This window comes from Leptospira mayottensis 200901116, from assembly GCF_000306675.2.
Taxonomy (GTDB): domain Bacteria; phylum Spirochaetota; class Leptospiria; order Leptospirales; family Leptospiraceae; genus Leptospira; species Leptospira mayottensis.
In genome coordinates this window covers 3,337,501-3,395,171 of sequence record NZ_CP024871.1, presented here as the reverse complement: position 1 = coordinate 3,395,171, position 57,671 = coordinate 3,337,501, and the positions used below count along the sequence as shown (strand labels likewise).

At 40.5% G+C, this 57,671-nt stretch carries 32 protein-coding genes and 2 pseudogenes (2 of these 34 only partly in view); 11 read left to right on the top strand and 23 right to left on the bottom strand.

What is annotated here, in order from left to right:
- A protein-coding gene (locus tag LEP1GSC190_RS15515) for a CHC2 zinc finger domain-containing protein (RefSeq protein ID WP_036048097.1) crosses the window boundary here: on the bottom strand, positions 1-2,757 show its 5' portion. 153 nt of this gene lie to the left of the window's left edge; 2,757 of the gene's 2,910 nt are visible here — the first part of the coding sequence; its start codon is at positions 2,755-2,757; its stop codon lies beyond the left edge, outside the window.
- Positions 2,758-2,965: 208 nt separating this feature from the next.
- Between LEP1GSC190_RS15515 and LEP1GSC190_RS15510 the strand changes: the two genes are divergently transcribed.
- From LEP1GSC190_RS15510 to LEP1GSC190_RS15500, 3 genes are all read left to right on the top strand, one after another.
- Entirely contained in the window at positions 2,966-3,319 is a 354-nt protein-coding gene (locus tag LEP1GSC190_RS15510; protein WP_002747181.1) for a helix-turn-helix domain-containing protein, read from the top strand.
- Between the two features lie 105 nt (positions 3,320-3,424).
- Positions 3,425-3,673 (top strand): hypothetical protein, encoded by a 249-nt coding sequence (locus LEP1GSC190_RS15505; protein WP_173380610.1) that lies wholly within the window; start codon positions 3,425-3,427, stop codon positions 3,671-3,673.
- Positions 3,674-3,685: 12 nt separating this feature from the next.
- The gene (locus tag LEP1GSC190_RS15500; protein ID WP_002747185.1) at positions 3,686-3,907 is read left to right on the top strand and encodes a hypothetical protein; all 222 of its coding nucleotides are present in this window, start codon (positions 3,686-3,688) and stop codon (positions 3,905-3,907) included.
- 105 nt (positions 3,908-4,012) lie between these two features.
- Here LEP1GSC190_RS15500 and LEP1GSC190_RS15495 read toward each other — a convergent pair whose 3' ends face one another.
- From LEP1GSC190_RS15495 to LEP1GSC190_RS21205, 4 genes and pseudogenes are all read right to left on the bottom strand, one after another.
- On the bottom strand, positions 4,013-4,282 hold the full coding sequence (locus LEP1GSC190_RS15495) for a hypothetical protein (RefSeq protein WP_237578316.1): 270 nt from the start codon (positions 4,280-4,282) through the stop codon (positions 4,013-4,015).
- A 90-nt stretch (positions 4,283-4,372) separates the two neighbouring features.
- On the bottom strand, positions 4,373-4,714 hold the full coding sequence (locus LEP1GSC190_RS20450; protein ID WP_237578315.1) for a hypothetical protein: 342 nt from the start codon (positions 4,712-4,714) through the stop codon (positions 4,373-4,375).
- 310 nt (positions 4,715-5,024) lie between these two features.
- Positions 5,025-7,352: a peptidoglycan DD-metalloendopeptidase family protein gene (locus tag LEP1GSC190_RS21210; protein ID WP_420844266.1), complete on the bottom strand. Its 2,328-nt coding sequence runs from the start codon at positions 7,350-7,352 to the stop codon at positions 5,025-5,027.
- Positions 7,352-11,497: pseudogene (locus LEP1GSC190_RS21205) on the bottom strand (hypothetical protein); the annotation flags it as partial. The pseudogene LEP1GSC190_RS21205 and the gene LEP1GSC190_RS21210, both read right to left, overlap by 1 nt.
- A 265-nt stretch (positions 11,498-11,762) precedes the next feature.
- Between LEP1GSC190_RS21205 and LEP1GSC190_RS15480 the strand changes: the two are divergent.
- A complete protein-coding gene (locus LEP1GSC190_RS15480) occupies positions 11,763-13,148 on the top strand; it encodes a DDE-type integrase/transposase/recombinase (RefSeq protein WP_117344641.1) in 1,386 nt (461 codons plus the stop codon).
- 147 nt (positions 13,149-13,295) lie between these two features.
- On the opposite strand, the gene LEP1GSC190_RS15475 is transcribed toward LEP1GSC190_RS15480, so the two are convergent.
- Together LEP1GSC190_RS15475 and LEP1GSC190_RS15470 are read right to left on the bottom strand one after the other, a co-directional pair.
- Complete coding sequence (locus tag LEP1GSC190_RS15475) at positions 13,296-13,829, bottom strand: leucine-rich repeat domain-containing protein (RefSeq protein ID WP_002763976.1); 534 nt, start codon at positions 13,827-13,829, stop codon at positions 13,296-13,298.
- Positions 13,829-20,512, bottom strand: coding sequence for a hypothetical protein (locus tag LEP1GSC190_RS15470; RefSeq protein ID WP_237578314.1), 6,684 nt, complete (start codon positions 20,510-20,512; stop codon positions 13,829-13,831). The genes LEP1GSC190_RS15475 and LEP1GSC190_RS15470 overlap by 1 nt, the downstream gene beginning before the upstream one ends.
- 265 nt (positions 20,513-20,777) lie before the next feature.
- Between LEP1GSC190_RS15470 and LEP1GSC190_RS20445 the strand changes: the two genes are divergently transcribed.
- Both LEP1GSC190_RS20445 and LEP1GSC190_RS15465 read left to right on the top strand, forming a co-directional pair.
- The gene (locus LEP1GSC190_RS20445) at positions 20,778-21,122 is read left to right on the top strand and encodes a hypothetical protein (protein WP_237578313.1); all 345 of its coding nucleotides are present in this window, start codon (positions 20,778-20,780) and stop codon (positions 21,120-21,122) included.
- A complete protein-coding gene (locus LEP1GSC190_RS15465) occupies positions 21,119-22,162 on the top strand; it encodes a DDE-type integrase/transposase/recombinase (protein ID WP_237578312.1) in 1,044 nt (347 codons plus the stop codon). Before LEP1GSC190_RS20445 ends, LEP1GSC190_RS15465 begins: the two co-directional genes overlap by 4 nt.
- Positions 22,163-22,319: 157 nt before the next feature.
- On the opposite strand, the gene LEP1GSC190_RS15460 is transcribed toward LEP1GSC190_RS15465, so the two are convergent.
- From LEP1GSC190_RS15460 to LEP1GSC190_RS15450, 3 genes are read right to left on the bottom strand one after another with little or no spacing between them, the layout of a single operon-like run.
- A complete protein-coding gene (locus LEP1GSC190_RS15460; protein WP_002748295.1) occupies positions 22,320-22,856 on the bottom strand; it encodes a leucine-rich repeat domain-containing protein in 537 nt (178 codons plus the stop codon).
- 22 nt (positions 22,857-22,878) lie between these two features.
- Positions 22,879-29,517 (bottom strand): hypothetical protein, encoded by a 6,639-nt coding sequence (locus LEP1GSC190_RS15455; protein ID WP_237578311.1) that lies wholly within the window; start codon positions 29,515-29,517, stop codon positions 22,879-22,881.
- A 4-nt stretch (positions 29,518-29,521) separates the two neighbouring features.
- Entirely contained in the window at positions 29,522-31,174 is a 1,653-nt protein-coding gene (locus LEP1GSC190_RS15450; protein ID WP_126160283.1) for a hypothetical protein, read from the bottom strand.
- 547 nt (positions 31,175-31,721) lie between these two features.
- On the opposite strand from LEP1GSC190_RS15450, the gene LEP1GSC190_RS15445 reads away from it, so the two are divergent.
- Positions 31,722-32,648 (top strand): Rpn family recombination-promoting nuclease/putative transposase, encoded by a 927-nt coding sequence (locus LEP1GSC190_RS15445; protein WP_117344643.1) that lies wholly within the window; start codon positions 31,722-31,724, stop codon positions 32,646-32,648.
- Positions 32,649-32,953: 305 nt separating this feature from the next.
- Here LEP1GSC190_RS15445 and LEP1GSC190_RS15435 read toward each other — a convergent pair whose 3' ends face one another.
- The 9 genes from LEP1GSC190_RS15435 to LEP1GSC190_RS15395 all read right to left on the bottom strand — a co-directional run bounded on the left by LEP1GSC190_RS15435 (position 32,954) and on the right by LEP1GSC190_RS15395 (position 49,122).
- A complete protein-coding gene (locus LEP1GSC190_RS15435; protein WP_002762037.1) occupies positions 32,954-33,643 on the bottom strand; it encodes a YIP1 family protein in 690 nt (229 codons plus the stop codon).
- Positions 33,640-36,798, bottom strand: coding sequence for an efflux RND transporter permease subunit (locus LEP1GSC190_RS15430; protein WP_002745334.1), 3,159 nt, complete (start codon positions 36,796-36,798; stop codon positions 33,640-33,642). The genes LEP1GSC190_RS15435 and LEP1GSC190_RS15430 overlap by 4 nt, the downstream gene beginning before the upstream one ends.
- Entirely contained in the window at positions 36,768-39,869 is a 3,102-nt protein-coding gene (locus LEP1GSC190_RS15425) for an efflux RND transporter permease subunit (protein ID WP_081586298.1), read from the bottom strand. Before LEP1GSC190_RS15425 ends, LEP1GSC190_RS15430 begins: the two co-directional genes overlap by 31 nt.
- A gap of 2 nt (positions 39,870-39,871) precedes the next feature.
- Positions 39,872-41,371, bottom strand: a complete 1,500-nt coding sequence (locus LEP1GSC190_RS15420) for an efflux RND transporter periplasmic adaptor subunit (RefSeq protein WP_002745313.1) — start codon at positions 41,369-41,371, stop codon at positions 39,872-39,874.
- Between the two features lie 11 nt (positions 41,372-41,382).
- The gene (locus LEP1GSC190_RS15415) at positions 41,383-42,042 is read right to left on the bottom strand and encodes a tetratricopeptide repeat protein (protein ID WP_002745326.1); all 660 of its coding nucleotides are present in this window, start codon (positions 42,040-42,042) and stop codon (positions 41,383-41,385) included.
- The gene (locus LEP1GSC190_RS15410) at positions 42,039-42,791 is read right to left on the bottom strand and encodes a lipoprotein (RefSeq protein ID WP_002745330.1); all 753 of its coding nucleotides are present in this window, start codon (positions 42,789-42,791) and stop codon (positions 42,039-42,041) included. The genes LEP1GSC190_RS15415 and LEP1GSC190_RS15410 overlap by 4 nt, the downstream gene beginning before the upstream one ends.
- A gap of 17 nt (positions 42,792-42,808) precedes the next feature.
- A complete protein-coding gene (locus LEP1GSC190_RS15405; RefSeq protein WP_002745315.1) occupies positions 42,809-46,459 on the bottom strand; it encodes an Ig-like domain-containing domain in 3,651 nt (1,216 codons plus the stop codon).
- Between the two features lie 4 nt (positions 46,460-46,463).
- Positions 46,464-48,020, bottom strand: coding sequence for a TolC family protein (locus LEP1GSC190_RS15400; RefSeq protein WP_173380572.1), 1,557 nt, complete (start codon positions 48,018-48,020; stop codon positions 46,464-46,466).
- Positions 48,021-48,723: 703 nt separating this feature from the next.
- Positions 48,724-49,122, bottom strand: a complete 399-nt coding sequence (locus LEP1GSC190_RS15395; protein ID WP_002747094.1) for a helix-turn-helix domain-containing protein — start codon at positions 49,120-49,122, stop codon at positions 48,724-48,726.
- Between the two features lie 483 nt (positions 49,123-49,605).
- Between LEP1GSC190_RS15395 and LEP1GSC190_RS15385 the strand changes: the two genes are divergently transcribed.
- From LEP1GSC190_RS15385 to LEP1GSC190_RS15375, 3 genes and pseudogenes are all read left to right on the top strand, one after another.
- Positions 49,606-50,466: an LIC10906 family membrane protein gene (locus tag LEP1GSC190_RS15385; RefSeq protein ID WP_338034143.1), complete on the top strand. Its 861-nt coding sequence runs from the start codon at positions 49,606-49,608 to the stop codon at positions 50,464-50,466.
- 224 nt (positions 50,467-50,690) lie between these two features.
- Complete coding sequence (locus LEP1GSC190_RS15380) at positions 50,691-51,008, top strand: LIC_10907 family protein (RefSeq protein WP_002762013.1); 318 nt, start codon at positions 50,691-50,693, stop codon at positions 51,006-51,008.
- 418 nt (positions 51,009-51,426) lie between these two features.
- Positions 51,427-51,750 (top strand): annotated as a pseudogene (locus LEP1GSC190_RS15375) (WGR domain-containing protein); the annotation flags it as partial.
- 15 nt (positions 51,751-51,765) lie between these two features.
- Here the strand turns inward: LEP1GSC190_RS15375 and LEP1GSC190_RS15370 are convergent.
- A protein-coding gene (locus tag LEP1GSC190_RS15370) for an IS5 family transposase (protein WP_237578386.1) occupies positions 51,766-52,505 on the bottom strand; the annotation gives its coding sequence in 2 pieces (ribosomal slippage) (positions 51,766-52,214 and positions 52,214-52,505; 741 coding nt in all).
- 159 nt (positions 52,506-52,664) lie between these two features.
- On the opposite strand from LEP1GSC190_RS15370, the gene LEP1GSC190_RS15365 reads away from it, so the two are divergent.
- The gene (locus LEP1GSC190_RS15365) at positions 52,665-53,912 is read left to right on the top strand and encodes a hypothetical protein (protein WP_002748512.1); all 1,248 of its coding nucleotides are present in this window, start codon (positions 52,665-52,667) and stop codon (positions 53,910-53,912) included.
- 751 nt (positions 53,913-54,663) lie between these two features.
- Here LEP1GSC190_RS15365 and dinB read toward each other — a convergent pair.
- The 3 genes from dinB to ompL47 all read right to left on the bottom strand — a co-directional run.
- A complete protein-coding gene (gene dinB / locus LEP1GSC190_RS15355; protein WP_002748473.1) occupies positions 54,664-55,752 on the bottom strand; it encodes a DNA polymerase IV in 1,089 nt (362 codons plus the stop codon).
- Positions 55,753-55,779: 27 nt separating this feature from the next.
- Positions 55,780-56,514 carry a ComF family protein gene (locus LEP1GSC190_RS15350; RefSeq protein WP_002748425.1) on the bottom strand — a complete coding sequence of 245 codons (735 nt, stop codon included), beginning with the start codon at positions 56,512-56,514 and terminating at the stop codon, positions 55,780-55,782.
- 85 nt (positions 56,515-56,599) lie between these two features.
- A protein-coding gene (gene ompL47, locus LEP1GSC190_RS15345; RefSeq protein ID WP_002748558.1) for a multi-beta-barrel domain surface protein OmpL47 crosses the window boundary here: on the bottom strand, positions 56,600-57,671 show its 3' portion. Its footprint extends 29 nt past the window's final position; only the last 1,072 of its 1,101 coding nucleotides appear in the window; its start codon lies off the right edge, out of view — the gene reads right to left on this strand; the stop codon is at positions 56,600-56,602.

Below are 57,671 nucleotides of genomic sequence, written 5' to 3'. Positions count from 1 at the left end.
GGCAAATTCCTCTCCTTCTTTTCCCTCTCCGTCGTAAAGGAGTTCGTATTCTGTGATTTGTCCCACTCGGCCATTGCGTACGATTAAATACTCAAGCTCTTCTAATCGCCTCAAGTGGACCCGAAGTCTTGTGTCGCTCATTCCGAGTCGTTCCCGCGCATCCCGTCTTGTAAAACGAACCTCGCTCTTGGAAATCTCTTGAGTTTCGCTCTCTTGCTCGACCATCGTATGAAGGGAAAACAAGACTTCCTTAGTCTGGGGTGTGAGTTCTTCGAGGGTTCTTCCCAAAATCTTGGATGCGAGAATACTTCCAAGCTCCAAGTCTTCTCTTGCCACCTCGATGTATTCAAAACTCTCTCCGTTCTCGTCCTTTCCTAATTTCTTTTCTCTTTGGTATTGGTGCAAGAGTGCGATCGATTTGATTAAGGTTAAATATTTCTTTTGGTCCCGGCGCATCCTGAGTTTTGTATCCGGGAACTTTAACTCTTTTGCATACGGGTTCACAACCACTAAAGGACGAAGAACCCTTTGTATATTCTTGTGGAGTTTCAAAATCTTCTCTTTGTCTCTCTTCTTTACGATTCCTTCCAAGGTCTCCAGTTCTCTTTGAATCTCCAGGATCGTTCTTGTTTGTTCTCTTCCTTCGTTCACCGTGAGAATGAGACATCGGTTCTCAAGCTCCTCATCGATCTCCAAGTTGGTGGTTGTGAGGAATATCACGACCGGTCCTTCCACGCTGTATTCTTCCGTCACAGTTCTTCCGGTGGTCGGGTCTTTCATTGCGCTTGCGATGCTGATTTTCTTTTCACTCTGCAAAATCTTTAACGCATACTTCGCTCTCTCAGCTCCTTCTTCTTCCGAGATCGCAAGAACTTTGTTTTTGAGATTGGTTGTGGACATATAGAAAAGAGATTGGCCGGTCATCGCTGAATACTTCTCTTTCTCTTCTTCCGGCACAAAGTCGAGGACCGCATCCATCAAAGTCGATTTACCTGCCGACGAAGAAGATTGTATGATAACTGCCAAAGGATTCTCCGTTCTTCTTGTGATACTCGCAAGATACCCCACAAGTGAATTCACTCTCTCTCCCACAAGCCCGCATCTCTCAAAGTCCATTAAGATATTGTAAAGTAGGGATTTGTCTTCTAAATACAATACCGCTTCCGCCCTTTCCTCGGGGGTGAGCTCAACTTCCGTCTTTACGTTTCTTTCTTTTTCTTTCTGGTTCAATACATCTTCTAATACGTTGATGAGTTTCCCCAGTTCCTTCTTGATCGTTTCCTCTTTTTCTTTTAACTCGTGGGTGGCCGTCCCTAAATACGAAGTCCTCGCTTTGTAGCTGAGTAAGTCCACGTTGTCTACGTGATACCTCTCTCCTTGGCTTACCTTCAAAGTCACTTTCAACGTCTCAAGGCTTGCGTTGTTGCGAAAGAGTCCTTTCGCTAAATACGTTCTTTCTGGGAAATCTACTTGGACTTCTTCTTTGGTGACCTTTACTTCCGGTTGAGTTTGTGTTTGGGAAGCGGTCAGGGCGGCCAGTCCTTCCGAGGTCAAGAGCGGTTCTTGTGGCCGCGCGGTGGAAAGAGTTGTTTCAATGGGAAAGAATTCTTGGATTCGTGGGCTTTGCTCTTCCTCTGTTAAAGGAACGCTCTCCTCTAAAAGTCCCAAGAGTGTGTCTTGAACTTCTTCGCTTCGAACCGCCACTTCGTTCACATCCATTCCAAGCGGTAACAACACTCGATGGATTAAAATTCCTTTGTCTTTCAGTCTCTGATATACAGAAGCAGCTCCCTTGTCTCCTGCCGCGTCCGCGTCATACGCGATGTATATCTTTTGAATTTGTTTTTCGAGGATTCTTTCCTGGATTACTTCCGTGAAGCCTTCGATTCCATAACTGCATGTCACGTTTCGGATTCCGTTCTCCCAGAAGGTAAGCGCGTCGAGAATCGATTCGCAAAGCACTAACTCTTTCTTTTCAAACGCGTCTTCTTCATTCCAGATCCCTAAATGTCTGCCCGGTAAGTAAAGATGATTGGGAATCGCTACCTCTCTACTTGCTACGACTCTTCTTCCATACATCCCGCAAAGTTCGCGGCCTTGCGTGAAGATCGGAAATACGATTCTTGCCTTGAAATACTCATTTCCACTCTCTCCAAAAATCCCGAACTCCTTAAATACCTCTCTCGCTCTTCTCCCTACGTTGCTTCCTCTCGATGGCAAAATCTTTCCTAAACTTCCATCGCTGTAACCGATCTTAAATTTGGATATCGATTCCTCACTTCCCACCTTTCTCGTTTGTAAATACGAGAGCGCGTTCCTATTTTGTCTCAATGTGCTTTCGTAATATGCCAAAGCCTGAAAGATCAGTTCTCTTTCTTCACTATTTAGTTTCTCCGTCGTCGGGATCTTTCGTCCTAACGCCTTCTCCAATGCCACCGGTGTTTGAGGTTTACCTCCCAGAGACACCGGCCGCGGTTTGAACTTGAGTAGCACTTCTACCGCTTCGTTAAACCCCAAGCCTTCCCGTTTCATCACAAAGTCGATCGCGCTTCCGCCCGTCTTGCAAGCTCCCATGCAGTGCCACAGATTCTTTACTGGCGTTACGATGAAAGACGGCGTGCGGTCGTCGTGGAACGGGCACTTTGCTACCCAGTTCGTTCCGTGGTTCTTCAGCTCGATCCCATAGCTGCGGACAAGTGCCAGGAGGTCCGTTTCCGTTTTCAGGCGGGTAATCTCTTCTTTTGGAATAAAGGGCATGGGGCGAGGCTCCTTTGAGGATACAGTATAAAGGTTGAATAACAGGGCAAAAGATGATTCAATCAATTGAATCAATATATCAATCTAAAGACTGTACATGACAAGAGAAAATTTACCTTTCTACTCGTTTTTTTCTTCTTTTTCAAGAATTACTTTATATTTTTTCAAATATATACAGCCTCTACGCTCCATGTATAAGGATTGAATCATGCCGTCTTTTGGTGATAAAGTTAAGAAATTAAGAAAGGAAAAGGATTGGTCGCAAGATGAATTCGCCGCTAAGATCGGAGTCCATGGTCGACACATTGGAAAATATGAAAACGGCTCAACCATGCCAAACTCTGAGACGGTCATTAAGATGGCGAAAGTATTTGAAGTCTCAACAGACTATTTACTTTTAGAAGAAGGAAATGCAAACCCTGCCTCCAAAATTAGAGACCAGGCTTTACTCAAAGAATTTGAAATTGTAGATCAGATGAGCGAAAAAGATCGAGAAGTCATTAAATCACTCATAGACGCTTTCATCAAAAAAGGACGAATGGAACAGGTTTTAGGAAAATAATAGAATAAAAATCTAAAAAAAGTTCAAATCGCTAAAAGAAACATATATGATACCAAATCAAACATCCATAGTTTATTAAATTTACTGAATATAATGAACTCTTCCATGAAAGCAATTCATCCCAAATTCATCACAGACCATAAAGGCAAAAAACTCTCAGTCGTTATTTCAATCAAAGAATTCAACACTCTTTTAAAAGAACTCCAAAATGCACGTCGTAGTCGGGCAAATGACAAAGAACCAACTAAAAAAGAAATCCTCGCAAGTATCAAACAAGGGATGAAAGAGGTCGAACTCCACAAACAAGGTAAAATAAAACTTAAATCCGCTAAAGAATTGCTCGATGAACTTTAAAAAGAACAATCAATGATTAGAACAAGAATCACTCCCAAAAACACAGATCTCCATCTTTCCATTCCGGAAATGTATGTAGGGAAAAATATCGAAGTCCTCCTTTACGCAGTCGATGAAATCAAAGAAGAACCAAAAAGCCCGGTTACCATGAAAGACTTTCGTGGAACGCTCTCAAAAGAATCAGCCGCTAAACTCCAAGAAAAGATTCAAAAAGAAAGAGAAGAATGGAACTGAAATTCCTTCTAACATTCTAAATACAAAAAAGCCGACGCTCCCGCCGGCCAAGTTTGGTACACGTTACACTTTCGATTTTAAAAAATATTTCAAACTCGAAGTCGTTTAAGAACCAGCCAGCTCGTATTCAACTATTCTGATATATTTAGAAGTATGAATCTGTCTTACCGTTTCTTTGATCTTTTCCAAGTCCTCAAACGGAACTTCCACTTTTACAAGCGATCCACTCTCTGTATCAAAGTAGACGCAAGGAACTTTACCGTCCCAAGTTGTATCCACATACATACGGCGGCCCGTCGTTTTGCTTCGGACCGCTTCGCCCAAAGAGAAGCTCGTTCGAGAGGTCGGGAAGTGTGGTTCTGTTCGGTCTTGCATTGTTGGAGGGTGTTAGTTTGTGTGTGATGGCTCAGGATATCCGGACTAACCTCTTTAGCTTTCGCAGAGAAGATACACCGTATTTAAACTTCACATTCGAATTAAAATATTACCTTTATTCAAAGCTGGTATTAAATCTTTAGCATCCTCAGGCAAGCCGCCTTCTCTGTATTTTTCTGAATCAATTATTTCAATTGTATTGTTAGTTAGAATCTTAACTGTTAAAATCTCTTTATTATTCGAAATAACCTTCATTAAACTACCATTCTTAATATAAGAAATGTTATCGAATTCGAAGCGGCCAAAATCGCCATACGGATTCAACAAAACTTTGTTAAGTCGAATTTCTAAAAAAATAAATTGAGAAAAATCTTGAGGGAAGTAGCTGAGTGGTAATTCGGACCAGGTTCCAGATAATTCAAATTTATTCACATCTTTCGTAGAGTCGTTTTGTAATGAATTTACTGAGGAACTTAAAGTCCAACCTTGAGTATTATTTACCTTTACAAGAGACCATTCAAATTCTTTTTCCTCCGCACCAAGAAAGTCAGTAATCTTAACGATTTTTTTTCTTTAATCTCGAATTCATTTCCTTTCACTAAAGAAGAGACAACCTCACTCCCGGAGACTGTCTCTTTGTATAAAGGCAATTTTACGTTGGATGAAAATTTCTGTTTTTCAGAAGCAAATTTTGAACATGCAACAACTAATATAAGCAAAAAAATGATTCTTTTCATAATTTCTAATTTTTACCCTCAAATTTATTCCAATCAAAAAGCATTGGATCAGTTTCTTTTAACTTACCATTCGTAGGTTTGTAAATCGTAAAATGCATATGTGGCCCTCCTGGAGTGTTTCCAGATTGGCCGGATAGTGAAATTAAATCTCCTTTTTTTACGATTTGACCGGGTTTAACAAGAATTTCTGAGTTATGAGCATAATATGTATATACCTTTTCTCCATTCGCATTCGTGTGCTCGATTGAAATTGTTGCCCCCCCTTTATCGTTTTTATTCACTTTATTAGGATCGCTATTTCTTAGAAAATTATCCGGTTTATCATGAAGTAAAGAAACTTTACCATCCGCTACAGCTACAATAGGAGTTCCAATCGGAGTCATCAAATCAACCGCACCGTGTAATTGATTTGTTCGAGGTTCAGAGAAGACGCCATCTCTTCCTTCTTTAAATGGGATTGGTGTTCTGGCTCCATTCGAATATTCAGTTAAACCACCGCCTTTACTCGTCGTATTTGAATTTGTCTTTTCCTGATTTCCCTTGTCGGCCGGAGCCCTTAGCTCGGCTGATCTGTCAGACTGTTGCTTCAACCCAGCCCTTTGGCTTTCTAAATGTTTCAATTCATCCATTTTTTGGGAAATGATTTTCGCCGCTACTTTCTCTGGAGTGATACCGGATTCATCCATTGCACCGTTACCACTTGCAAGTGAGACTCCTTCTTCAAGCTCTCTCTTCAATTTAGAAATTCTTTCATCTAAATTATGCTCAGGAGAATCAGGTTTTTTAGAATTATTCGGATCGGAGGACGTTCCATGACTTGCATCTCCGTCACCGTCATTCTTTCTCCCCGCAACCTCAACTCCAGCCCCTGCGATCGCCGCTGCTCCAGATTCTTGATTGTTCCTATTTTGAGCGCCTCTGGATGCTTCTTGCGCATCCGCGTCTTCTTTCGCTTTTCCGGAAATAAAGTCGGCCTTCCACTTGTCGGCTAAAAAGTTCGTGTTTGCTTGGAATCCACCTGACTCACTCCAGTTTCCTGCATTGACTCCTCCCGATGCGTTAAGCGCTGCTGATACTCCGTCTCTTTGATTGAAACTTAAAGTTCCACCGGCTCCTTTCATTTGATTTGCAAGTGAATTCTTCGCTTTGTCTTTGTCTCCAGGAGCTTCGTATCCGATGTTTCCACCGACACCACCTTTCTCGCTCCAACTGATTCCGCCATTGACTCCATTACTAAAACTTTTACTAAGGCTTGCACCAAATCCGTCTCCTTCGTTGTAACTGAGTGCTAAGCCCGTTCCGTTTTGGGATGTAAATCCCGCGTTTCCACTTACACTTCCTGTTTTACTGTTGTAGCTCAGTCCTGCGTTAAATCCGCCTTTTGTTAAACCGACATCCACCGATGTTCCGCCTCGTTCGGAGATGCCGACGCTCACTGTGGCAGGTCCATAGCCGACTCCTACGCTTGCACCGAATCCGTTCTCTGCGGAGTAGCTAAGGCCTACGTTAACCGCTCCTCCGGTAAAACTTTTGACAGCAGCTCCTGCAGCTCCACCCACAGCACCGACGAGCGCACCTTTTAATCCTCCGCTTGCAGCTCCTGTGGCGGCACCCAGGCCTGCACCCACTGCCATAGCGACCATCAGAGAAGCTCCGCCGGTGAAGGGCGCTGCCGCTACTGCTACCACTGTTGTCACCATTTGGAACTCTTGGCTTTGATACCATTGTTCTTTCGGTTTGTTCATCTTCTCCATCTGATTGGAGATAAGCCATGTAGGTAATCCGGTTGCTTTCGAAATTGCGTTTACGGTCTCGTCTTTGACATACGCTTTCACTGCGTCTTTCATGCTACTTCCACCGACAAGTGCCCCTACGAGACTTGCAGGTAATCCAGTTGCTTCGGCCACGGCTCCCGTTATGCGGCTTTGTGCTTCCGACTTCACCGCTTGGGTAAATCTTTGTCCCATGCTTCCGGATCCGCCGTTCATTCCATTCAAAATTGTAAATAGAAATCCCTTGCTTTCCTTATCCGCGTCATTCGCCTTTGCTTGTTTCTCGATTCTATTTTGAATGTCTTCGGAGTAGACGGCATATTTTTGATTTACGTTCGAGAGTTGACTCTCTGCGTTTTGAGTTCCCACTAACTTCAAGTTGAAGTTGTAGCCTAAATTCGATATATCAAATCCGGATGTTACGATCAAATACTGCATTCCGTAGCTAATTTCTACAGGTATGCCTTTGACGCTCACCGAGCCTTTGAGTTCTCTGCTTCCTCCAAAAACTGTGTCGTCAATGTTTGCTCCTTCATACATCGCTTTGCCGATCTTCTTCATATCTCCGCTTTGGCCTTTGAAACTTTCTGTTCCGAAGTTGTATTTCGATCCTTGTTCGTGATAATTTTGAGTCCTCCCATTTCTCCTTCGAACATGCCTTTCAAGTCGCCTGGTAAAGCTTGAAAGGAGGCTACCGTTGTATCCCGATTTTCTTTGTAGAGTTCCTTTTTGTAGTCTCGGATTTCTTGATTCTGTGCGTATTCTTCTTTGATCTCGTTTGTTTTGTCGCTGAACTGAGCAAACATCGTCTCTACGTTCTTTTGGAGATTGTCGATGTAGTTTTTAACTCCCAGTACCATTTCTGCGTTGAACCTTGTCGCGTTTGGATTCATCATATCCACGCTCAAGTTTCCTGGATTGAATTTTGTGTCTATTCTAATATATTGATATTCTAAATCGGGAGAATAACTCGTGCTCTTCATCGCACTGCCGTCGATTTCGATTTCTCCGCTGTAGATCTGTCTGTAAGCGGATATTCCTTCTCCATCCGTTCGGAAAGAATATCCTGCGTCTCTGAGATATTTGTAATCTTCTCCGTTCGTCAGAGCTTCGAGTAACGTCTTTTGAAGTTGGTTACTTCTTTCTTCGTTGTCTTTTTGAAGTTTCTTTGCGTAATCGTCTAAGTATTTGGACACTGCGCTGTTTGCTGCCAAGTTGATTGCTTGGCTGCTTCCTTGGAGTAGGGTTTGTAATGCATTCAAATCGTTTTGGTTTGTCACAAGTGAATTCATGTGGGCAAGTAGTTCGTCTGCCTTTTTTTGTTTTTCTTCCAGCTCTTTCTCTTGTGCTTGTATGTATTGGCTCACTCCGTTTGCGCTTACTTCTTGTGGGAGTGTGCTTTGTATGCTTGCGATCATTTCTTGCAATCCATCCAAGAGTCCTTCTCCGATATTACGGTTTGCTAATTCTTTGGATTCGAGTAGCAACCGTTCCACTCGTTCTTTGTTTTCTTCTCCTTGTTTGTTTAGGTTTGTCGCCGTTTGGATCATTCCTTGGATTTGGTTGTAACTTTCTCCTTCGGAAATAATTCCTGCTACAGCGTTTTTTCCTTCTTGGATTTGTTTTTGAACTTGAGTTGTATTTTGAAAGTTTTTGTTGAGTAGGTTATCTCTGTAACTTAGGAAAGAATTTTTGGTATATGTCAATCCTCGGTTGTCTATTTCACTCGTAATTTCTTCTCCCAAGTTGTAGTATTTCTTTTTTAAATATCCTAAAGCGTTGTTTTTTTCTCTCACCGCATAACCAGTGTATAGCGCTGCTTCGTCGAATTTTGCTTCGCTTCTTGCTTTGTCTGCTAACTCTTGATATCTTTCGGATTTCTCAAAGTATTCGTTTGCGGTTTTTAAATATGTGATCTCTTCATCGACTACTTCTGCTTGTAGTGTTGTCGCGACTGCAATGTCTGCGATCATGTTCGTATACAAGGTTTCTTTTGCTTGGCTTGTGTTGTTGCGACCGTTAAAGTTAAATCCTCCGTTGGTTCCATTGATTTCATTTTGCCAAAACGTTTGGTTTTGTCCGCTCGTTGTAATTTGGGTTTGGAGTGTTTGCAACTCTATATTGTCTACGATATATGCCCCGTTTCCGTAAATCGTTTGTGCCAGTGCATTGATTCGATTACTTGCGCTGAGTTCTGCTGTTTTGTAGGCTTCGCTTCTTCCAAAAGAATCCGCGATTGTTTGAGAGAGGTTGGCTCCTTGTCCGTTCCAACTTGTTTGGTTTTGTTGATTCGTTAATGCTTGTTGCATTACGTTTCCTGCCGCTGCATATTGATACGTTTGGTAAAGTCCGGTGGCCGCGTTGTAAAGCCCGGTTGTATTTGTCTCCGAGTTTGTAATTTGTGTTTGTAGTTGGTTTGCTTGCGGAATTGCGTTTGTTTGGAATTGTGTTTCTCCGTCAGTTGCAGTTACCGCTTGTTGTAATATATCTTTTGCGGATAAATACCAGTTGAGTTCCGATTGTTGGAAGATTGATATTGTGTTGTCCCAGTTTTCTTGTCCGCTTCTGTATTGGCTATTTGCGTTATCCGCGCTTCCTGCAATTCCTGCCATTTGGTAACCGTAAACTTCTGTGACCCAGGCTCCTCTTGCCGCCTTCATGAGATTAATCTGATTATCATAGTTGGAAATTGTAGATTGTTTCGTTTGTTCCAGTTCTAATAGTTTTGCTTGGTATTCTTCTTCGTATGTTTGCGATCTTTCTTCCCAGTCTTTCAACGGATTAACCAGAGACAAAAAAGTAGATGCAATATTTGTAAACTGTGTTTTCATGCTCGTCCAAAAGTTTTGGTTCGCTTGCATTGCAGAGTCTATGTATTTGTATTTGGTTTGTATTTGAACTTGGTTGTTCAATCCCAAAGATCCATACCAGTTGGAACTATTTAAAGCGGTTCCGCCTAAATATACTTTGGTTTCAAGAGCCACACCCGATCCGGCCACCGCGTTCCCAGCTTGGGAGGATTGTCCAAATGCAGTGTTATAACTTCCGAATATTGCATTTCGAATATTATTGTTGTTTGTTATCTGTTGTTGGTTGAACGTCCCGCTTGCAAATACTGTATAGTTTTGGTCGATAACTGTGTCTCGGGTATATCCGCAGAATTCGAATCTGTCACCACAATAGACACCGTTGGACTCGTAACCTCCAAATCCACCGACACAAGTTCCGCCGAAATCCCATGCTTGACAACTGATTTGGTAATGTGAGTTTTCAATATATGCGGACGAACCATATGAACCTTGGCCCACCGTGCCGGTTTCATCCGATTGATAGACCAAAGAACCGCTGCTCGCTCTCCATCCATATACACTTCCATTACTGTTGTATACGATCGATCGATTCCCACTGGCTACGTTGTTACATCCTGATCCTTCATAATTCGTACAGCTTATGGAAGAGTTCCCCACGATCTGAGAATACGCAACCGTCTGTGTCGCATACGTCTCTTGCCATTTGGTAATATTCCAGTAGTCGGCTTTTGCGGTTGCGTTTGAAATCTGACTTTGGAAAAAATTTCCCAGTGTTTGCGCTAACGTGCCGAGGGATGCGTTAGAATTCAGAGCATCCTGTAGATCTTCCAACAATTCGTCCATGTCCCCAAACACGGATGTCAAACTCGGATCACTCGATGCATTTGTTTTCAATTGATTTTCTTGAGAACGTATATTTGTAATTGTGGATTGAAGCGCGTTTCTCATTTGGCTTTGAGCGTTTGCAATCAATTGTTTGTTCGCCAACCACTGGGCTTTTGTTTGTTCGATTCCATTCAAATAACTTAATTTATCATTTTCGAGTCCTGTAATCGATTGATTCCATTGCAGGATTCCATTCTGGATCGCATTTAAGGAATTCTGTTCCCAGGTGTTTTGTTTGTTAAGTAAATCCTGCCATTTAGAATCCCAGAGCTGGGTTCCTTGGTAATAACTCTGTGCCGCTTGTGCGGGGTTTGTTGCTTGGGCGGCAGGAGTAGTGGTTACAGTTTGCACAGTCGGATTGATCGTATTCACCGCATTTGTGTTCGTCGATGTTACGTTGTTCGATGTGTTTTGGGATAATGTCGCTAAAAAGATTTGTAACTCTGCTTGTATGTACGCGTTTACGTCCGCGATCCATTGGTTCTTTGCCTGTTGTTTCTGCAATTCCAACTGAGCTCTTACAGCGTCTTTGTAAACATTTACGTTATTCACCGTGTCCGAGTTATTCACTCCACCCACGATCGCTTCTATCTCCGCGTTGACTCCCGTTTCCCAAGCGGCTTCTAATACTTGTTCTCCGTTGTTCACCGAATTTAAAAACGTTCCCGAATCCGTGGCTCCGGCTTTTGCCGCGTCCACGTAAGGTTTTAATTCGTCGTTTGCAAATTGTTTTGTCGATCCAAGCGTCGGCACACTTTGAGCGTCCAGAGAACTGGAGGACAAAAAACTGAAAACGGTCAGAGGTATGACAAAGGATATATGAAACGAAAAGATCGTGATTAAACTTACGATCTTTGTTTTAAAGGAAAAACGATTCGGAGAACTGACGACTGAGCACGGAAAACTGGGGACAGTGGGGCGAATTTTTCTTCGCTTCCGCGAAGAAAAACCGCGCTCTTCGCTCCAATCTGCATCGCAACATGTTAGCATTTCCGTATATTCCAGTTTCATCCTTCAATTCATGTTGCGTCGCAGGATTTCTGCTGCGATCGCTTTCGCTTCGTAGTTCGATGTTTGGTCTTTAAAACTCAAAAGCTGAATTCCAAACCCGTGATGCAACTTTTCCCCCGTTTCCGTCCTCTAAAGACTCGAACAAGATTGAAAAAATTTGTGATTTGTGTCAATTATCATATCACTGACAAATAACAAAAATTAGGCGTTCAGCAAAAAAAGATTCATATTGTGATGAAAATATTACGATGTATTCACAGATAACATGCAGACAGCGACCCATTCATCAGTCATACTTCCTACAATCCCTAAAAAAAACAGGAATTCATACGATACATTCTGGAAATTCAATGTCGCTAACGGCGTTATTACTTCCGAGCAGCTCAAAGGGTTACCGAAATCCACCGTTCACTCTCTAAAAAACAAAGATCCAGATTCCTTTCGTCATATCTACGGGTTTCGGTTTAACGGGATGGAGCCGAATCTTCAAAGAGAAGCTAACTACCTTTCCATACGCTTGGAAAACTCTCTTACCCTTCAAAAAGGGATCATCGCTCTTGCAAAAATCAAACTATGTCTTCTTCAGATCAAATCTCTTCCGAAAAAGATGAAAAACTCAATTCAAGTTAAAGAAAAAATCGTCCGTACCATTCAAAGAGTAAGGGACGACCTTGGATTCGAAAGAACATTAAGGAAGTTTCATATCTCAAAGTCCACTTTTCACAGCTGGTTTTTCCAAGTGCGGTTCCGATGTAGTAGTTCCTGGGAAAAACTCTGCCACAAGCGGTTTGTCGGTCAGATTTCAGTCAAGGAAATCGATTCTTTAAAAAATCTTCTTTTGGAAAAAGCTACTTTGTTTTGGCCTCTTTCTTCCATTTGGGGATACGCTAGAAAAAACGACATTCTGCATTGCAGCTTATCTTCCTTTTACAAATGGGCAAGAGTGATTCGTCCCGAACTCTTTTCAAACAAGTTTAAGAAGCTAAAGAAAGAAGGTTTTAAAACCTACCGTCCCAATGAAGTTTGGCATTGCGATATCACTCAGTTTGTCACCAAAGACAACGTCAAATCTCATATTTACATCTTGATTGATAACTTCTCTAAGATGATTTTAGCGTTTAGAGTCGCTGCCCAAGTCGACAGCGACATCTGTGCTTCGTTAGTCGAGGAAGCCATTTCCAAGTATCAAACCTCTTTTTCCAAATTGACCTTACCCGATCTTTTTCCTTTAATCAATCTCAATCTTTCTAAAGAATCTTCTTTCGTTCATTTGATGACCGACGGGGGGCCCGAAAATCAAGGCGCTCTCGACAGAATGATTTTTGATTACAAGCTTCCAATCAACAAAATTACCGCAGGTAAAGACGTTTCATTTTCTAACAGTCCCATAGAGGCAATCCACAAAATCACAAAGTATCAGTGCCTTCATCATTTAGATATTCCTAATAGACAATCTTTGATTCAAAAATTGTCCGAATGGATTCCCATCTACAACGATCAACGGCCCAACAGAGCCGGCCGTTATCTACTCACTCCTTCCGAAATCTTTCGCGGTAAATCCATTGATTCTAATTTGCTAAACCAACAATCGAAAGACGCTAAAAAACAAAGATACCTCCTTAATAAAGTTACATCCTGCGGAGTTTGTTAGAATACAGGTTTCAAATCCGGTAATTAACCCAATCATCATTTACACTTTTATAATGTGATGTCTCTCTTCACATCATCCCTGCAACTTTCATGCCGGTTCACTTTTGTGAACCGTTTAGTCCAGTTTGCACTTGGAATGTGCTCGGAATCACTGAGTTGTAACACCAGCCTTCGGCAATCCCTTTCTCAGCTTTTTCAATCCTTGTTCGGAAATTTCCGTACCAGACAGCTCTAACATTGAAAGTTGTTTCATTTTCAACAAATGAGGAATACAGCCGTCATCAATAGTAGTAATTTCATCTAAATGAAGCCGAGTAATCGTTTTACTTTTAGAAATATGTTCAATTCCTTTGTTGGTTATTTTAGTTCTTAGCAAAGACAGAGATTCTAATTTTGGAAGCGTAGAAATCTGTTTCAACCCTTCATCTGTGATTTTGGAATCGCTTAAATTCAATGTGTCCAAATTGGGAAACACAACAAGGTATTGCATTCCTTCATCCGTCATTTCCTTCATTCCTAAGTTATCAAATTTCTCCGGTTCCAATTTTTCTTCATATTGTTTGAAACTTGGGCTGATGGAGCTGTAATACTCATATGCCTTTTCTTTCAGACTTTTTTCCGCAAAAATTCCCATAGTTCCCGCCAATCCTAAAATTAAAATCGCTATCAACTTCGTTTTCATCAATTTCCTCCAGTTAATAAATCTAATGCTTTCTTCTTGTAATGACTTGTATAGTCAAAAGCGGGCAATCCTTGAGATTGTCTTACCTCTGGACCAAACGTCACACCTTGAATAAATCCGGAATGTGTTTCGGCGTTATCTACTTTCGTGTGCATATGATATGCCGGTGCGGATAACATTCCAAATCTTGGACTATTCTTGTTTGTATTGATCGATACAGCCATGTTTCCTGTAATTCCTGTATATCCAATCGGAGTTCCGTACGGCAATGGAGTTTTGTTTTTGAAAGCATTATACGCTACATCCGGCATTTGATTCAGAACATGTCGATGATATTCCACGATTTTCTTACCATTGATCATAGTTTCTGTTACGATTTCGTTACCGCCTAAGCTTCGCTTATTTATTTCCTTTATCTTAAACGTACCACCTTCCGGACCCCAAACCGATTGCGCCGCTCCTTTCGCTGCATGATAATCCCCGGAGTAAACTCCATTAGCTTTGTCAGTATGTAATTCCGTTTGAGTCCAAGGAGCTTTCACTCTTTCGTTTGGATTGGTTGGGATCAACGTATGATCCGCTCCGAGACCTTCCGTTCTGTAATACAGCTTTCCGGTTTTTTCATTTCGGATCAAATTGCCTCCGCTAGTTCCCGATTCAAGTTCCATGTTGATTAGCTTTTTGTGATAATCAGGATGCATACTTACATCGACTTCGCCTTTTTGCAAATAAGGCTTTTCACTTCTTTGTTTGTCTAAGTGATTTGATATTGCATCTTCACCAACTCGCAAGTGACGATCGGAGGCGCTTTCGGTTGAGTCCGACGCACCATATGCAGCACCATCTCCGATATTCTCGTGATGCAGTGACTGCATACTCAGCGTTTCATTGCCACCGAACGCGTTCTTAGCACCATCCCAAGCACTTGAGGCAACTCCGACAACGCTGTCGATTGCTCCATCGATCTTGTTACCAACCCAATCCAGACCGCCGCCTAACGTCTCAGCCGCCTTACCCAGAATGTGATCGAGGATTCCGTCTTCTTCTCTTCTTTGAGTTTCAATCCCTGCACCCGCGATCGCCGCTGCTCCAGATTCTTGATTATTTTTGCTTTGCGCGCCTCTGGATGCTTCTTGCGCATCCGCGTCTTCTTTCGCTTTTCCGGAAATAAAGTCTGCCTTCCACTTGTCGGCTAAAAAGTTTGTGTTTGCTTGGAATCCTCCGGACTCACTCCAGTTTCCTGCATTGACTCCTCCCGATGCGTTAAGCGCTGCTGATACTCCGTCTCTTTGATTGAAACTTAAAGTTCCACCGGCTCCTTTCATTTGATTTGCAAGTGAATTCTTCGCTTTGTCTTTGTCTCCAGGAGCTTCGTATCCGATGTTTCCACCGACACCGCCTTTCTCGCTCCAACTGATTCCGCCATTGACTCCATTACTAAAACTTTTACTAAGGCTTGCACCAAATCCGTCTCCTTCGTTGTAACTGAGTGCTAAGCCCGTTCCGTTTTGGGATGTAAATCCCGCGTTTCCACTTACGCTTCCTGTTTTACTGTTGTAGCTGAGTCCTGCATTGAATCCGCCTTTCGTTAAACCGACATCTACCGATGTTCCGCCTCGCTCGGAGATTCCCACTGTTGCTGTAGCGGGTCCATATCCGACTCCTACGCTTGCACCAAATCCATTTTCTGCGGAGTAGCTGAGGCCTACGTTAACCGCTCCTCCTGTAAAACTTTTGACAGCAGCTCCTGCAGCTCCACCCACAGCACCGACGAGCGCACCTTTTAATCCTCCGCTTGCAGCTCCTGTGGCGGCACCCAGGCCTGCACCCACTGCCATAGCGACCATCAGAGAAGCTCCGCCGGTGAAGGGCGCTGCTGCAACCGCTACAACTGTTGTTACTATTTGGAACTCTTGGCTTTGATACCATTGTTCTTTCGGCTTGTTCATCTTCTCCATCTGATTGGAGATGAGCCATGTCGGGATTCCGGTTGCTTTCGAAATTGCGTTTACAGTCTCGTCTTTGACATACGCTTTCACTGCGTCTTTCATACTACTTCCACCGACTAAAGCTCCGACAAGACTTGCAGGTAATCCGGTTGCTTCCGCAACGGCTCCCGTTATGCGGCTTTGTGCTTCCGACTTCACGGCTTGGGTAAATCTTTGGCCCATGCTTCCGGATCCGCCGTTCATTCCATTCAAAATTGTAAACAGAAAACCCTTGCTTTCTTTCTCCGCGTCATTCGCCTTTGCTTGTTTTTCGATCCGAGACTCAATGTCTTCGGAGTAGACGGCATATTTTTGATTTACGTTCGAGAGTTGACTCTCTGCGTTTTGAGTTCCCACTAACTTCAAGTTGAAGTTGTAGCCTAAATTCGATATATCAAATCCGGATGTTACGATCAAATACTGCATTCCGTAGCTAATTTCTACGGGTATGCCTTTGACGCTCACCGAGCCTTTTAATTCTCTGCTTCCTCCAAAAACTGTGTCGTCAATGTTTGCTCCTTCATACATCGCCTTTCCAATCTTCTTCATATCTCCGCTTTGGCCTTTGAAACTTTCTGTTCCGAAGTTGTATTTCGATCCTTGTTCGTGATAATTTTTGAGTCCTCCCATTTCTCCTTCGAACATGCCTTTCAAGTCGCCTGGTAAAGCTTGAAAGGAGGCTACCGTTGTATCCCGATTTTCTTTGTAGAGTTCCTTTTTGTAGTCTCGGATTTCTTGATTCTGTGCGTATTCTTCTTTGATCTCGTTTGTTTTGTCGCTGAACTGAGCAAACATCGTCTCCACGTTCTTTTGGAGATTGTCGATGTAGTTTTTAACTCCCAGTACCATTTCCGCGTTGAATCTTGTCGCGTTTGGATTCATCATATCCACGCTCAAGTTTCCTGGATTGAATTTTGTGTCTATTCTAATATATTGATATTCTAAATCGGGAGAATAACTCGTGCTCTTCATCGCACTTCCGTCGATTTCAATTTCTCCGCTGTAGATCTGTCGATACGCGGATATTCCTTCTCCATCCGTTCGGAAAGAATATCCTGCGTCTCGGAGATATTTGTAATCTTCTCCGTTCGTCAGAGCTTCGAGTAACGTCTTTTGAAGTTGGTTACTTCTTTCTTCGTTGTCTTTTTGAAGTTTCTTTGCGTAGTCGTCTAAGTATTTAGATACCGCGCTGTTTGCTGCTAGGTTGATTGCTTGGCTGCTTCCTTGGAGTAGGGTTTGTAATGCATTCAAATCGTTTTGGTTTGTCACAAGTGAATTCATGTGGGCAAGTAGTTCATCTGCCTTTTTTTGTTTTTCTTCCAGCTCTTTCTCTTGTGCTTGTATGTATTGGCTCACTCCGTTTGCGCTTACTTCTTGTGGGAGTGTGCTTTGTATGCTTGCGATCATTTCTTGCAATCCATCCAAGAGTCCTTCTCCGATATTACGGTTTGCTAATTCCTTCGATTCGAGTAGCAACCGTTCTACTCTTTCTTTGTTTTCTTCTCCTTGTTTGTTTAAGTTGGTCGCTGTTTGGATCATTCCTTGGATTTGGTTGTAACTTTCTCCTTCGGAAATAATTCCTGCTACTTGATTCTTTCCTTCTTGGATTTGTTTTTGAACTTGAGTTGTATTTTGAAAGTTTTTGTTGAGTAGGTTATCTCTGTAACTTAGGAAAGAATTTTTGGTATATGTCAATCCTCGGTTGTCTATTTCACTCGTAATTTCTTCTCCCAAGTTGTAGTATTTCTTTTTTAAATATCCTAAAGCGTTGTTTTTTTCTCTCACCGCATAACCAGTGTATAGCGCTGCTTCGTCGAATTTTGCTTCGCTTCTTGCTTTGTCTGCTAACTCTTGATATCTTTCGGATTTCTCAAAGTATTCGTTTGCGGTTTTTAAATATGTGATCTCTTCATCGACTACTTCTGCTTGTAGTGTTGTCGCGACTGCAATGTCTGCGATCATGTTCGTATACAAGGTTTCTTTTGCTTGGCTTGTGTTGTTGCGACCGTTAAAGTTAAATCCTCCGTTGGTTCCATTGATTTCATTTTGCCAAAACGTTTGGTTTTGTCCGCTCGTTGTAATTTGGGTTTGGAGTGTTTGCAACTCTATATTGTCTACGATATATGCCCCGTTTCCGTAAATCGTTTGTGCCAGTGCATTGATTCGATTACTTGCGCTGAGTTCTGCTGTTTTGTAGGCTTCGCTTCTTCCAAAAGAATCCGCGATTGTTTGAGAGAGGTTGGCTCCTTGTCCGTTCCAACTTGTTTGGTTTTGTTGATTCGTTAATGCTTGTTGCATTACGTTTCCTGCCGCTGCATATTGATACGTTTGATACAAACCTGTTGCTGCGTTGTAAAGCCCGGTTGTATTTGTCTCCGAGTTTGTAATTTGTGTTTGTAGTTGGTTTGCTTGCGGAATTGCGTTTGTTTGGAATTGTGTTTCTCCGTCAGTTGCAGTTACCGCTTGTTGTAATATATCTTTTGCGGATAAATACCAGTTGAGTTCCGATTGTTGGAAGATTGATATCGTATTATCCCAATTCTCTTGTCCGCTTCTGTATTGGCTATTTGCGTTATCCGCGCTTCCTGCAATTCCTGCCATTTGGTAACCGTAAACTTCTGTGACCCAGGCTCCTCTTGCCGCCTTCATGAGATTAATCTGATTATCATAGTTGGAAATTGTAGATTGTTTCGTTTGTTCCAGTTCTAATAGTTTTGCTTGGTATTCTTCTTCGTATGTTTGCGATCTTTCTTCCCAGTCTTTCAACGGATTGACCAAGGACAAAAATGTAGATGCAATATTTGTAAACTGAGTTTTCATACTCGTCCAAAAGTTCTGGTTTGCTTGCATCGCAGAGTCTATGTATTTGTATTTCGTTTGTATTTGAACTTGGTTATTCAATCCCAACGATCCATACCAGTTGGAACTATTTAAAGCGCTTCCTCCCAAATATACTTTTGTTTCCAATGCAACACTCGATCCGGAAACTGCATTTCCCGCTTGGGAGGATTGTCCAAATGCAGTGTTATAACTTCCGAATATTGCATTTCGAATATTATTGTTGTTTGTTATCTGTTGTTGGTTGAACGTCCCGCTTGCAAATACTGTATAGTTTTGGTCGATAACTGTGTCTCGGGTATATCCGCAGAATTCGAATCTGTCACCACAATAGACACCGTTGGACTCGTAACCTCCAAATCCACCGACACAAGTTCCGCCGAAATCCCATGCTTGACAACTGATTTGGTAATGTGAGTTTTCAATATATGCGGACGAACCATATGAACCTTGGCCCACCGTGCCGGTTTCATCCGATTGATAGACCAAAGAACCGCTGCTCGCTCTCCATCCATATACACTTCCATTACTGTTGTATACGATCGATCGATTCCCACTGGCTACGTTGTTACATCCTGATCCTTCATAATTCGTACAGCTTATGGAAGAGTTCCCCACGATCTGAGAATACGCAACCGTCTGTGTCGCATACGTCTCTTGCCATTTGGTAATATTCCAGTAGTCGGCTTTTGCGGTTGCGTTTGAAATCTGACTTTGGAAAAAATTTCCCAGTGTTTGCGCTAACGTGCCGAGGGATGCGTTAGAATTCAGAGCATCCTGTAGATCTTCCAACAATTCGTCCATGTCCCCAAACACGGATGTCAAACTCGGATCACTCGATGCATTTGTTTTCAATTGATTTTCTTGAGAACGTATATTTGTAATTGTGGATTGAAGCGCGTTTCTCATTTGGCTTTGAGCGTTTGCAATCAATTGTTTGTTCGCCAACCACTGGGCTTTTGTTTGTTCGATTCCATTCAAATAACTTAATTTATCATTTTCGAGTCCTGTAATCGATTGATTCCATTGCAGGATTCCATTCTGGATCGCATTTAAGGAATTCTGTTCCCAGGTGTTTTGTTTGTTAAGTAAATCCTGCCATTTAGAATCCCAGAGCTGGGTTCCTTGGTAATAACTCTGTGCCGCTTGTGCGGGGTTTGTTGCTTGGGCGGCAGGAGTAGTGGTTACAGTTTGCACAGTCGGATTGATCGTATTCACCGCATTTGTGTTCGTCGATGTTACGTTGTTCGATGTGTTTTGGGATAATGTCGCTAAAAAGATTTGTAACTCTGCTTGTATGTACGCGTTTACGTCCGCGATCCATTGGTTCTTTGCCTGTTGTTTCTGCAATTCCAACTGAGCTCTTACAGCGTCTTTGTAAACATTTACGTTATTCACCGTGTCCGAGTTATTCACTCCACCCACGATCGCTTCTATCTCCGCGTTGACTCCCGTTTCCCAAGCGGCTTCTAATACTTGTTCTCCGTTGTTCACCGAATTTAAAAACGTTCCCGAATCCGTGGCTCCGGCTTTTGCCGCGTCCACGTAAGGTTTTAATTCGTCGTTTGCAAATTGTTTTGTCGATCCAAGCGTCGGCACACTTTGAGCGTCCAGAGAACTGGAGGACAAAAAACTGAAAACGGTCAGAGGTATGACAAAGGATATATGAAACGAAAAGATCGTGATTAAACTTACGATCTTTGTTTTAAAGGAAAAACGATTCGGAGAACTGACGACTGAGCACGGAAAACTGGGGACAGTGGGGCGAATTTTTCTTCGCTTCCGCGAAGAAAAACCGCGCTCTTCGCTCCAATCTGCATCGCAACATGTTAGCATTTCCGTATATTCCAGTTTCATCCTTCAATTCATGTTGCGTCGCAGGATTTCTGCTGCGATCGCTTTCGCTTCGTAGTTCGATGTTTGGTCTTTAAAACTCAAAAGCTGAATTCCAAACCCGTGATGCAACTTTTCCCCCGTTTCCGTCCTCTAAAGACTCGAACAAGATTGAAAAAATTTGTGATTTGTGTCAATTATCATATCACTGACAAATAACAAAAATTAGGCGTTCAGCAAAAAAAGATTCATATTGTGATGAAAATATTACGATGTATTCACAGATAACATGCAGACAGCGACCCATTCATCAGTCATACTTCCTACAATCCCTAAAAAAAACAGGAATTCATACGATACATTCTGGAAATTCAATGTCGCTAACGGCGTTATTACTTCCGAGCAGCTCAAAGGGTTACCGAAATCCACCGTTCACTCTCTAAAAAACAAAGATCCAGATTCCTTTCGTCATATCTACGGGTTTCGGTTTAACGGGATGGAGCCGAATCTTCAAAGAGAAGCTAACTACCTTTCCATACGCTTGGAAAACTCTCTTACCCTTCAAAAAGGGATCATCGCTCTTGCAAAAATCAAACTATGTCTTCTTCAGATCAAATCTCTTCCGAAAAGATGAAAAACTCAATTCAAGTTAAAGAAAAAATCGTCCGTACCATTCAAAGAGTAAGGGACGACCTTGGATTCGAAAGAACATTAAGGAAGTTTCATATCTCAAAGTCCACTTTTCACAGCTGGTTTTTCCAAGTGCGGTTCCGATGTAGTAGTTCCTGGGAAAAACTCTGCCACAAGCGGTTTGTCGGTCAGATTTCAGTCAAGGAAATCGATTCTTTAAAAAATCTTCTTTTGGAAAAAGCTACTTTGTTTTGGCCTCTTTCTTCCATTTGGGGATACGCTAGAAAAAACGACATTCTGCATTGCAGCTTATCTTCCTTTTACAAATGGGCAAGAGTGATTCGTCCCGAACTCTTTTCAAACAAGTTTAAGAAGCTAAAGAAAGAAGGTTTTAAAACCTACCGTCCCAATGAAGTTTGGCATTGCGATATCACTCAGTTTGTCACCAAAGACAACGTCAAATCTCATATTTACATCTTGATTGATAACTTCTCTAAGATGATTTTAGCGTTTAGAGTCGCTGCCCAAGTCGACAGCGACATCTGTGCTTCGTTAGTCGAGGAAGCCATTTCCAAGTATCAAACCTCTTTTTCCAAATTGACCTTACCCGATCTTTTTCCTTTAATCAATCTCAATCTTTCTAAAGAATCTTCTTTCGTTCATTTGATGACCGACGGGGGGCCCGAAAATCAAGGCGCTCTCGACAGAATGATTTTTGATTACAAGCTTCCAATCAACAAAATTACCGCAGGTAAAGACGTTTCATTTTCTAACAGTCCCATAGAGGCAATCCACAAAATCACAAAGTATCAGTGCCTTCATCATTTAGATATTCCTAATAGACAATCTTTGATTCAAAAATTGTCCGAATGGATTCCCATCTACAACGATCAACGGCCCAACAGAGCCGGCCGTTATCTACTCACTCCTTCCGAAATCTTTCGCGGTAAATCCATTGATTCTAATTTGCTAAACCAACAATCGAAAGACGCTAAAAAACAAAGATACCTCCTTAATAAAGTTACATCCTGCGGAGTTTGTTAGAATACAGGTTTCAAATCCGGTAATTAACCCAATCATCATTTACACTTTTATAATGTGATGTCTCTCTTCACATCATCCCTGCAACTTTCATGCCGGTTCACTTTTGTGAACCGTTTAGTCCAGTTTGCACTCGGAATGTGCTGGTGCTGTGGTCGGTCTAAAGCTCGTAATCCTCAGTTTCCACTGGCATTTTCTTGCGAAGCCTTTCAATTGCCTTGTCGGAAAGTTTGGTTCCAGCCGCTCGAAGATCAACGTTTAACTTTAAAAGATCTTCTACAGCTTCATCATCAATATTCGTATATGAAATATTGAGAATTTTTAAATGTTTCCAATCTCGCAAAACCTTAATCGCTTTGTTCGTAATCAAAGTTGAATCAATATCTAAGTGTCTAATTTTGTTATTTTGCAATGTAGTGAGACCTTCATCTGATATTTTGGTTTTTGATAATGCAAGATCTTCTAAATTTGGAAATATTAAGATGTATTTTAATTTGTCATCTGTGATCGCCGTATCTCTAAGATAAAATCCGTCAACTTCATTGAGTTTCTCCTTCGTCATTCGAGCATCATTTGGAGCCAAGATTCTCAAATATGACAACGCTTCTTCGGTTGGGTCATTCTCTTTTGCTTTTCCTTTCACGCAATTCACCAAAATTAAAAATATTAAAAGATATGTTATTTTCTGAACTTTCATACTTTACCTCTCTTACCCATTCTCAATATCCCATTCCTTTCAGTCCCCAATCTTTCCACTGGGTCGCATTTGAATTTCTAAATTTAGCATGGGCATGATCTGTTGGATCCCACTTGATTTGGCCGTCATTCCCAATTCCATGCTGTCCAGTTACACCAGTCCAACCGACAATCGTCCCATTGTCGAATGTAAGCGGAGTATTTGGATTGGTTTTTAACTGATCAATCACGTAACTTGGAAATTGATTTTGGGCATGACGAAGATCTACCTCACGCGTAACCCCTCCAAGTTTGTATTTTAGTGTAAGAGAGTTTCCGCCCTCTGACATCTTACTCAATCCAGTAACTTGAAACTTTCCGTCATCGGATTTCATTACAGTCATTGGACTACCATACGGAGCATGCAAATCTACCGCACCTGGATCTTTAGCCTGATTGTGCGAATCAACTGCAGTCCAGGGCTTTTCAGTTATTTTCGTCGGTTCCATCGGAATTGATTTCGAATCCTTTCCTAATGCCTCCGTTCTGAAATACATATTTCCGTCCCCATCCTTCACAATTTTACCAATTACTCCTTTTGAATCTTCCAAATGAGTTAGTTTTTGTAAGTGTTCCTTCGAGACATCTGTGTATTTGCCAGGATCTTTTGCGGTATTGAGAGGGATCTTGTCCCTCTCTCCTTGTGTATTATTCGCGTACGTTGATTTGGCTTCTCCGACCCGTTTGTCGAAGTCTGCTTTTGAAATCTTGCCTTCTTTGAAATCAAGATATGCAGATACTTCGTTACCGATTCGCGTTAATTTAGTCAAAGCAGCTTTTTCAGGAAGTCCGGATTCTTTGAGTCCAGCCAATTCTACTCCTTGAAGTTTGTCGTATTGGCTTTGAAGATGCTCGATTTCTTTGTTCAAATTCTTCTGGTCGTTCTCACTCAAATGTTCAAAGGTTGTTCCTCCGTCGCTTCCGTCCTCTCTTCTCGTTCCGGCGTATCCAGCCCCTGCGATCGCCGCTGCTCCAGATTCTTGATTGTTCCTATTTTGAGCGCCTCTCGATGCTTCTTGCGCATCTGCGTCTTCTTTCGCTTTTCCTGATATAAAATCGGCTTTCCACTTGTCTGCCAAAAAGTTCGTGTTTGCTTGGAAGCCTCCGGACTCACTCCAGTTTCCTGCATTGACTCCTCCCGATGCGTTAAGCGCTGCGGATACTCCGTCTCTTTGATTGAAACTTAAAGTTCCACCGGCTCCTTTCATTTGATTTGCAAGTGAGTCTTTCGGTTTGTTTTTGTCTCCAGGTGCTTCGTATCCGATGTTTCCACCGACACCGCCTTTCTCGCTCCAACTGATTCCGCCATTGACTCCATTGCTAAAACTTTTACTAAGGCTTGCACCAAATCCGTCTCCTTCGTTGTAGCTCAGCGCTAAGCCTGTTCCGTTTTGGGAAGTAAATCCTGTGCTTCCGCTCACGCTTCCTGTTTTACTGTTGTAGTTTAGTCCTGCGTTAAAGCCGCCTTTTGTTAAACCGACATCTACCGATGTTCCGCCTCGCTCGGAGATTCCCACTGTTGCTGTTGCCGGTCCGTATCCGACTCCGACGCTTGCTCCGAATCCGTTTTCTGCGGAGTAGCTAAGTCCCACGTTAACCGCTCCTCCGGTAAAACTTTTGACAGCAGCTCCTGCAGCTCCACCCACAGCACCGACGAGCGCACCTTTTAATCCTCCGCTTGCAGCTCCTGTGGCGGCACCCAGGCCTGCACCCACTGCCATAGCGACCATCAGAGAAGCTCCGCCGGTGAAGGGCGCTGCCGCTACTGCTACCACTGTTGTCACCATTTGGAACTCTTGGCTTTGATACCATTGTTCTTTCGGTTTGTTCATCTTCTCCATCTGATTGGAGATAAGCCATGTAGGTAATCCGGTTGCTTTCGAAATTGCGTTTACGGTCTCGTCTTTGACATACGCTTTGACTGCGTCTTTCATACTACTTCCACCGACTAAAGCTCCGACAAGTGAAGCCGGTAATCCGGTTGCTTCCGCAACGGCTCCCGTTATGCGGCTTTGTGCTTCCGACTTCACGGCTTGGGTAAATCTTTGGCCCATGCTTCCGGATCCGCCGTTCATTCCATTCAAAATTGTAAATAGAAATCCCTTGCTTTCCTTCTCCGCGTCATTCGCCTTTGCTTGTTTCTCGATTCTATTTTGAATGTCTTCGGAGTAGACGGCATATTTTTGATTTACGTTCGAGAGTTGACTCTCTGCGTTTTGAGTTCCCACTAACTTCAAGTTGAAGTTGTAGCCTAAATTCGATATATCAAATCCGGATGTTACGATCAAATACTGCATTCCGTAGCTAATTTCTACAGGTATGCCTTTGACGCTCACCGAGCCTTTGAGTTCTCTGCTTCCTCCAAAAACTGTGTCGTCAATGTTTGCTCCTTCATACATCGCCTTTCCAATCTTCTTCATATCTCCGCTTTGGCCTTTGAAACTTTCTGTTCCGAAGTTGTATTTCGATCCTTGTTCGTGATAATTTTTGAGTCCTCCCATTTCTCCTTCGAACATGCCTTTCAAGTCGCCTGGTAAAGCTTGAAAGGAGGCTACCGTTGTATCCCGATTTTCTTTGTAGAGTTCCTTTTTGTAGTCTCGGATTTCTTGATTCTGTGCGTATTCTTCTTTGATCTCGTTTGTTTTGTCGCTGAACTGAGCAAACATCGTCTCCACGTTCTTTTGGAGATTGTCGATGTAGTTTTTAACTCCCAGTACCATTTCCGCGTTGAATCTTGTCGCGTTTGGATTCATCATATCCACGCTCAAGTTTCCTGGATTGAATTTTGTGTCTATTCTAATATATTGATATTCTAAATCGGGAGAATAACTCGTGCTCTTCATCGCACTGCCGTCGATTTCGATTTCTCCGCTGTAGATCTGTCGATACGCGGATATTCCTTCTCCATCCGTTCGGAAAGAATATCCTGCGTCTCTGAGATATTTGTAATCTTCTCCGTTCGTCAGAGCTTCGAGGAGTGTCTTTTGGAGTTGGTTACTTCTTTCTTCGTTGTCTTTTTGAAGTTTCTTTGCGTAATCGTCTAAGTATTTGGACACTGCGCTGTTTGCTGCCAAGTTGATTGCTTGGCTGCTTCCTTGGAGTAGGGTTTGTAATGCATTCAAATCGTTTTGGTTTGTCACAAGTGAATTCATGTGGGCAAGTAGTTCGTCTGCCTTTTTTTGTTTTTCTTCCAGCTCTTTCTCTTGTGCTTGTATGTATTGGCTCACTCCGTTTGCGCTTACTTCTTGTGGGAGTGTGCTTTGTATGCTTGCGATCATTTCTTGCAATCCATCCAAGAGTCCTTCTCCGATATTACGGTTTGCTAATTCTTTGGATTCGAGTAGCAACCGTTCCACTCGTTCTTTGTTTTCTTCTCCTTGTTTGTTTAGGTTTGTCGCCGTTTGGATCATTCCTTGGATTTGGTTGTAACTTTCTCCTTCGGAAATAATTCCTGCTACAGCGTTTTTTCCTTCTTGGATTTGTTTTTGAACTTGAGTTGTATTTTGAAAGTTTTTGTTGAGTAGGTTATCTCTGTAACTTAGGAAAGAATTTTTGGTATATGTCAATCCTCGGTTGTCTATTTCACTCGTAATTTCTTCTCCCAAGTTGTAGTATTTCTTTTTTAAATATCCTAAAGCGTTGTTTTTTTCTCTCACCGCATAACCAGTGTATAGCGCTGCTTCGTCGAATTTTGCTTCGCTTCTTGCTTTGTCTGCTAACTCTTGATATCTTTCGGATTTCTCAAAGTATTCGTTTGCGGTTTTTAAATATGTGATCTCTTCATCGACTACTTCTGCTTGTAGTGTTGTCGCGACTGCAATGTCTGCGATCATGTTCGTATACAAGGTTTCTTTTGCTTGGCTTGTGTTGTTGCGACCGTTAAAGTTAAATCCTCCGTTGGTTCCATTGATTTCATTTTGCCAAAACGTTTGGTTTTGTCCGCTCGTTGTAATTTGGGTTTGGAGTGTTTGCAACTCTATATTGTCTACGATATATGCCCCGTTTCCGTAAATCGTTTGTGCCAGTGCATTGATTCGATTACTTGCGCTGAGTTCTGCTGTTTTGTAGGCTTCGCTTCTTCCAAAAGAATCCGCGATTGTTTGAGAGAGGTTGGCTCCTTGTCCGTTCCAACTTGTTTGGTTTTGTTGATTCGTTAATGCTTGTTGCATTACGTTTCCTGCCGCTGCATATTGATACGTTTGATACAAACCTGTTGCTGCGTTGTAAAGCCCGGTTGTATTTGTCTCCGAGTTTGTAATTTGTGTTTGTAGTTGGTTTGCTTGCGGAATTGCGTTTGTTTGGAATTGTGTTTCTCCGTCAGTTGCAGTTACCGCTTGTTGTAATATATCTTTTGCGGATAAATACCAGTTGAGTTCCGATTGTTGGAAGATTGATATCGTATTATCCCAATTCTCTTGTCCGCTTCTGTATTGGCTATTTGCGTTATCCGCGCTTCCTGCAATTCCTGCCATTTGGTAACCGTAAACTTCTGTGACCCAGGCTCCTCTTGCCGCCTTCATGAGATTAATCTGATTATCATAGTTGGAAATCGTAGATTGTTTCGTTTGTTCCAGTTCTAATAGTTTTGCTTGGTATTCTTCTTCGTATGTTTGCGATCTTTCTTCCCAGTCTTTCAACGGATTGACCAAGGACAAAAATGTAGATGCAATATTTGTAAACTGAGTTTTCATACTCGTCCAAAAGTTCTGGTTTGCTTGCATCGCAGAGTCTATGTATTTGTATTTCGTTTGTATTTGAACTTGGTTATTCAATCCCAACGATCCATACCAGTTGGAACTATTTAAAGCGCTTCCTCCCAAATATACTTTTGTTTCCAATGCAACACTCGATCCGGAAACTGCATTTCCCGCTTGGGAGGATTGTCCAAATGCTGTATTATAACTTCCGAATATTGCATTTCGAATATTATTGTTGTTTGTTATCTGTTGTTGGTTGAACGTCCCGCTTGCAAATACTGTATAGTTTTGGTCGATAACTGTGTCTCGGGTATATCCGCAGAATTCGAATCTGTCACCACAATAGACACCGTTGGACTCGTAACCTCCAAATCCACCGACACAAGTTCCGCCGAAATCCCATGCTTGACAACTGATTTGGTAATGTGAGTTTTCAATATATGCGGACGAACCATATGAACCTTGGCCCACCGTGCCGGTTTCATCCGATTGATAGACCAAAGAACCGCTGCTCGCTCTCCATCCATATACACTTCCATTACTGTTGTATACGATCGATCGATTCCCACTGGCTACGTTGTTACATCCTGATCCTTCATAATTCGTACAACTTATGGAAGAGTTCCCCACGATCTGAGAATACGCAACCGTCTGTGTCGCATACGTCTCCTGCCATTTTGTTATATTCCAGTAGTCTGCTTTTGCGGTTGCGTTTGTTATCTGACTTTGGAAAAAATTTCCTAATGTTTGCGCTAACGTGCCGAGGGATGCGTTAGAATTCAGAGCCTCCTGTAGATCTTCCAACAATTCATCCATGTCCCCAAACACGGATGTCAAACTCGGATCACTCGATGCATTTGTTTTCAATTGATTTTCTTGAGAACGTATATTTGTAATTGTGGATTGAAGCGCGTTTCTCATTTGGCTTTGAGCGTTTGCAATCAATTGTTTGTTCGCCAACCACTGGGCTTTTGTTTGTTCGATTCCATTCAAATAACTTAATTTATCATTTTCGAGTCCTGTAATCGATTGATTCCATTGCAGGATTCCATTCTGGATCGCATTTAAGGAATTCTGTTCCCAGGTGTTTTGTTTGGTTAGTAAATCCTGCCATTTAGAATCCCAGAGTTGGGTTCCTTGGTAATAACTCTGTGCCGCTTGTGCGGGGTTTGTTGCTTGGGCGGCAGGAGTAGTGGTTACAGTTTGCACAGTCGGATTGATCGTATTCACCGCATTTGTGTTCGTCGATGTTACGTTGTTCGATGTGTTTTGAGATAATGTCGCTAAAAAGATTTGTAACTCTGCTTGTATGTATGCGTTTACGTCCGCGATCCACTGGTTCTTTGCCTGTTGTTTTTGCAGTTCCAACTGAGCTCTTACAGCGTCTTTGTAAACATTTACGTTATTCACCGTGTCCGAGTTATTCACTCCACCCACGATCGCTTCTATCTCCGCGTTGACTCCCGTTTCCCAAGCGGCTTCTAATACTTGTTCTCCGTTGTTCACCGAATTTAAAAACGTTCCCGAATCCGTGGCTCCGGCTTTTGCCGCGTCCACGTAAGGTTTTAATTCGTCGTTTGCAAATTGTTTTGTCGATCCAAGCGTCGGCACACTTTGAGCGGAGAGTTCGCCTAATATCGATAAGGGTAACACAAAAACTACGTGAAAGGCGAGGATCGTTATTAAACTGACGATCTTCGTTTTAAAGGAAAAACGGTTTTTAAAAGCGAGAATATTTCGTTTTTCTAATGCAGTTTTCTTTTTTGTCTCCGTAAACTGTATTCTAAAATCGTGATGTAATATCTCCCCCGTTTCTTTCTGTCCTCTGTCTGGAACGAGCGAAACGAAGTTCGTTTGTCTTCCGTCTTCTGAACGCGGTTTTAGGTCGGTGATGGATCTGTTTTTTGAATCTCTGTTTTGTCTCATGTTTTTACACCTGTTTGTGAACTGTTGGGGGCGGTCCGTTCATACGGATGGAATAATAGCGCATTAGTTTCCGATTGAGGTTCGGAACTTCCAAAAGATGACTTAATAGAATTAGAAAATCGGAATGTTTCCGGGTATCACCCGAATTGATCGAAGTGACTTTTTGATTTTTTAGATTGGATTGATCCCGTCTCGGAGGATACAACGGAGTTCTTTCTACGTTCTCAGAAAGAGAAGAGGGTAAATTGTTTTGCAATCGTCCGGTTTTGATTTCTTCCGACTTTTCTCGGATATATTCCCAAGCCCATTTCTCTATATTAACATTCTCTAAAATACGAATCTCAAAGGTATCGGCTTTCCATTCCCAACTTGCGGAATCAAGCATATCTTCGACTTTTCCAAACCTATGTTCCGTGTTTTTGGAGGAATCAGAATTGAATTCTAAATTCAAAACTTCTTTTTGGTTTGTTACAGTTTCACTAAAACGATTGTTAACTTTTTCTTTAAACCTCAAATCCGAAACGGATTCGATTGCTTTTTGTGGATTGGCGGTTTCTTCCTCAAAACCTGTCTCTAAGACCGCGACATCTTGTCGGATTGTTGGAATCGTTTTTGATTGAACTTGTTCCAAAGAATCAAACTTCAAGTCGTCTTTCCGATGAACTTGTTCCAAAGAATCAAACTTCAAGTCGTCTTTCCGATGAACTTGTTCCAAAGAATCAAACTTCAAGTCGTCTTTCCAATGAACTTGTTCCAAAGAATCAAACTTCAAGTCGTCTTTCCAATGAACTTGTTCCAAAGCATCAATCACAACTTCGGAATATTCTTTGGACAAAGGTGCCCCGTTTTTCTTTTGAGAGTTACGAGACAAATAACGTTCTACTTCTAAAATATACAGTTGAGTCAATTTGTCCCGACGGTCTGGCTTTGAGGTTTTGATCTTTTGAGCTTCGTCGGGAGGTTCCGGTTTCGAGGTTTCAATTTTTTGAATGTGATCGAATTCTTGATTGGGAAAATCGGTGGAAATCAAAAAGGTTTTTATTTTTTGATCTTTTATTAAAAAATCAGAATTTGAAATTTCATCGATTGTGTTTTTCTTTGGGTTCTCTTTCGAACCTGACTGAAAATCCGGAAAATGTTCTTCTTCCGTTCGATCGAAATGTGTAGTCTTTTTGTGTTTGGAAAAATCGTCGTTCTTCGAATTATGGATTTTGTTTTCTTTTATGGAAAGCTCCATTTCTGCTTCCCACGCAGCACCGGTTGTTTCTAAGTTGTAGGTCAAATCCGGATCCGGTAAAAGCTCTGTGTTTGCAATGGCTTCCGGTTGATTTGTAGAAACTGGATTTACCGTTTCTGAAAAAGTTTCTGAATCAAATTCTTCCGTTTTTAATTCTTTCGATTTTATCTTTGGTTTTTTAGTCGTGTTTATTTCTTTTTGTAACTCAAGCAAATTAGGTTCTAATTCACTTTCCGGCTCAAAAGACCATCCTAAAATAGGATCTAATGTTTTATTAGAAACCGAGTCGACTAAAACGGATAATACCGTAAAAGCAGTAATTCCATGCAAAAGAAAAAAGACTAAAAACGGAAGACGATAGGGGAAATTTTTATTCCCGGACGCCGGACTCGTTTTAGATCGTTTGATTCTTTCTAACATCGTTTTTTAAAGACTAACAAAACCGTTACAAATTCAATTTCTAACAAAGATTAGCTGACTTCATCGTAAGTGTAGTCACGCGGATCTATGTTCGGTTTTGTAACAAAGACGAATCTTGTGATTTTCATAATACAATGCAATCACAATTTTCTAAAAAATCTGAAACCGTTTGCGGGACAAATTATTAAGGTTGGGTTTGGAGCGGTTTTAGGTGTTGGTTTTGACTAAAACTTAAGAGTGCTGGGTTTTCGTTTCCGGAAAAATGGGGGGACCTCCGTGTTTTTTTGGGGTTCATGCTTGCATATAACCCACGTTTTTCAAGTCCAGAAAGGGGCGCTATTTTGTCTTATATCAAATTCACATTAGAATTTGTCCCAAAACTGTCTTCTGTGGGAGCGGGCATTGCCGCGACACTGTCATCAGTCCTCTGAATGTAGGAGTTCCTACGGCCGAGGTTTTAGGATTAGGGATTTTTAAGCCTTGAGCGAATTAGATTCCGAATGAAATTGACCGAGAAAAACGATAGCTCAAGGATAACGGATGACCGATGACCGAAGTGAACAATCCTCACGATCGATTGATTCGAGAAACCTTTCAGGACAAAAAAGAAGCGGCTACTTTTTTCAAAAACACGTTAGCGCCGGAAGTGGTCAAATTACTCGACTTGGAAAATTTGGAATTGACCGAATCGAGCTTTATATCCGAGGAATTAAAACAAGAACAAACAGATCTGCTGTTTCAAATCCCTCTCAAGTCCGGAAACAAGTCGAACGTCTATTTACTTTTCGAACACAAAAGTTATTTAGAAAACACCATCTATATTCAATTATTAGGATATTTAACGGAAATCTATCGAAACCAACAAAGAAATGGAGAGAAGCTATCGGTTGTAATTCCATTCGTGTTCTATCACGGAGAAAAGGAATGGAAATTGGGAGATCGATTTTTGGACCAGTTCGTATTAACAAAACAAGAAACGGAAATTCTAAAAGACTTTATCCCCGATTTTAAAATAGACTTATTCGATCTAAAAGAAGTAGAGTTGAAGAAGAAGTTGGAAAGTATCACTTTTCAAGTCACTTTGGGAGTGGTTCAAAAAATCCGGGAAGGGGATTTGGAATTTGTTTCTCACTTACCGGGGTTATTTTCGCTACTATTAGGAATAGAGGAAGAATCGAAAAGGGTTGCAATCTTACGGAAACTGTTGTTGTATATTTATTGGGCCCGTGATTTAAAACCTACGGAACTCAAAAGAGTTTTGGAAAGATCAAAATTAGAACAATATGAGGAACTAACAGTGACTACAGCGGAGAGACTCATTTCAGAAGGCATACAACAAGGTGTTGAGAAAGGCAAGATTGAAGAAAAATTGGAGGTTGCCGGTAAAATGTTAAAGAAAGGAATTGATCTAAAGACCGTTTTAGAAATTACAGGATTCTCCGAAAAAAACCTGAAAGAAAATGGAATTCTTTAAAGTCGACGAGAGGGAGGTGTCAGTAGAACTGTGTAAATGACATATCCTAAAACGAGGCAGTGTCAGGAATCCTGTGTAAATAACTTTCTTTAAAACGAATCGATCTTCAATCGCTCGCCGAAAATGATTGAAAATTGGTTCATTGCTTCGGGGAATCCTACGCCAATACTTCACGAGTCGCCTCTGCGATATAGTTCGTATATCAGCGAATATGTGAGGATAAGTAACCGTAGGAGTCTCTATGGCTAAAAGTGATTCAAACTCTAAAGAAAAAAATATCCAAAACGTTTTATAGTTACGACTGATCAACCGAACCAAATTTGAATCAGAAATTTTATCGAAAACGCGTTCATAAATAATAAACTGGGTGTGATCCAAATTAAAATAGCTCTTCCGTTATTCTGATCATATTGTCCCGTAAAAGCGTGGTAACACAACCGTCCTTCCCAAATCCAAGCCAGTAATAAAGTCAACAAGCCGATCGAAAAAAACAACTTCAAGGAGTCTACGTTTTCCATTGTATAATTGAGTGAAATTAAATCGTATCCGGCCGAGATGATAAAACTCGAAAATAAAAGAGGGAGGGAAGTTGCGAGAGTTGTAATAAAGAGCTGTTTAAATCTGACTTTGTGCTCTCCGATGAAATAAAGAATAGGAAGTCGAATTAACGCGAGTAGAGTCGGAATTAAAATCCAGATCAAAACATAGATTACTTTAGACAACAAGGTAAAAATGAATCCTTGATCCTGTGCATAATTTTTTCGATTTTCTTCCGCCTTAGCGGAGGCTTCCTGGGCGACCTTGATTTTTATCGGAGCAAACAACGATTCGTGTAAAACTCTCGTAGACGTTAGAATGACCGCAAGACCAAACAAAATGATCAAGAAATTCCTAATTGAGTGGTTCGATTTAGATCGATCCGATTGTAACTGATAGGTTTTGAAATAATATTCCGGTCTAAATAAGACGTCCTTTAAATAATTCCATACGGTCATCGTATCTTTCTCCTAAGTTCCTTGATTTTAAAATTTGTCCAATCCATGCTGTGTTGATAAGTGCGAATAACCGTATTTACGATCGTGATTGGATATAAATACAATGTGATAAAAACGATCGGAGTAAAAAAACAAATTCCGACTAATCCGAGGATTAATGTGATGGATACTGTTTTAAGCATCGCCGAGCCGGTTCCGAAGCTGAAAGCCGAAGGTAAATAGAATAAAGCGATTAAAAACCAAAGTTGGAAAAACTTTGCCAGCAAAGTTTTTATTTTTTCCATTAAGTCGTACGGTATCGCTCCGGATTCGAATTTTTCTCCTTTATTTTTCCAAGGAGCCAATTCTTTTCTGAGTATAAACGCTTCCAAAATTGCGAATGCACTTATGATAATCATTCCTATATAAACTGGAATGGTAAAGGGCACGTCGATTAAATGGATAAATATTATAATAAAGAACAACGGTAAAGGGAGTACGGATAACAATAAGAACGGTCCCTTCAAAGATTCCAAATAAGACGCCAATATCATAAACAAAATCAATGCGGCAAATCCCAGAATGAAATTCATTTTTTTCTGATGTTCTAAAACCTTTTTCAGACTATCGCTGAACTCGATCCGATATTGTTTGGGGAGTTCGATTTGTTTTAATTTTTCGAGTTTGGGAATAATTTCGGTTAAACTCATATCGGCAATCCGAAGACTAAATGATAAAACTCTTCTTTTATTTTTTCTATAAATTCTTACAGGTGTGGTGTTTCGAACTAAAGAGGCTATTTCCAAAAGTGGCACGGACTTTCCGTCTTCTATGTCGATTTTGTATTCTTTCAGATCCGAAAACTGATCGCGGTAATTCGAATCGTACCGAATACGAACATCTATTTCCCTCTCTTCTTCTATGAACTTTGTCGCGACTCCTCCTTGGATTCCGTAACGTATAAGTCTTCCGATATCTTGGGAACTAATTCCCAAAGACTCGCTTTTTTCCTTGTCTATCACAACTCGAACCTCTTCCCTAGGAGGTTTATATCTCAATAAAACGTGTCTAACGTTCGGAAGTAAACCCTGTGCGGTTGAGGAAGCCTCTCTCGTAATTCGATCGATCGTGTTCAGATCGTCTCCGATCACGTCGATTGTTACCTCCTTCAATAAGGCTTCGTCATTACTTCCGGAAAAATATATAAAAGCAGGTTTGATGTCTCCGACGATTTCTTCCAATTCCTTTCCAATTTCATCCACGTCGGAAACGCTTTCGTTAAACTTCACTACAATCGTGGATTTTCCATTTTCCACTCTTGAGTTGACTTCTTTGATATTGTATAATTCCGAAAGGTTTTTCTCGATTCGTTCGGTTACATTATTGATTCTTGAAAAGCTGGTCCCGGAAGGAAATTCCACGTTTCCTATCAATTGTTTTTCTTCGACTTTGTTGATAAATTCGTGTTTGGATATTAGATAAAAGTAAATTCCGGTTAAAATAAATAGAATATAAAACGACAAAAATATACGAGGGTTATTTCTCGAATAATCAACGAACGATAATGTTTTTTGTATAATATTGTCTTTAATCCGATGAACATAAAAAGATAATACATTTTCTTTGGCGATTAATATTCTTAGGATTTTCGGAGCGGAGAAGTTTCCACTTTTAAAACTCGATTCGGTTTTAAGACTCGGTAATATCGCGATTGAAATTAAAAAACTTATAAAAAAATTACCCGATAAAACGAAACCGAGCCCGCCGTAGATGCTTTTCAGTTCTTTTGTGGCAAATAGTATAGGTAGGAACACTCCCGATATTAAAAGAATTGTAGTAAATATTTCTCCCGTGATCGAGATAGATTTGTTGTTTTTCCCGCGATCAGAAAACAATCGATTTGCGATAAAAACGCTTAGACAACATCCACAACTCAAAATCAACCCGACAATTGTAACGAGATTATAATCGATTTTTAGAAAATACATTAAAATCGAACCGATAAAAAATTGACATATTAGTAAAAATGCGGATAAACAAGAGGATTTGAATTCTTGAAATATTAAAAAAGCTGCAATAACGAAAATTAGGAAACCTATGGACGAAGCGATAAAAAAGTTTCTAATTGCGTTAGTGACCGTTTCGGCTTGATCGTACAATATTTCAAAATTTAGGTTCTCACTTTCCGCTTTTTTGAGCTCTTTTCTGAGTTCGTCGGAAACTGCAAGTAGATTGGCGGTTCCGGCTCGATAAACGTATATACTGACCGTATTTTCTCCGTTTACTCTTGCGGCCGAATGTTCCTCTCGATAGGAAAAATTTACTTTTGCTACATCTTTTACACGTACAAATCTGCCGGAATTGTCTCTTCGAAGAGATAAGGATTCTATCTCTTTTAAACTTCTCATTCTTCCTTTTACGTAAACTGGAATTTGAACGCTTCCTTCCGTAACTTCTCCGGGATTCTCGTTATAATTTGCCTCCTGAAGTACGGATAAAAGCAGGTTCATATCGACGCCGTATCCGAGCATTTTCTGTGCATCGCAGGAAACCAAAATTTCTCTCGGCTTTCCTCCGGCGACTACCACCTCGCTGACTCCGGGGATTCCTTCGATGATTTTTTTAATTTCACGATCCGATATTTCACGTATTTCCATAATGTTTAAAGATGTACTCTTTGGAACGATTATAAATGACGGTTTTTGAGTAGGATCGTATTGAAGGACGACAGGCTTTTGCGTTTCTCGTGGAAATTTATAGGAAACTTGTTCTACTTTGTCTCTTATTTCCAGGGATTTAATTTCTAGATCCGCGTTCTGATCAAATTGGATATGCACTTTCGATTTTCCCTCTTCGGAGACAGAAAAAAGATGTTCAATACCGCCTAACGTAGATACGGATTCTTCGATCGGTTTTGTGATAATCTCTTCTATCTTTTCAGGACCGACTCCGAAATATTCTGTTTCGACGGTTAAACCGGGATACGGCGCTTCCGGAAAAAGAGATATGGGAATAAAACGAAATGCGATTATACCCAATAATATCAAACTTAGGAAAATCATTGTGGTTCCCGTTTTATGATTCTCTACCCAAAGAGTAAGAGTAGACGGTTTCCGGCCGAATTCCGGAACGGTCGTATATTCCTTCAGATCGTTTTTTTTCTTGTTCTTTGCCATTTTAGAATATAATAAAAAGCGATTGGGATTAGAAAGAGCGACAACACGACCGAAGCGGCTAAGCCGCTGATCACCGTCACGGCCATCGGGGACTGAAATTCGGTTCCTTCCCCTAATTCGAGCGCAACCGGAAGTAGGCCTAAAAGTGTAGTTCCGTTATTCATGATGATCGGACGAAGTACAATTTGTCCGCTTCCTATGATTGCTTCTTTGAGAGATACCTGATCGTGTTCTAGGATCTCCACGTATTCGTAAAACAAGGCGGCGTTATCTACCACAATTCCCACTAGAAGAATGATTCCGGTAAACGAACTGATATTGAAGCTGTTACCCGTTATCAATAACGCAGGTATAATTCCGATCAGGATCAGAGGTATCGTACACAACATGACTAAAGGAATTAAAAGCGATTCGAATTGACCCGCGAGCAACATATAAATCAGAACAACTGCCAAGATAAATGCGAACAGAAGTTCACGCATGGATGCGTCTATATTTTCTTTTTCCCCTCCGAAATGGACTTTGTATCCGACGGGTAATTTTAATTTTTCTATATAGTCCTCTATTTCCGAAAGAACGATTGATTGTTTTACGTTTTCTACGTTAGCCGTAATACGATTGACCCTACTTTGACCGATTCTGAGGATAGATGCGTATCCTTTTCCTTCCCGAATTTCGGCTGCTTGATTCAGAGATATAGCGTCTCCAGAAGGAGTGCGGATTAGAATTCTAGAAATATCTTCTTTGTGTTTTCGATCGGATTGTCTATAACGGAGTCTAACGTCGAATTCCTCATCGTTGATTCTCAAACGCGTTGCAATTGTACCTTTAAGGGCGGTTTTTAAAATTCCGGCGAGATATTGATGTGACAATCCGTAAACGGACATTTTATCCTCGTCAAATCGGATTTGGAATTCCCGATTTTCGGATTCTAGGCTACTTTTGGAATCGGTAATACCTTGAATTTTAGTGATTTCGCTTTTGATATTCTCTCCGATAAAAGCTAAAGTGGCGAGATCGTTTCCTTCCACCTCTAAAGTGATCGCCTTGGAGTCGGGAGAAAGTATTTTGGAAAGCATATCCTCTTCGGGATAAAAGTGAATTCCTATAGTCGATCCATATCGGACTTTTTCCCTAAACCTACGAATAAAATCCTTTGTTTTTTCGGATCTTTCCGTAGAAAGAACAATGCGTATCTGAGCTTGGTGAGTTCCGACTTCTCCTCCCGAACGAGATAAAATCTGTTCTTCGTCGTAACCGACGTTCGAAATGACGTGCTTTACTTCTTTCTCTTCGAGTAATTTCGTCTCCAATTCTTCGACAAGCTTGGACGTTGAGGAAAGCGAGGAACCCTTTACGTTGAGAATTTCGATCTTAAATTCTCCCGTATCTACTTTAGGAATGAACTCCTTATCCACGAACGAAATCAAAATCAGAACCCCCGCAAAGCAGATTGCGATTCCGATAAAAAAGCGTTTCGGTTTTCCGATCCAGTTCGTTAGTCCTTTCACAAATCGAGCGTCTATTTCGTTTTCCCAAATTGCGACTTTTTTGAAAAAAGACCACTGATCGAATTTCCGAGACCAAACCTTATTTCCGCGAAGTGCGGATAACATAGGTATTAACGTCAGAGAAACGGCCAGACTCACTAGTAACGAAAAGGTGATCGTCAAAGCCATTTCGCCGAATACGACTCCGATGATTCCTTTTAAAAAAACGATCGGTAAAAAAATGATAACTGTGGTTAAAACTGCGGAAGTGATCGATCCGGCGACTTCGTTGGCTCCGGTTAAGGAGGCTTCCTTAACGGAAAGTCCGTTTCTAACGTGTCTTTCGATTGCGGCTAAAACAACGTTACCAGAGTCGAACAACATTCCGATTCCCAACGAAAGACCGCCTAATGTCATAACGTTCAGCGTGAGGTCTTTTAGATACATCAGTAAAAACGTAGTTATTACTGATATGGGAAGTACGGTCAAAAGAATCAGCGGACTTTCCATATTACGAAGTATGAATATAAGAGAAAGAAACGCCAATATCCCACCCGAGATTAATTCGCCGGTGATATTGTCTACGGATTGTTTTACGAATCTGGCTTCTTCGTATACAATGTCCGCTTTAATTACGTTTTTATATTGTTCTTTAAGACGTTCTAATTCCGATCGAACGGATTCTGAAACTGTTACCGTATTTTTTCCGGATTCCTTATAGATGGATACGGTTACACATTCCTCGCCGTTGTATCTTGCAAGGCCCTTTCTCTCTTTATACCCTTCGCTAATCTGAGCGATATTTCCCAGCCGAACTGGAATGTTTTTGTCGTTTTTGGATACGTTGGTTTTTTCGATTTCGCGAAAATCTTGGTATTCTCCGATGGTTCGGATTAATACGTCTCTGGAACCTTCTTCTATATGACCCGCAGGATAATTTATGTTCGAGCTTTCGACAGAGCCCTGGATATCTCTGATCGATATTTGATGCGCATACATAGAAGACGGATCCACTTCGATCAGGATTTCTTTTTTAAATCCTCCGGAAATTTGCGCGAGCGCGACACCGTCCACACGATCCAAATAACTTTTAATTTCCCTTTTGATAAAACCTCTGAGTTCGTGCGTCCTGGATTTATCCACCGGAAAAAAAACGATTTCTTGAATTGGTGATTGGCTCGGATCGAATTTTGCGACGATCGGTTTACCTGCGTCTTCGGGAAGAATTCCTCGAATCAGATCTATTTTTTCTCGCACTTCCATCGCGGAGTAATCGATTTTGGTTCCCCAACCGAATTGTAGAGTGACGAAAGAAACGCCCTCCATTGATTCGGACGAAATTTTTTCGATCCCTTTCACGGTACCTACGGCTTCGGTTAAAGGTTTTGTAATCAGATTTTCTACTTCTTCAGGTGCCGCGTTTTGAAAATTTGTAATTACTGTTAGGCGAGGAAATTCCATGTCTGGAAGTAGATTTACCTCCAGATCCTTTAGGGAAATTAGACCGAGCAGAATCAGAAGCAGATAAAACATAGCCGTCGTTACTGGCCTGTCGATTGCTATCTTTTGAAGATATTTCACTTTTATTTAAGGCCGTTTTCTATTTCGGGACGAACCTTCATTCCGTCTTTAAGTTGGGTGAGTTTTTCCACGGCGACGATACTTCCGGGATTTAAACCTTCCAATATTTCGACCTTGTCTTCGTACTGGCTTCCGGTTCTCACTTTAGCTCTTAAGGCAATCCCGTCGTTAAGCACATAAATCCAGGCGACATCGTTATCTTTGGCGAACAGTGCCTCCGAAGGAACAAGGAGAGACATTTTTGTTTCTCCTGTAAAAATGGAACCTCTTACAAACATTCCGGGAGTTAAAGATCGATCTTCGTTTCTGATTAATGCCTTTACTTCCATAGTGTGGGTTTTTGGATCTACGATTGGATTGATGATTCCCACTTTTCCGTTGAATTTCCTATCGGGGTACACGTCCGCCGTAAATTCCAGATCCATATTTTTACGGACTGAAATCATATCTGATTCTCTAATATTCAATTTTGCGAATACCTTGTGGATATTTACGAGAACCAAAATTGCCTGGTCCGGACTATTTACTGCTCCCGGATTCACGTATTCTCCGACGTGTTTATTGACATAAGCGACTACACCGTCTATCGGAGAGCGAATCGTAGCGGCACGAATCAATTCCTCCGTAGATGTCAGAGCCGCCTTAGCCGATTCCACTTGGGATCTTGCAACATCTACTTCCGCTTTGTCGATACGAGTATTGATATCTACGAACAGTTTTAATTTTTCCTTGGGATCATCGGGAACTTTTATATTTTTTGAAATGATATCCTCGTTTCTGAAACCGACCATTCCCATTTCCCAATCTTTAATACTCATCCGATATTTGGCTTCCGCAGTTATTAGCGCCGTTTGGGCATGTTCCATCTCTTCCTTACTAATTCCCCCTTCTTTATAGAGGGTTTCCTTACCGGCAAACGTCATTTTCATTTTGGTCAATTCGGCTTTGGCTTCTTTGGTTTGTGTTTTTCTTTTTTCGATATCCAACATTCTGATTTCGATATTCTCTCTGGCTTTTGCATATTTTTCCTCGCTAAGGCTCAAAGAAGAGAAGGCGCTTTGTAATGCCGATTGGTTTTTTTTTCTTTCTAACTCTAACTGAAGAGTGTCTATATGAAGCAGTACGTCTCCTTTTTTAACTTTTTCCCCTTCTTTGGCTTTGATTTCCACAATGTTTCCGGCGGTTTTGGAAACGATATCCACCTTATCCAAAAAGTCGACGGATCCCAGAGCATGAATCGCAGGATTTATTTTTTCCGGGTAAACACTCGTTGCTTTTACGATTACCGAATCCATATCCGTAATGTAATCTTTGTTCTTTTTTTTGAAAAGATTCAAGATGAACTCGAATTTCCCTTCCTTTTTTTTGTCTCTTATGGATGTTTTAGGGTCATAGTATATAAAAATTTTATAAAATACAAATATACAAAGGATCAATAAGGCGGATTTGACGATTTTAGATTTTAAGATGTTTCTAATGGTTTGTAATTTGGAATCGGGCATATATTCTTGATTTATTGTTCCTTATCTATTTCAGACTCGATCATTTTGATCAAGCTTGGATCTTCTTCGGAGATGAGTCTGGCTCTTTCAAAATAACGGCTCGCCATTTCCTTTCTTTGAGCTTTATGATATATTTTTCCCAATCGCAGATATAGAAGGGAGAGTTTTGCAGATTCCGCTTTCGTTTGATTGTATAAGGCAAGGGCTTCCTGAATTTTCCCTTCCGATTCTAATATCGCACCGAGTGTGTATTCAACTTCCCACCTGCTGGGAATGTGATTGATGATGGATTCAAGACGTTCTTTCGCTTCCGCCCTATTATCGCTGTGTAAACTTTCGATTTTAGAAAGCCAGTATGCGGCGTTAGCGTTACATTTATCCCTGTTTACTGCGTCTTGAAACATCTCTTCTGCCTTTTCAAAATTTTTCTTATAATAATGAATTTTTCCCAACATAATTATCGTTCTAATCGAGTCCGAATCCATTTCCAACGCTTGCGAATAAAGCGAAAGCGCGCCGTTTAAATCCTGTTTTACGTAGGCGGTATCCGCGTCCCTTTGTAACGACTTGAATTTTTCCGAATCTTTTTTGCAGGAATAACTCGTAGCGGTAATCAATACCAGGACGGGAACGAAAAAATTCTTATGTGAAACTGTGTTTTGTGTATTCATCGTTTTACGAGAGTATTCATCCTGTTGGAAATGTTTCGGCAGACTTCTTTTAATAGATTGGCTTCGTTCAGGCTTCTCCCGTTCACAACGTAGGTGATCCCACCTTTCAAAACCCCGTTCGAATCGTAAATTTTGAGAAAAACCAAAGAATTAAAATCCTCTTCCAATAAATTTCCGGAATCGTTATTACCCACCGCTCCTTGAATGAAATAGCGGATTTTTAGTTGTTCGGATAAAAATTTTATCTCGTTGCTGGAAAGAAAATCACTGAATTGTGTTTCCTTAGATACATTAGAAAATCCTACTACTGTTCCTTTATCCAAAACCTGGCGGAGATTTTCAGGAAGTAAGTCCTTTAAGTTCGAGGTGTTTTCGGTGGTATCGATTTTGTTAACGGCAGGTTTCGTTTCTTCTTTCTCGGTTAATTCAAGAGGTTCTGCCGTTTCTGAATTTGAGTTCGCTTTAGAAAACAATTTTCTCAGGGATTTATCATCCGGCATTTCCTTAACGGAATATCCTTCCGCCATTAAATGGAGTTGAAGCATGTCTTTGAAATTTTCCATAAGATACGGAGAAAATCTAGCGTCTCTACCCACAATTTTTCCTATTGCTAAAGAAGAATTTTCTTCAGACTTCATCACATAGACTTGATAACTTCCAGATGAACGGAATAGTTTTGCAATTGTCGTACAACCGCAAAAAAACATTGAGAGTAAAAGCAATACGATTGATTGGAAAATTTTTTTCATAATATAATATCTCCTTTTTAGTTGCTTTCGAAGAAAAAGCTGAATTGGGAAGATAAGGCGGTCCCATTCGCATTCGTGGCTGATTGATCGATTTGGATCAAATAAAGTGGATAGTTTGCTCCACCGATTCCTGTATTGAATAGAATATCGAATCCGCACGTTAGACCCACGTCCGTCATCGAAATCGTTAAAACCCGATCGCTATCGCTCCATACCCATCTTCCTTTATAAATGGAGGAGGCGTTGTTCGGAACTTGAGAGACGGCGGTTATATTAACCGCGTTAACCGTACTTGCCGTGTTCATCGGTTGATTAAAGACGATCACGATGTTATCCGAAGTGGAATCCGCTGGACAAGCCTGCAATCCGGGAGTAAAAGAATAAGAGGATGCCGGAAGAAAAGGAGTTCCAGCCTGCCACCAACATCCTGTCGTAACTGCTAGACTGTTACAGTTGGCTTGATTTCCTTTGCCAATTGCTACCACCTGTGGTGAATCATTCTCTGTTTTGAATATTAAAGAAAATGAATTTTGTAGAGAATTCCCGGCTAAATCCTTTGCCGAAGTGGAAATTGTTAAAGTGTAATTTTGTCTGCTAGTTAAAGCAATCAAAGGGGTTAGAGTCATATTATTCCCCGCAAAGGTGATCGCAAAATTTGCGGAAGGTGAAACAGATAGCGCGGTTTGTGTGGAGGCCGGGTCCATGGGCTCGTTAAAATGGATCACAATCGGAATGCCGGTGCATACGTTATTCGTAAGAGTACCGTTTTGGGAATTGAGTACGTCGTTAGGGACTGCGCTGCAATTATCACCATCCCCATCGACTTCAAAATCGATTCCAGTCACAACGGGTTGGCTTGAATCTAACGCGCCCACGACGAAAGTCGCATTCACCGGATTCCTAAGTCCCTTGCCCGAAGTATTTGTTACGGAAGTCGCAAGAGAAATATTGTATCTTTTTCCGTACTGAAAAGCAACGTCCGGAGTAAAGACCATTTGGTTCGCCGTCGGAAATGAGAACTGTCCCGTTACCGAAGGAGAGATCGAAAATCCAGATCTCAAAGAAGACGAATTCATCGGTTCGGAAAAAGTGACCACGATCGGATTGACTGCCGAATTTCCAGTACATGCATTATTGACGGTTGCTGCCAAAACGTTCGTAACGATACCTAAACCTGCTTGGCAATTCGCCGGAGTTCCGGAAAAGACATCTATGGAATTAACTGCAGGAAAACCGCCAACTGGCGAACTTAAAAAATAAAGAACATATCCATTTTGAATCTGAACTCCCCCGGAATCCGTCGCGTTCTGACTAATAGAAATTACGTACTGAGTGTTCGGATTGAGGGATTGAGCGGCGATAAATCGAAGCGTAGTTGGAGATGTCCAAGAGATAAGACCGGAAACGTTCGGACTGATCGAGAACGCTTGAGAAGTTATGTTCTGGTCCATGTTTTTACTGAAAATGATTTCAAAGGAAGCACCTTGACCGGTTCCCACGTTGTCTGTACAAACGTTGGTAACAAAAGACGCGGACAAGGGATCGTCCATACCGCCATCGCAACCTCCGGGCCCCGTTGCAACGTCAGATAACACATTTAGTACGGTAGGAGGAGCATTGCTTACTGGGCCCCCGTTCCCTGTAGTAAAAAAACTGATGAACTCGGAAACCATTGCATTGCCCGCAAGATCTTTGGCAGCCGTGCTGATTGTGAGCTTATACTGTGCGAATAAACTCAAATTTTGAGACGGTGTAAAAAGCAATTCGGTGGGAGAAGGCCAAGTAATGAGACCGGTAACGGACGGAGATAGTGAAAAAGCGTTCGTAGTGGCAGCTTGGTCCATCGGTTCGTTGAATCGTACTCTGAACTTGGTGCCGTTCGTTTGATTACAGATATTAGTAGTAAGATTCGGAATCGGTGTAATACCTAAATTTCCACAGGCGGGAGCTAAGTCGCTTAACAATGGACCGGTGGTAAAATCCATTCTAGGGGGAAGCAGATCGATTCCAAAAGTAAAAGAAAATGAATAAGAGGAACCTAATGTATTTCCGTCTAAATCCATCGCGGAGCCCGGGATAGAAACCGTATAAGTGGTATTTTGCCAGTCTTGGCTTGGAGTAAAAACTAAAAGGCTGCCGTTTCCGCAAGGCCCTGTAGAGCCGCATAACGCATTGCCGCTTGTAAGCCAGGTTTTTGTTCCAAGGATATTCGGAGAAATACTCAACGCATTTTCGATCGTGGATTGGATCATAGATTCACTAAAATGAATGAATAAAGGAGTGTTCGTGGAAGCAGGTGAAAGACCTGAACAAGCTCCCATTTTATCTCGGATTCCATTGATCGGATCAAGCAAAGATGCAAGGGTTCCGGGGGCACAGCCTGCTCCCGTGTTTATGAAACCGTCTTGAAAGATCACTCTAGGAATTTGAAAATCTTGACCTACCGTGAATGAGAATGAATAATTTTGGCCGACCAGATTACCTGCAATGTCCGTGGAATTACCGGAAACGGTTACGGTGTATGTGACGGAATGCTGCCAGGGAGTAACGGGCGTAAACGTGAATCTACTCATCGTTCCGCAGGGTCCAGTGGAGCCGCAGGCACCGTTCGGACTTGCTGACCAGGTTTTAATACCGTTGATATTTGGAGATATATTGATGTTTGAGTCCGTCGTTGTTAAATTCATCGCTTCCGAAAAATCAATGATAATCGGAGACGATTGAAAACCAGGAACAATACCAGTACACAAGCCGACTGCGTTAAAAAGTCCACCAGGAAACAATGTGGAAGCTAACACACCGGGAGAACAACCCGCCGCGTTTTGTATATATCCGTCTTGCATTAAGATTTGAGGCTTAACAATTTCCGTTCCAACGGTAAAGCTTGCGGAGACGTTTTTACCTAAAGAATTCTCCGACGTATCTTGAGCGGTTTGAGAAATAGTCAAAACGTAAGTAAGCCCGGTCGTAAGGGCCTCTCTGGGGGTAAAAGTTAGAACAGTGTTGTTATTGCTCCAGACGAACGACCCCACCATTTGAGGAACGGTAAGGAAATTGGATTCCACGGTTCCCCTGTCCATTGGTTTCGTAAAATTGACAACAATAGGAGTATTGATGCAAACGTCGGTCGTGCTATAAAAGTTATTTTTAAAATTAACAAAATCTAATATAGAATCAGTATTGAGACAACCGGTCGCATTTTTTCGGCCACCGATTGAGATCACGTCAGGAGGAAGGACGTCGGTACTCACTGAAAAACTGATACTGTACGGTTTTTCCAGATCCCGACCTTCTTGATCCTCACATCGATTGGAAAGATTCACCAAATACGTTATACCGCCTTGCCATCGTTTGTTCGGTGTGAACGTCAAAGTATTGCCATTGATTTCAAAAAGTCCCGTCACACCGGGTTGAACCGAAAACGCTCCGATACAACTTTGTTCGTCGATCGGTTTGTTAAAGGTCATCACGATTTTTTGGTCTCTTAAAACCCCTGTTTGTCCGGGAGAAGGTATGGAATATAGTACTTTCGGTGAAGCAGGATTATTGTCTAAGGGAATCCAATTTTTGAACTTATTTTCAAGTTTGCTACAATCAATCAGAAAGGAGCTTATACAGGATAGAAGCATTAAAGAGATTAAATATTTAGATTGTTTATTGCGTTTCATGGGTTTACTTCTTTTTAATAGGATCATATGTATCCAATAAACCCCTGTCCGTTTCGGTATCCGGGGAATTGAAATATTCTTCGATATCTTTAACTTTAAAGTTCTCGGCCACTTTCGATTTGGGAATAGGTCTATTTTGTAGGATCAACGGAAGAATTGTATTTCCGTGGTTTGGTTTGTATTTGAACAACTTCAGCGAATCGGGTTGTAAACCTGAGACCCATTCCAGTTCGTAAACGGAAGTGCAATATTTTCCGATCGCATCTACCAGTTTTTCTTGAGCGCCTACAAGTTCGGTTTCGGCAAAGAGTATGTCCGACCTTTTCGCTTCTCCGACCTGAATTTTGGTACCCATCAAACGCATACTCTCGTAGCGGAAATAAACCATTCCACTTCCGATTGTAATTAAGTCGTAGGATTCCTTAACGACGTCGCTAGCTTTCTCCACTTCGATCGCGATGGACTGCTCCAAACGTTTTTTTTCCGCGATAGAATCACCTAGTTTAATCTTACTTTCCATTACCTTTCTCGAATAGCTCATGTTATCTAGAATTTGTAGATTATTGGATGTTGCCGCGTTAAAGTTGGGATTAACAGTACCTGCAAATCCGCTACTCGCTTGGTTGTTATAACGCATACCTAGGTTTTCGGTCGTTGTGTTCGTGGAACCTCCTAAAGGGAATATAACTTTAACGTTCACATTCCAGGTATCGTTTTGTAACGGATAAGTTATACCAGTTCTTCCATAAGAACCGCCGATAGAAATCTGAGGGATCCAAGCGTTTTCGGCTAGTTCGCGTTCCTTAGCTAATTTTTTATTATTAATCTTGATTCTGACGATTTCCGATCTTTGGTTCTGGGCATTCTCAATTAATGTTTCCCTTTTCAAATCGGGATAGGAGAGGTAGAAGTCCGTAAGTAAATTTCCTTCAATTATGAGATCAGACTGGTGATCCAAACTCATGATTAACTTCAAATCGTTCTTTGCCTTTAGATATTCGTTTATGGATTTCACCAAAGCAAATTCGATTTCTTGAAGACGGGAGGCTACGCTTAAGACTTGAATTTGAGTAGTAAAGCCGAGTTTTGCTTCCAGTTTTGCAAGTCTGAGTTGTTCTTTGGCACGTTCCACCGACTTCTTGTTAAGAGCTACCTTTGCAAGTGCAACCAATGTGTTTATGAAAGTTTTTTCAACTTCCAGCCTCACTTTAGAAGAAGTAATTTTAAAGTCCTCTCTACTTAATATTTCCTCTAATTGAGCTATATCAAGATCCAGCTTCTTTTTACCTCCGTCGTAAATGATCTGGTCTACGTTTAACAAAATCGCATTGTATATGTAATCACTTGAGTCTTGAATAATATATCTTTGCCTGGTCATATTGACTCCGAGAGTAGGCAACAAATCCCTCCATCGTTCAGAAATGAGTTCTTTTATAGCGTTGTTTTTGTTTTTAATAGATAATAATAAATAGTAGTTCGTTAAAGCTATTTGAGTGGCGGTTTCCAAATTAATTCTTAACGTTTTTTTTTCGGAAGCTTTTATTTCGATTCCTGGACACATGCACAAGAGGAGCAAGATAAAACCCGCAGATAAGATTGAATGAGTAAGAATGCAGTCTTTTTTTTGGATTTTTTTTGTATGAATCGTGTTTATTTTCTGTTTGTTTTGAAGAAAAAAAGCGCACTCGAAATGGAGTGCGGAATGTAAGGATGTCCAGAAAAATCGAAACCATTTCCTAAATCGTTTTTGCGGCTTGTTAAGATGATCTTCTTGTGGCCACAATTTGTGATTGTGTATTTTATAAAATATCACGAAATCCCTTCGGGCCAAATGTTATCGATGCGATATTTCAGTCAATACAAATTCAATTGTGGTAGAGTTTTATTTTAACGTGAGTTTGGTGTAAAAAAATCAGAGTCTTTTTTAAATGCGGGAAATCTCACGCAATTAGAAACACTGCCATCGACTATCGCCAGCAAGTTCGTTGCTAAAAGTCGTTTCAAACCGCAAAAAGAACGTAAGAAGACGAAATTTGTGGAACTACGTTTATTACCGGTGACTTAGAAATTACGATCCTGATTCTTTTTAAGGTTGTGAGACAAATTCTTAGTATTGTCTACAAACAACCCGAGAACGTTTAGAGATGGTAGAACCAAAACTTTGTCCTGTTGAAAAAAAATTCTGTGTATTGGAAGGTGATATTGAATGCTAAGGAACTAGGTTTTGTTTAAACGGGCGTTTTGAGATAAAGGAAAAACTTCTTTTAGTTATTTTCGACTTCTTTTTTTGCTAAGCTAAAAATCAATTTTTGAGCGATCTCAAATTCTTTTTTGGGTAAAATTGCCAATATTTCGACCATTTTTGGTAAACCTTCTTTCGAGGTTATTTTTTTCAATAATGTCAGCTCCAATTCCACTTTCATTCTGGTTCGAAATGTCTGTTGTAATGCTACTTTTTCCGGTAGTTTACCTTCAAGGAGCCATTCTCTTCTGAATCCATGGACCATTTCTATCGTAATTGCCGCGTCTTCCGGTATCGGAAATCTTCCACTCAGCCAACCACTGATCGTTTGTTTTGATTTGCCAATCGTATCCCCAAACTCTCTTTGGTTTCCTTTGAAACTTAAAAGTATAGTTTGTAATCTTTTCTTTTGTTCGTCCAAAACATGTCCTAGAATAATACTTTCTTGTTGACATCGGTATTAAAATAATACTAATGTGTCTTTAAAAACCTATTAGTAGCACAACTTTCAAAAAATCAATTCAAATGTCGGCACAGCAATTATTGATGAGTCATAATTTGTAAAAAGAAATATAGTGGCATCTTTTGCCTTGTTTTAGGTTATGGAAAAAAGATCGATGAATAAAAACATGTTTTTGTCGCCAAAAGATAGGATTTTGGTAGAAAAGTTTCTTATTTTTTTTTGATCTTCTTTTCTTCAAAAGTGATTTTCCTTCTTAAAAAATTTTCCCATGTGAATTCAAATTTGGTTTTATATCAAATTGAAAAGAAAATAGACCGTAGCAACGTAAAGACTCGAAACCGAACTACGAAATATAAGCGAATATGAATAACTAAATTTTAGCGAAGAATTAGCACTATGAACCTCAACCATTTTATTCCAGTTTTAGCGGGATTTTTCCATTTGTTTTTGGGAATCTATGTCTTTAGTTTAAAGCCAAGACAAAAATTACAGACTCTATTCCTGTTTTTGAATCTATGTATGGCGCTCTGGCTCTGCATTCAAGGTCTTAGAGGATTGTTTCCTCTTGAATACCGTAACTTTGGGTTGAACATAACCTTTCTTCCGATGTCTGTCGGAACTTTTATTCTATATCTTCTTTGTAAAAAAATGGAGAACGTAAGGCAGAAGATTCCAGTTTGGATATTGATCCTGGGTATCGTAGGGTTTTCCTATTTTACCTGGGCTTCTTTTAGTCAAAGAATGGTAGTTTTAGAAAATCCAGACACTTTCGTTTTTGACTTCAGTTTGAATTACCATTTAATCATTTACTTCTCCACTTTTTGGGTTCTATTGTCGGCTTGGATAATTCTTAAAAGAATACGACTCAAAAGAGGAGACGATAGGGTAAGGCTCTTTTTTGTTCTACTCGGTTCTATAGTTGGGTTACCAATCACTTTAATGTTCATTTATTTTCTTCCGTTTTTAGGGATTTACAAAGCGTATTTATCATCTTTGGGTCTTTCAGTTTGTTCGGTCTGTTGGGCTGTCGCAATTCTGCACTACGACGCTTTTGAAATCAAAGCCGGGCTGATTCAAGGCCAGAAAACTTCTTTTATCAATCGTGTTGCTTCTAAACCTTTTTTAAAACTCTTGGGGAAATTAGATCCGATGAGATTCGTTCAAAAAAGTTCGAAGGCAAAAGAGGAAATCACGAGGCAAATTCTCATTCAAGACTTTCATCTTGCCGAAAATACCGGTGAAATCTCTGTCGATGAAAGGGCCAAAATACTTTCGAGAAGATTCGGAAAGTATTTTAAATAGTTTATTTTTATATAGAATTTGAAAACTCTATATTTGTGATAATACATATTGACATTTATCACAAATATAAATTATCCTGTCCGTATGTGCGACTTTTTCGAACCTGTATCGGGATTAACTTTTTTTAATGGAGTTCCGGACAAACAAACTCGACTTGAACCTAAATACAATCAATTCCAAGATACTAAAAGTCATCGATGTTGTTCGCGCAAACGGAGGTGGCTATGTTGAAGTGGTATGACTCTTCAAGACTAGAAGATTATTTAGGCTCGTTACCGAAGCTTCGGAACCGACTTGGTCTCGTAAGCCAATATACAGATCGTCGAGAAAAAGCCCCAAGAGAACTGAGATTCGTCATCCTGATTCAAAGATTGTATCTACAAAAGAAAATTCTCTTAAGACGAAACCAATGGCTGACAAAGGAATTAAGAAGTATTTTTTCGGAAAAAATACAATTGGAAAACGAATTAGAATCTCTTGAAAAACTACTGAAGGAAATACAAAATAATACAGACTTGGTTAGTGGCTCCGTGTCGGATTAGTTGATCTATACTTTTAATACATTGTTGTTTTTAGCAGTTTATATCAAAACCGATTTCGGATTCTTTAACTCTTAGAATTTTTGACAGAACCGACTATATGATTCTAAGAAATCATTTTGCATTGACTAACGATTATACTGCTTCATGAATCGTTTTCGAGATAATTATTTGCCATTAGGACGCATAAAGAAATACTTATGTTAAATTTGTTTCAAATATACACATCTCTTGGTAAAATCGATTGTTAACTTCTGGTATTATTTTCATATGCCGAGTAGTAAGTTTTACTCAACTAAAAAATTGAATTTTTGAAATCACATTAAAGTTTTAAGACCCACGACTGTGTCCACCAATTTGGGAAGATCCAGAATGTTATCGACATAGTTCATGATTTATGAATATGTGGGGCGTTAAAGCTATGAAACATTATCTTACTTACAAAGACGACAAATCTGACAAATTCTGGAATATTGAAGTATCTGGGAAGTCCTTTACCGTGACCTATGGCAAAACAGGAACAGCCGGAAATTCTCAAACCAAAACTTTCAATACAGAAGAGAAATGTTTGAAAGAAGCGGAGAAATTACTGAATGAAAAGTTAAAAAAAGGGTATGTTGAGAATACAACCACTGATAGAAAAAACGAAAGCAAAAACAGTAATGCTGGTTATTTCAACGAGTGGGAGGCGATTGTGAACGCTAAAGACCTACACAAGGTTTTGATTAATCATTTTTCTTACTTAGAGCCGGTCTCAAAACTACCTATCAAAAAAGTTAAAAGCAATGATAGAACTTGCGAGATAAAGAGATGCAAGATAATTTTCAGATTTTCTTTCCCAACGAATTAGGATAGCTCTGAATCGATTGTGCCAACTGTTAGTTCTTTCAACGACCCATCTAGATTTTCCATTGTATTTACCGATGAGAGGCTTTTCACCTTTTTTCCGAATATGAGATTGAATGTTTCTTCTTTTGATTAAAACTTCTATATCTTGGAAGTCATAACCTTTATCTAAACAAAGATGTTTTGGCTTTTTTCTTCTTTTTCCGGAAAATATTAGGATTGAATTCAACGTATCTTTTACACCGTGTTTGTCATGAACGTTAGCTCCAGTCAACGTAATTGCCAAAGGAATTCCATTTCCATCCGTAAGGATATGCCGTTTAACCCCTAATTTGGCACGGTCTGTAGGATTTTTCCCGGTTTAACTCCCCCTTTGGGAGCTTTAACCATTGCCGAATCCATCGAAGCCCAGTCCCATGCTATCTGATTCTTTACATCATAATATTTTAAAATGGATTTATAGATCTTTTTGAATACCCCTGCCCGTTCCCATTCTTGAAATCTTCTGTGACAAGTTTGACCAGATCCAAATTCATTGGGAATTGCACGCCACTGACAGCCTGTTTTCATTCGATAGATGATACCTGCCATTACTATTCTTGAAGGAACACGATTGCGACCTCCTTGAAGATTGGGCTTTTCTTTAGGAATCAATGGTGCTATTTTTTCCCAAAGCGCATCGGGGATTTCTGAATAATATTTGTCCATTTCACATTTATATTTTTACACTTTCTCTGTACAACCAGTTTTGAGACCGGCTCTAAATATCCAGAGAGTTATAGAAAACTTTTATCAACACATAGGTTATTGGAATTGGAGAAAGCACAACTCAAATTGGGCGAACACGGACAATTTGAGGAGGACTGGCTGGAAGAGATTGATTCAGAATTATTGGAAATAACAAACGCTAAAAATGTAATTTGCCCCTTATGGGATTATAGCGACTGCTGGTTGTATCATCCTAAAATGAAAAACCCGTTGGGCGAGCCCAGTATTCATTTCTTAAGCCACGAAGGAGGGGACATTGAGGATGCAATTCAATATAACGCGGGTGCACTCTTTTTAAAACGTTGCTGCGAGAGTATGAAAATAAAATTCACTGTTACAGAACTAAAGAACTCTGAATCCTCTAATGAGAAAATATCAGTAAAATGGGAAAATGAAAAATCTCTGAAACTTGCCATACTGGCAGCGACGCCTATTGAAGGAACAGTCTCCGCTTTGATTTTTTATGAGCAAGGCGGTAAAGCCTGTTTAAGTAATGTTGATTTGAAAACTGGCTCTTTACTCAAGACAACCCATCTTAAAGGTTTCAAGTTCGAGCGCTTTACAACGTATTATCTACAAGGCTTTGAGACGTCAGTTTACCTTACTGATGATAGTGCGACGTCCACACATCAGTATTTGATCAACATAACTGAAAATCTTGAGGTAGAGAAACTCCCACCGGCCAAGAAGAGATATTTTTATGGCAACTACGTCATTGAACAGACAGAAAGTGATTCAATGGAACGAAATCTTCAAACTGGAAAAAACCGGCCAGCGCCTAAATTCATTGTATATGGTAATGGTCAAAATTTTATCAGTGCTTTTTTTGATGAAGTGATTTTATACGATAGTGATTTTAAACAACTCGTTAAGATTAAACACAAAGACATTGATTATGGACGTTTTGCAAATTATTTGTCCGATGAAAAATTAATGATCAGCATTGCTAACATAGGTTATGGTGATTGCACGATTACAGTAACGGATTGTTCTCAGAAAAAACCTAATCTTCAGAAATTGAAAGCGCCCATCGATGTATTGGAGAATAGTAAATACCTTACGATAGGAAATCAAATATGGCAAATATGCATGTTAACAAAAAACGAAAAAATAAGTCTTATGCAGTTAACTGTTGACAAACAAGAATCAAAAATACGTTTTTATTCTCTTGAAAACTACGCCAAAAATGAAGAAACCAACAGGCTTGATGAAATGGCATGCTTTCAAATAGTCGAAGATCGACTTTATGTAATTATGAAGGATGGAACGATAAAGAATTATTTAATAAAGTAGATGGAATCAATCAAATCAGTGGTCTATTTGTGGGTACTCATTTTTACAGGATGAGTGATAGAATATATTTTTGCATAACCTCGTTAAATTTGCGGGTTAAGGTTCCAATTGTATAACTCGTCGGCAATAACTCAATATCAGTATAACTTGATTTGAAAGTATTATCTTTCATAGTTCAGATTCAAAGAATAGATTTTGAGGAACTTCTATTGATAATAAAATTGAAATAATACCGGTTAGTAAACACCCAATAGAGTTGTTGAAAAATTCCATAATTCAGTTTTACAAAACTGCTTCAATTGGCGCTTTCATGAAACGGATGAGATGGAGAATTAATTTCTCAACAACTCTAATAAATTCACATTTGTTAAACTTATCTAATATTTTTTCCATAAAGTTTTAGAGCCCGTTTCAAAGAAGCTATTACAATCTCTTAAGCGACAGGAAAAAGCCGCCAATACAAACGTAATCTGTGGGGACTCGTTCAGAAGACAGAAGGCTTTTCTTCGAAAAGCAGTTCGTTTTGCTAATGCAGTTTCTTTTTTGTCTCCGCAAACTGCATTCTAAATTCGTGATGTAACATCTCCCCCGTTTCTTTCTGTCCTCTGAAGGGTCACAAGTTCTTCGTTTCTTGCGTTGATTTTTTGTTTTGTGGTAAACGCTCGAATCTAACCCGTGGTTTTCAAGCTGGAAGGGACGCCATTTTGTCTAAATAAATTTAATATTCAAAAAAAGTTTAATTTTTTGAATATTATAAATTTGAAAATAACGTTGGTTCTTCGTCTGTTGAATCTGGATGAGAAAGATTAATCCCTAAAAGTCGAATTGCTTTAATCGAAACTTGTTTTCCATTTTTGGTTTCAAAAAATTCATCAAAAAGTTCCGCCGCTATGGAATAAAGTTCATCCGCACTAAAAATAGGTTCCGATAGAGTTTTTGATCTTGTTTTTAGACTGAAATCTTGAAATTTAATTTTGAGAGTGAGCGTTTTACCGGCAAAATTTCTTTTTTTTAATCTTCTTTCCACTTCGACCGCAACTTCTCTCAGTTGTTGCAGCAGGTCTTCCTGATCTATTTTATCCTGATCAAACGTATTTTCTGCACCCAAGGACTTTCGTTCCCGGCAGGATTCTACTTCTCTCTCGTCTTCTCCTCTGGAAATTTTATAATAGTAGATCCCCGTCTTTCCGAAATATTGAACGAGTTCGTCTATGTTTTTTGTCCTAAGATCTTTTCCGGTATGAATTCCAAGCTCCTTCATCTTCTGAGCTGTGACCTTGCCCACACCGTGGAAACTGCTTACTGGCAGAGGGTCGATAAAGGTAATTACATCGTCGGGTAGAACTACGACGAGTCCGTTCGGTTTGTTTTTTTCAGAAGCGAGTTTGGCGATAAATTTGGAGTTACCGACGCCAGCGGAAGCGGTCAGCCCTGTACGTTTAAAAATTTCAGCGCGGATCTCTTTGGCAATCGTTACGGCAAACGGAATATTCTTTTTATTGAATGTGACGTCCAAGTATCCTTCGTCCAAGGAGAGCATTTCAACACGATCCGTGTATTCCAAAAAGATTTCACGAATTCGATCGGAAACTTCCTTATATACTTCAAAACGGGGAGATACAAAAATCGCTTGAGGCGCAAGTTGAGCCGCTTTAGAACAAGGCATTGCGGAACGAACCCCGAATTTACGGGCTTCGTAAGAAGCGGCTGCAACAACAGACCTGCTATTAGGAGGACCACCCACAATTAATGGTTTTCCCTTGTATTCCGGAAAGTCCCTTTGCTCGACGGATGCATAGAATGCATCCATATCTACATGAATGATTTTACGTGGCTCCATATTCGACTTAAGTCAAGTTATAGATAGCTAAACATTTGTAATGTCTTTTTCGATTTCACCTCCTTTCCCTTCTGTTCGAATCAAAGCCAAAATTCGAACAGATTCGGCTCCGTTTTGAATGAGAATTCTTGCCAACTCGTTTGCGGAAGCACCGGTGGTAAACACGTCATCGACCAGGAGATAATTTCCTTTCAACTTTCCCTTATATTCCTTTTTGATTCGAAAAGCAAGTCTTGCGTGTATAAAACGATCTACAAAACTCTTACCCGCCTGTTTTTCATCGCTTATCTTTTCAATTGGATGTAGTAACGGAAAAGGAAGGATGCTCTGTAATCGTTTCAGAGCGAAATCGCAGGACTCAAACGGCCTTCGTTTATTTTGGGAAGGCGTAAGTATAATTCCGGAAAAATTAAGATTCTTCCAGGATTTTAATTCTTTTTTCATGCCCAAACAAAGATAAATCGAAAGCAAATAAACGGACTGCAACTTAATACGGTTTATTACCTTTGCCAAAAAAGGAGTCCTTCTTTGCAAAAATTTCAATTCTTCAAAGAATACGTTCCTTGAGTTGCAATAGAAACATTCTTTCGTTGTTTGTATTTCCTTACAAACCTGGCATGAATTTTGAGCACGGATTAAAAAAGTCGAATTTTCCAAATGACAAAGTTTACAAATTCCGATTTTGGAAGAAAAGAAGTCGTACTTTCCGCAAAATTCGCAACTGACCGGAAGAAAATAATCTAAAAGTTTCCAGAGTGTCACTACCGATTACGGTTTTATGAAACGCCTAGAAGGCACAAAAAAGCCCGGAATTTTCCGGGCTTTTTTTCATTCCTGCCAGATTTTTTTATTTCTTGGCTGGAGGAGTTGCAGGTTGAGTTGGCTTTGTAGAAGTAGGGGTCGCCGATGTAGACTCAGCGGATGTAGTAGTAGGTTTGCTTCCGTTAGAACCAACTTCTATTTTACGGATTTGTGTCGTAGGTGGATTCACGTCCACTGAGAAGCTGACTTTTTTCGTTTCACTTTCGTTTCCTACGTTGTCGATTGCTTTCGCTTCAATCGTATGCTCGCCTTGAGCATCAATCGTGATCGGCTCGGCATATGCAACGAAATCCGGGGCGTTATCCATTTTAATCAAAATTCTTTTGATTCCAGATTGTCCATCTACGGCTTTAATCGTAAAAGAATTTCCTTTTCTAGAATACGTTTTTCCATCAATGATTACTAGAGGAGTGTTTCCTTGGATTTCAATTTCAGGTTTTACATCGTCTAAGGTTACAACAAGGATGGCTTCGGAAGAAGAATTTCCGGAATTGTCCACCGCCGAATATTTAATCAGATTCACGCCCGCTTTCTCTAATTTAATCGGTTGGTTGTCGTAAGGTCTCATGTCTCCACCATTGATGGAATACTTTATTTCTTTCACTCCGGAAAGAGTATCCGATGCGGAGATGGTATAGGTTACATTTTTGGATCCGAAGTTGTATCCATCTAGGTTATAAAGAATTTCACTCGGAACGATTTTTACAGTTGGAGCCGTATTATCTACTACGACTACGAGTGCTTTCGCAGGTTCTTTGTTTCCCGCTTTATCCACAGCTCTGTAGGTAAGGCGGTTAACGCCCTCCTTAAGGATCGTAATAGGAGAAGTATATTTAGCGTAATCTGCTTCGCCGATTTTATATTCGATGTAATCCACGGTGCTGGAATCGTCTTGTGCGGAAATTTCGAAAGAACTTTTGGAGTTCACGTAAAGATCGGCTTTCTTTATTTCCTCCGCCGAAGTTGTTGAGCTTTGATCGGTTTTTGTTTTTGTAGAACTTTCGGATTGTCCTTGTGTTTCTGCTTGAGGAGTGGGATTTTCATCCAAATCTTCTTGAGCCACCAATGCTATGGTAACGGACATTAAAAAAGCGATT

Coding starts and splice junctions, on each gene's coding strand:
- LEP1GSC190_RS15510 (WP_002747181.1), top strand. CDS start 2,966: ATGCCGTCTTTTGGTGATAAAGTTAAGAAATTAAGAAAGGAAAAGGAT.
- LEP1GSC190_RS15505 (WP_173380610.1), top strand. CDS start 3,425: ATGAAAGCAATTCATCCCAAATTCATCACAGACCATAAAGGCAAAAAA.
- LEP1GSC190_RS15500 (WP_002747185.1), top strand. CDS start 3,686: ATGATTAGAACAAGAATCACTCCCAAAAACACAGATCTCCATCTTTCC.
- LEP1GSC190_RS15495 (WP_237578316.1), bottom strand. CDS start 4,282: ATGCAAGACCGAACAGAACCACACTTCCCGACCTCTCGAACGAGCTTC.
- LEP1GSC190_RS21210 (WP_420844266.1), bottom strand. CDS start 7,352: ATGAAGAAGATCGGCAAAGCGATGTATGAAGGAGCAAACATTGACGAC.
- LEP1GSC190_RS15480 (WP_117344641.1), top strand. CDS start 11,763: ATGCAGACAGCGACCCATTCATCAGTCATACTTCCTACAATCCCTAAA.
- LEP1GSC190_RS15475 (WP_002763976.1), bottom strand. CDS start 13,829: ATGAAAACGAAGTTGATAGCGATTTTAATTTTAGGATTGGCGGGAACT.
- LEP1GSC190_RS15470 (WP_237578314.1), bottom strand. CDS start 20,512: ATGAAACTGGAATATACGGAAATGCTAACATGTTGCGATGCAGATTGG.
- LEP1GSC190_RS20445 (WP_237578313.1), top strand. CDS start 20,778: ATGCAGACAGCGACCCATTCATCAGTCATACTTCCTACAATCCCTAAA.
- LEP1GSC190_RS15465 (WP_237578312.1), top strand. CDS start 21,119: ATGAAAAACTCAATTCAAGTTAAAGAAAAAATCGTCCGTACCATTCAA.
- LEP1GSC190_RS15460 (WP_002748295.1), bottom strand. CDS start 22,856: ATGAAAGTTCAGAAAATAACATATCTTTTAATATTTTTAATTTTGGTG.
- LEP1GSC190_RS15455 (WP_237578311.1), bottom strand. CDS start 29,517: ATGAGACAAAACAGAGATTCAAAAAACAGATCCATCACCGACCTAAAA.
- LEP1GSC190_RS15450 (WP_126160283.1), bottom strand. CDS start 31,174: ATGTTAGAAAGAATCAAACGATCTAAAACGAGTCCGGCGTCCGGGAAT.
- LEP1GSC190_RS15445 (WP_117344643.1), top strand. CDS start 31,722: ATGACCGAAGTGAACAATCCTCACGATCGATTGATTCGAGAAACCTTT.
- LEP1GSC190_RS15435 (WP_002762037.1), bottom strand. CDS start 33,643: ATGACCGTATGGAATTATTTAAAGGACGTCTTATTTAGACCGGAATAT.
- LEP1GSC190_RS15430 (WP_002745334.1), bottom strand. CDS start 36,798: ATGGCAAAGAACAAGAAAAAAAACGATCTGAAGGAATATACGACCGTT.
- LEP1GSC190_RS15420 (WP_002745313.1), bottom strand. CDS start 41,371: ATGCCCGATTCCAAATTACAAACCATTAGAAACATCTTAAAATCTAAA.
- LEP1GSC190_RS15415 (WP_002745326.1), bottom strand. CDS start 42,042: ATGAATACACAAAACACAGTTTCACATAAGAATTTTTTCGTTCCCGTC.
- LEP1GSC190_RS15410 (WP_002745330.1), bottom strand. CDS start 42,791: ATGAAAAAAATTTTCCAATCAATCGTATTGCTTTTACTCTCAATGTTT.
- LEP1GSC190_RS15405 (WP_002745315.1), bottom strand. CDS start 46,459: ATGAAACGCAATAAACAATCTAAATATTTAATCTCTTTAATGCTTCTA.
- LEP1GSC190_RS15400 (WP_173380572.1), bottom strand. CDS start 48,020: ATGTGTCCAGGAATCGAAATAAAAGCTTCCGAAAAAAAAACGTTAAGA.
- LEP1GSC190_RS15380 (WP_002762013.1), top strand. CDS start 50,691: ATGTTGAAGTGGTATGACTCTTCAAGACTAGAAGATTATTTAGGCTCG.
- dinB (WP_002748473.1), bottom strand. CDS start 55,752: ATGGAGCCACGTAAAATCATTCATGTAGATATGGATGCATTCTATGCA.